Annotated in this window: 54 protein-coding genes and 1 tRNA gene (1 of these 55 only partly in view); 33 read left to right on the forward strand and 22 right to left on the reverse strand. The window is 69.7% G+C overall.

What is annotated here, in order from left to right:
• Positions 1-88 precede the first annotated feature (88 nt).
• From ABD927_RS18955 to ABD927_RS18970, 4 genes are read left to right on the forward strand one after another with little or no spacing between them, the layout of a single operon-like run.
• Entirely contained in the window at positions 89-778 is a 690-nt protein-coding gene (locus tag ABD927_RS18955) for a GntR family transcriptional regulator (RefSeq protein WP_345251411.1), read from the forward strand.
• A gap of 32 nt (positions 779-810) precedes the next feature.
• On the forward strand, positions 811-2,016 hold the full coding sequence (locus tag ABD927_RS18960; RefSeq protein ID WP_345251412.1) for an NADH:flavin oxidoreductase/NADH oxidase: 1,206 nt from the start codon (positions 811-813) through the stop codon (positions 2,014-2,016).
• Positions 1,994-2,839, forward strand: coding sequence for an ABC transporter ATP-binding protein (locus ABD927_RS18965; RefSeq protein ID WP_345251413.1), 846 nt, complete (start codon positions 1,994-1,996; stop codon positions 2,837-2,839). Before ABD927_RS18960 ends, ABD927_RS18965 begins: the two co-directional genes overlap by 23 nt.
• A complete protein-coding gene (locus tag ABD927_RS18970) occupies positions 2,829-3,746 on the forward strand; it encodes an ABC transporter permease (RefSeq protein WP_345251414.1) in 918 nt (305 codons plus the stop codon). The genes ABD927_RS18965 and ABD927_RS18970 overlap by 11 nt, the downstream gene beginning before the upstream one ends.
• Positions 3,747-3,816: 70 nt before the next feature.
• Here ABD927_RS18970 and ABD927_RS18975 read toward each other — a convergent pair whose 3' ends face one another.
• A complete protein-coding gene (locus ABD927_RS18975; RefSeq protein WP_345251415.1) occupies positions 3,817-5,148 on the reverse strand; it encodes a ParB/Srx family N-terminal domain-containing protein in 1,332 nt (443 codons plus the stop codon).
• Between the two features lie 272 nt (positions 5,149-5,420).
• Between ABD927_RS18975 and ABD927_RS18980 the strand changes: the two genes are divergently transcribed.
• Positions 5,421-5,753, forward strand: coding sequence for a type II toxin-antitoxin system PrlF family antitoxin (locus ABD927_RS18980; protein ID WP_345251416.1), 333 nt, complete (start codon positions 5,421-5,423; stop codon positions 5,751-5,753).
• On the forward strand, positions 5,750-6,235 hold the full coding sequence (locus tag ABD927_RS18985) for a type II toxin-antitoxin system YhaV family toxin (protein ID WP_345251417.1): 486 nt from the start codon (positions 5,750-5,752) through the stop codon (positions 6,233-6,235). Before ABD927_RS18980 ends, ABD927_RS18985 begins: the two co-directional genes overlap by 4 nt.
• Positions 6,236-6,280: 45 nt before the next feature.
• On the opposite strand, the gene ABD927_RS18990 is transcribed toward ABD927_RS18985, so the two are convergent.
• Entirely contained in the window at positions 6,281-6,478 is a 198-nt protein-coding gene (locus ABD927_RS18990; protein ID WP_345251418.1) for a hypothetical protein, read from the reverse strand.
• Between the two features lie 338 nt (positions 6,479-6,816).
• On the opposite strand from ABD927_RS18990, the gene ABD927_RS18995 reads away from it, so the two are divergent.
• Both ABD927_RS18995 and ABD927_RS19000 read left to right on the forward strand, forming a co-directional pair.
• Positions 6,817-6,951, forward strand: coding sequence for a BrnT family toxin (locus ABD927_RS18995; RefSeq protein WP_345251486.1), 135 nt, complete (start codon positions 6,817-6,819; stop codon positions 6,949-6,951).
• Positions 6,908-7,255: a BrnA antitoxin family protein gene (locus tag ABD927_RS19000; protein WP_345251419.1), complete on the forward strand. Its 348-nt coding sequence runs from the start codon at positions 6,908-6,910 to the stop codon at positions 7,253-7,255. Before ABD927_RS18995 ends, ABD927_RS19000 begins: the two co-directional genes overlap by 44 nt.
• Before the next feature lie 51 nt (positions 7,256-7,306).
• Here the strand turns inward: ABD927_RS19000 and ABD927_RS19005 are convergent.
• The 3 genes from ABD927_RS19005 to ABD927_RS19015 form a co-directional block, all read right to left on the reverse strand.
• A tRNA-Thr gene (locus ABD927_RS19005) sits at positions 7,307-7,382 on the reverse strand.
• 99 nt (positions 7,383-7,481) lie between these two features.
• Positions 7,482-8,423 carry a 4-hydroxy-3-methylbut-2-enyl diphosphate reductase gene (ispH, locus tag ABD927_RS19010; protein WP_345251420.1) on the reverse strand — a complete coding sequence of 314 codons (942 nt, stop codon included), beginning with the start codon at positions 8,421-8,423 and terminating at the stop codon, positions 7,482-7,484.
• Entirely contained in the window at positions 8,423-8,896 is a 474-nt protein-coding gene (locus ABD927_RS19015) for an FKBP-type peptidyl-prolyl cis-trans isomerase (RefSeq protein ID WP_345251421.1), read from the reverse strand. The genes ispH and ABD927_RS19015 overlap by 1 nt, the downstream gene beginning before the upstream one ends.
• An 87-nt stretch (positions 8,897-8,983) precedes the next feature.
• Between ABD927_RS19015 and radC the strand changes: the two genes are divergently transcribed.
• Positions 8,984-9,673, forward strand: a complete 690-nt coding sequence (radC, locus tag ABD927_RS19020) for a RadC family protein (protein WP_345251422.1) — start codon at positions 8,984-8,986, stop codon at positions 9,671-9,673.
• On the opposite strand, the gene ABD927_RS19025 is transcribed toward radC, so the two are convergent.
• Positions 9,642-10,610 carry a LysR substrate-binding domain-containing protein gene (locus tag ABD927_RS19025; protein WP_345251423.1) on the reverse strand — a complete coding sequence of 323 codons (969 nt, stop codon included), beginning with the start codon at positions 10,608-10,610 and terminating at the stop codon, positions 9,642-9,644. The two genes, radC and ABD927_RS19025, sit on opposite strands and share 32 nt — an antisense overlap.
• 123 nt (positions 10,611-10,733) lie before the next feature.
• Here ABD927_RS19025 and ABD927_RS19030 point away from each other — a divergent pair, with 123 nt between their 5' ends.
• The 9 genes from ABD927_RS19030 to ABD927_RS19070 all read left to right on the forward strand — a co-directional run bounded on the left by ABD927_RS19030 (position 10,734) and on the right by ABD927_RS19070 (position 18,512).
• A complete protein-coding gene (locus tag ABD927_RS19030; protein WP_345251424.1) occupies positions 10,734-11,588 on the forward strand; it encodes a TauD/TfdA dioxygenase family protein in 855 nt (284 codons plus the stop codon).
• A 119-nt stretch (positions 11,589-11,707) separates the two neighbouring features.
• On the forward strand, positions 11,708-12,676 hold the full coding sequence (locus ABD927_RS19035) for a Bug family tripartite tricarboxylate transporter substrate binding protein (RefSeq protein WP_345251425.1): 969 nt from the start codon (positions 11,708-11,710) through the stop codon (positions 12,674-12,676).
• A gap of 236 nt (positions 12,677-12,912) precedes the next feature.
• On the forward strand, positions 12,913-13,149 hold the full coding sequence (rpmB, locus tag ABD927_RS19040) for a 50S ribosomal protein L28 (RefSeq protein WP_345251426.1): 237 nt from the start codon (positions 12,913-12,915) through the stop codon (positions 13,147-13,149).
• A gap of 36 nt (positions 13,150-13,185) precedes the next feature.
• The gene (rpmG, locus tag ABD927_RS19045) at positions 13,186-13,353 is read left to right on the forward strand and encodes a 50S ribosomal protein L33 (RefSeq protein ID WP_124079463.1); all 168 of its coding nucleotides are present in this window, start codon (positions 13,186-13,188) and stop codon (positions 13,351-13,353) included.
• 253 nt (positions 13,354-13,606) lie between these two features.
• On the forward strand, positions 13,607-14,485 hold the full coding sequence (locus ABD927_RS19050; protein ID WP_345251428.1) for a TauD/TfdA dioxygenase family protein: 879 nt from the start codon (positions 13,607-13,609) through the stop codon (positions 14,483-14,485).
• A complete protein-coding gene (locus tag ABD927_RS19055; RefSeq protein WP_345251429.1) occupies positions 14,478-15,242 on the forward strand; it encodes an RraA family protein in 765 nt (254 codons plus the stop codon). The genes ABD927_RS19050 and ABD927_RS19055 overlap by 8 nt, the downstream gene beginning before the upstream one ends.
• The gene (locus ABD927_RS19060) at positions 15,239-16,405 is read left to right on the forward strand and encodes a M20 metallopeptidase family protein (protein ID WP_345251430.1); all 1,167 of its coding nucleotides are present in this window, start codon (positions 15,239-15,241) and stop codon (positions 16,403-16,405) included. The genes ABD927_RS19055 and ABD927_RS19060 overlap by 4 nt, the downstream gene beginning before the upstream one ends.
• A gap of 44 nt (positions 16,406-16,449) precedes the next feature.
• Positions 16,450-17,406 (forward strand): Bug family tripartite tricarboxylate transporter substrate binding protein, encoded by a 957-nt coding sequence (locus ABD927_RS19065; protein ID WP_345251431.1) that lies wholly within the window; start codon positions 16,450-16,452, stop codon positions 17,404-17,406.
• A 194-nt stretch (positions 17,407-17,600) separates the two neighbouring features.
• The gene (locus ABD927_RS19070; protein ID WP_345251432.1) at positions 17,601-18,512 is read left to right on the forward strand and encodes a LysR family transcriptional regulator; all 912 of its coding nucleotides are present in this window, start codon (positions 17,601-17,603) and stop codon (positions 18,510-18,512) included.
• On the opposite strand, the gene ABD927_RS19075 is transcribed toward ABD927_RS19070, so the two are convergent.
• The 4 genes from ABD927_RS19075 to purN all read right to left on the reverse strand — a co-directional run bounded on the left by ABD927_RS19075 (position 18,509) and on the right by purN (position 24,770).
• Positions 18,509-20,650, reverse strand: coding sequence for a methyl-accepting chemotaxis protein (locus ABD927_RS19075; protein ID WP_345251433.1), 2,142 nt, complete (start codon positions 20,648-20,650; stop codon positions 18,509-18,511). The two genes, ABD927_RS19070 and ABD927_RS19075, sit on opposite strands and share 4 nt — an antisense overlap.
• Before the next feature lie 275 nt (positions 20,651-20,925).
• Positions 20,926-22,116: a DesA family fatty acid desaturase gene (locus ABD927_RS19080; RefSeq protein WP_345251434.1), complete on the reverse strand. Its 1,191-nt coding sequence runs from the start codon at positions 22,114-22,116 to the stop codon at positions 20,926-20,928.
• A gap of 373 nt (positions 22,117-22,489) precedes the next feature.
• Positions 22,490-23,857, reverse strand: a complete 1,368-nt coding sequence (locus tag ABD927_RS19085) for an RsmB/NOP family class I SAM-dependent RNA methyltransferase (RefSeq protein ID WP_345251435.1) — start codon at positions 23,855-23,857, stop codon at positions 22,490-22,492.
• Between the two features lie 208 nt (positions 23,858-24,065).
• Positions 24,066-24,770 carry a phosphoribosylglycinamide formyltransferase gene (gene purN, locus ABD927_RS19090; RefSeq protein WP_345251436.1) on the reverse strand — a complete coding sequence of 235 codons (705 nt, stop codon included), beginning with the start codon at positions 24,768-24,770 and terminating at the stop codon, positions 24,066-24,068.
• Between the two features lie 127 nt (positions 24,771-24,897).
• Here purN and ABD927_RS19095 point away from each other — a divergent pair, with 127 nt between their 5' ends.
• From ABD927_RS19095 to dut, 6 genes are all read left to right on the forward strand, one after another.
• Complete coding sequence (locus tag ABD927_RS19095; RefSeq protein ID WP_345251487.1) at positions 24,898-25,887, forward strand: bifunctional riboflavin kinase/FAD synthetase; 990 nt, start codon at positions 24,898-24,900, stop codon at positions 25,885-25,887.
• Positions 25,888-25,986: 99 nt separating this feature from the next.
• Entirely contained in the window at positions 25,987-28,806 is a 2,820-nt protein-coding gene (gene ileS, locus ABD927_RS19100; RefSeq protein WP_345251437.1) for an isoleucine--tRNA ligase, read from the forward strand.
• Entirely contained in the window at positions 28,806-29,294 is a 489-nt protein-coding gene (gene lspA / locus ABD927_RS19105) for a signal peptidase II (RefSeq protein ID WP_345251438.1), read from the forward strand. Before ileS ends, lspA begins: the two co-directional genes overlap by 1 nt.
• A 22-nt stretch (positions 29,295-29,316) precedes the next feature.
• Positions 29,317-30,507, forward strand: coding sequence for a bifunctional phosphopantothenoylcysteine decarboxylase/phosphopantothenate--cysteine ligase CoaBC (gene coaBC / locus ABD927_RS19110; RefSeq protein ID WP_345251440.1), 1,191 nt, complete (start codon positions 29,317-29,319; stop codon positions 30,505-30,507).
• Between the two features lie 23 nt (positions 30,508-30,530).
• Positions 30,531-31,235: a phage holin family protein gene (locus ABD927_RS19115; RefSeq protein WP_345251441.1), complete on the forward strand. Its 705-nt coding sequence runs from the start codon at positions 30,531-30,533 to the stop codon at positions 31,233-31,235.
• A gap of 10 nt (positions 31,236-31,245) precedes the next feature.
• The gene (gene dut / locus ABD927_RS19120; RefSeq protein ID WP_345251442.1) at positions 31,246-31,695 is read left to right on the forward strand and encodes a dUTP diphosphatase; all 450 of its coding nucleotides are present in this window, start codon (positions 31,246-31,248) and stop codon (positions 31,693-31,695) included.
• A 64-nt stretch (positions 31,696-31,759) separates the two neighbouring features.
• Here the strand turns inward: dut and ABD927_RS19125 are convergent, their stop codons facing one another.
• Positions 31,760-32,449 (reverse strand): hypothetical protein, encoded by a 690-nt coding sequence (locus ABD927_RS19125; RefSeq protein ID WP_345251443.1) that lies wholly within the window; start codon positions 32,447-32,449, stop codon positions 31,760-31,762.
• 294 nt (positions 32,450-32,743) lie between these two features.
• Here ABD927_RS19125 and ABD927_RS19130 point away from each other — a divergent pair, with 294 nt between their 5' ends.
• Positions 32,744-33,745, forward strand: a complete 1,002-nt coding sequence (locus ABD927_RS19130) for a tripartite tricarboxylate transporter substrate binding protein (RefSeq protein WP_345251444.1) — start codon at positions 32,744-32,746, stop codon at positions 33,743-33,745.
• A 19-nt stretch (positions 33,746-33,764) separates the two neighbouring features.
• Here ABD927_RS19130 and ABD927_RS19135 read toward each other — a convergent pair whose 3' ends face one another.
• Positions 33,765-34,466 carry an IclR family transcriptional regulator gene (locus ABD927_RS19135; protein WP_345251445.1) on the reverse strand — a complete coding sequence of 234 codons (702 nt, stop codon included), beginning with the start codon at positions 34,464-34,466 and terminating at the stop codon, positions 33,765-33,767.
• 159 nt (positions 34,467-34,625) lie between these two features.
• Here ABD927_RS19135 and ABD927_RS19140 point away from each other — a divergent pair, with 159 nt between their 5' ends.
• Genes ABD927_RS19140 through ABD927_RS19175 form a run of 8 tightly spaced genes read left to right on the forward strand, consistent with a single transcriptional unit; the run spans position 34,626 to position 43,790 of the window.
• Positions 34,626-35,327, forward strand: a complete 702-nt coding sequence (locus ABD927_RS19140) for an isochorismatase family protein (RefSeq protein ID WP_345251446.1) — start codon at positions 34,626-34,628, stop codon at positions 35,325-35,327.
• Positions 35,328-35,346: 19 nt separating this feature from the next.
• On the forward strand, positions 35,347-36,543 hold the full coding sequence (locus tag ABD927_RS19145) for an FAD-dependent monooxygenase (protein WP_345251447.1): 1,197 nt from the start codon (positions 35,347-35,349) through the stop codon (positions 36,541-36,543).
• Positions 36,544-36,575: 32 nt separating this feature from the next.
• On the forward strand, positions 36,576-37,556 hold the full coding sequence (locus tag ABD927_RS19150; protein WP_345251448.1) for a Bug family tripartite tricarboxylate transporter substrate binding protein: 981 nt from the start codon (positions 36,576-36,578) through the stop codon (positions 37,554-37,556).
• 48 nt (positions 37,557-37,604) lie between these two features.
• Entirely contained in the window at positions 37,605-38,486 is an 882-nt protein-coding gene (locus tag ABD927_RS19155; RefSeq protein ID WP_345251449.1) for an FAD binding domain-containing protein, read from the forward strand.
• Positions 38,483-38,998, forward strand: a complete 516-nt coding sequence (locus tag ABD927_RS19160) for a (2Fe-2S)-binding protein (protein WP_345251450.1) — start codon at positions 38,483-38,485, stop codon at positions 38,996-38,998. The genes ABD927_RS19155 and ABD927_RS19160 overlap by 4 nt, the downstream gene beginning before the upstream one ends.
• The gene (locus ABD927_RS19165; RefSeq protein WP_345251451.1) at positions 38,995-41,883 is read left to right on the forward strand and encodes a molybdopterin cofactor-binding domain-containing protein; all 2,889 of its coding nucleotides are present in this window, start codon (positions 38,995-38,997) and stop codon (positions 41,881-41,883) included. Before ABD927_RS19160 ends, ABD927_RS19165 begins: the two co-directional genes overlap by 4 nt.
• 16 nt (positions 41,884-41,899) lie before the next feature.
• A complete protein-coding gene (locus ABD927_RS19170) occupies positions 41,900-42,718 on the forward strand; it encodes an alpha/beta fold hydrolase (RefSeq protein WP_345251452.1) in 819 nt (272 codons plus the stop codon).
• A gap of 7 nt (positions 42,719-42,725) precedes the next feature.
• A complete protein-coding gene (locus ABD927_RS19175) occupies positions 42,726-43,790 on the forward strand; it encodes a 2,5-dihydroxypyridine 5,6-dioxygenase NicX family protein (protein WP_345251453.1) in 1,065 nt (354 codons plus the stop codon).
• Between the two features lie 6 nt (positions 43,791-43,796).
• Here the strand turns inward: ABD927_RS19175 and ABD927_RS19180 are convergent, their stop codons facing one another.
• The 10 genes from ABD927_RS19180 to ehuB all read right to left on the reverse strand — a co-directional run.
• Positions 43,797-44,951, reverse strand: a complete 1,155-nt coding sequence (locus tag ABD927_RS19180) for an ABC transporter substrate-binding protein (protein WP_345251454.1) — start codon at positions 44,949-44,951, stop codon at positions 43,797-43,799.
• A 284-nt stretch (positions 44,952-45,235) separates the two neighbouring features.
• On the reverse strand, positions 45,236-46,564 hold the full coding sequence (locus ABD927_RS19185; protein WP_345251455.1) for a TolC family protein: 1,329 nt from the start codon (positions 46,562-46,564) through the stop codon (positions 45,236-45,238).
• Positions 46,557-49,679 carry an efflux RND transporter permease subunit gene (locus ABD927_RS19190; RefSeq protein ID WP_345251456.1) on the reverse strand — a complete coding sequence of 1,041 codons (3,123 nt, stop codon included), beginning with the start codon at positions 49,677-49,679 and terminating at the stop codon, positions 46,557-46,559. Before ABD927_RS19190 ends, ABD927_RS19185 begins: the two co-directional genes overlap by 8 nt.
• Positions 49,680-49,692: 13 nt before the next feature.
• Positions 49,693-50,820 carry an efflux RND transporter periplasmic adaptor subunit gene (locus tag ABD927_RS19195; RefSeq protein ID WP_345251457.1) on the reverse strand — a complete coding sequence of 376 codons (1,128 nt, stop codon included), beginning with the start codon at positions 50,818-50,820 and terminating at the stop codon, positions 49,693-49,695.
• Positions 50,821-50,975: 155 nt separating this feature from the next.
• Positions 50,976-52,388, reverse strand: a complete 1,413-nt coding sequence (locus tag ABD927_RS19200; protein ID WP_345251458.1) for a sensor histidine kinase — start codon at positions 52,386-52,388, stop codon at positions 50,976-50,978.
• Positions 52,385-53,071, reverse strand: coding sequence for a winged helix-turn-helix domain-containing protein (locus ABD927_RS19205; protein ID WP_345251488.1), 687 nt, complete (start codon positions 53,069-53,071; stop codon positions 52,385-52,387). Before ABD927_RS19205 ends, ABD927_RS19200 begins: the two co-directional genes overlap by 4 nt.
• A gap of 95 nt (positions 53,072-53,166) precedes the next feature.
• The gene (locus tag ABD927_RS19210; RefSeq protein WP_345251459.1) at positions 53,167-53,919 is read right to left on the reverse strand and encodes an amino acid ABC transporter ATP-binding protein; all 753 of its coding nucleotides are present in this window, start codon (positions 53,917-53,919) and stop codon (positions 53,167-53,169) included.
• A gap of 170 nt (positions 53,920-54,089) precedes the next feature.
• The gene (gene ehuD, locus ABD927_RS19215) at positions 54,090-54,767 is read right to left on the reverse strand and encodes an ectoine/hydroxyectoine ABC transporter permease subunit EhuD (RefSeq protein WP_345251460.1); all 678 of its coding nucleotides are present in this window, start codon (positions 54,765-54,767) and stop codon (positions 54,090-54,092) included.
• The gene (gene ehuC, locus ABD927_RS19220) at positions 54,764-55,426 is read right to left on the reverse strand and encodes an ectoine/hydroxyectoine ABC transporter permease subunit EhuC (protein WP_345251461.1); all 663 of its coding nucleotides are present in this window, start codon (positions 55,424-55,426) and stop codon (positions 54,764-54,766) included. Before ehuC ends, ehuD begins: the two co-directional genes overlap by 4 nt.
• Positions 55,419-55,821, reverse strand: partial view of an ectoine/hydroxyectoine ABC transporter substrate-binding protein EhuB gene (gene ehuB / locus ABD927_RS19225; RefSeq protein ID WP_345251462.1) — the 3' end only. The gene runs 617 nt beyond the window's last position; the window shows 403 of its 1,020 coding nt (coding positions 618-1,020); the start codon falls outside the window, past its right edge — the gene reads right to left on this strand; the stop codon is at positions 55,419-55,421. Before ehuB ends, ehuC begins: the two co-directional genes overlap by 8 nt.

Genomic DNA, 55,821 nt, shown 5'->3' on the forward strand with positions numbered 1-55,821 from the left:
GCGATGCGAGCGGACCGGCGGAGCCGGATCCGCCGCATCCTGGAGGGGCGGCGCAGGGATGAGTGCCGCGCTATGGACCAATGATGACATGAACGCTCCGACACCGTTTCCCGACGATACGCTCGCCCCCCCCGACAACCCCGCCGAAGCGGCGGGGGGCATGGTCGCACGGCTGCATGCGCGACTGCACGAGATGCTGCTGACGCACGAGATCCCGCTCGGCACGCCGCTCTCGGAACGCCAGCTGTCGCTGCGGCTGGGCGTCTCGCGCACGCCGCTGCGCGAGGCGCTGCGGCGGCTGGAAGGCGAAGGCCTGATCCAGCGCCACAACGGTGTGCTGGAAGTACGCCGCATCACGCTGGAGGAATTCCTCGAACTGCTGAAGATCCGCCGGCTGCTGGAGGTGGAGGCCGCCGGCGCGGCGGCCGGCCACATCTCCGACGCCACGCTGGACGACCTGCGCGCCCGGCTGGCCGCGCTGCTGCATGCCGACACGCCCGACAACCACGCCCGCGTGCTGCTCGACATCGAACTGCACCGCGCGGTGTGCGAGGCCTGCGGCAACCGCAGCATGGCGGAGCTGATCGAACAGCTGCGGCGCAAGTCGATGCTGTTCGCGACCCCGCCGGCGCCGCGCCACTTCCCGCAGGTGGTGGCCGAGCACCTGGCGCTGCTCGACGCGCTGGCCACCGGCGAACCGGAACCGGCCCGCGCCACCATGGCGCAGCACCTCGACAATGTGCTGGACAATATTCTTTCGCGCCTGCTCCGCCGCTAGGCACGGCGCCCCAACGACAAAGGACACCCGACATGACCGAACCGCAAACCCGAGACACCGCGCAGGCGCCGGCCGCCGCGCAGCCCCTGCTGTTCCAGCCCCTGACGCTGCGCGGCCTGACCGTGCGCAACCGCATCGTCGTCTCGCCGATGTCGCAGTATTCCGCCGTCGACGGCGCGCCCACCGACTGGCACCTGGTCCACCTGGGCAAGTTCGCGATGGGCGGCGCCGGCATCGTCTTCTGCGAAGAGACCTCGGTCTCGGAACGCTCGCGCAAGACCTACGACTGCCCCGGCATCTACACCGACGCCCAGGCCAAGGCCTGGCGCCGCGTGACCGATTTCGTCCGCGGCCAGGGCGCGGCGGCCGCGATCCAGCTCGGCCATGCCGGCCGCAAGGTCGCCACCCGCGCGCCGTGGGACGGCTTCTCGCCGCTCGGCCCGGCCGACGCCGAACAGGGCCGCCCGCCCTGGGCCGGCCTGGCGCCCAGCCCCATCGCCTTCAAGGAAGGGGCGATGACGCCCAGGGAAATGGACCGCGACGACATCCGCAACGTGATCCAGGCCCACGTCGACGCCGCCAAGCGTTCGCTCGACGCCGGCTTCGACATCTGCGAGGTGCACGGCGCGCACGGCTACATCATCCAGCAGTTCCTGTCGCCCATCACCAACCACCGCACCGACGGCTACGGCGGCGACATCGAGGGCCGCATGCGCTTCGCCCTCGAACTGGTCGAGGCGGTGCGCGCGGCCTGGCCGGCCGACCGGCCGCTGTTCTTCCGCGGCTCCTGCGTGGACGGTCGCGGCGGCATCTGGAACATGGACGACACGGTGGTGCTGGCCGGCCGCCTGAAGGAACGCGGCGTCGACATGTTCGACTGCTCGTCGGGCGGCATCGACGGCCCGCTGACGTTGCACGTGGTGCCGCGCGTGCCCGGCTACCACGTGCCCTTCGCGCGCCGCATCCGCGCCGAGGTCGGCATCCCGACCATGGCCGTGGGCCTGATCACCCAGGCCAGGCAGGCCGAAGGCTACCTGGAGGCCGGCGACTGCGACCTGATCGCGCTGGCCCGCGAAATGATGTGGAACCCCAACTGGCCCGCCCACGCCGCCAAGGAACTGGGCATGGCCAGGCCGCACGAACTGCTGCCCCGCCCCTATGCCTGGTGGCTGCAGAAGCGCGAAGAAACGCTCGAACTTTCCGCGAGGACCCAACATGACGAACGACCTGTCGCGTGACCGGCGCCCCTTCGCCGAGCTGTCCGACGTCGCCATGCACTATGGCGGCGCCGAAGGCACGCTGGCGCTGGAAGGCGTCACGATGAACGTCGACCACGGCGAACTGGTCGCCGTGGTCGGCCCCTCGGGCTGCGGCAAGTCGACGCTGATGCGCCTGATGAGCGGGCTGTGGCTGCCGACCGACGGCGGCGTCATCATCGACGGCAAGGAAGTGGACCGGCCGCTGTCCATCGTCGGCATGGCCTTCCAGAACCCGACCATGCTGCCCTGGCGCACCATCCTGGAAAACGTGATGCTGCCGCTGGAAGTGGTGGCCGAGCACAAGCACCGCCTGCGCTCGCACCGCGCCCACTACGAGGCGCGGGCGCGCGAGCTGCTGGCGCTGGTGGGCCTGGCCGGCTTCGAGCACAAGCTGCCGCATCAGCTGTCGGGCGGCATGCAGCAGCGCGCCTCGCTGTGCCGCGCGCTGATCCACGATCCCAAGCTGCTGATGCTCGACGAGCCGTTCGGCGCGCTCGACATCTTCACCCGCGAGGATTTGTGGGCCGTGCTGCAGGAGCTGTGGCTGGCAAGGCGCCCCACCGTAATGCTGGTCACCCACGATCTGCGCGAGGCGGTGTACCTGGCCGACCGCATCGTGGTGTTGTCGGCCCGCCCTGGCCGCGTCATCGCCGAACGCCGGGTGCCTTTCGTGCGGCCGCGGCGGCGCGAACACACCTTCACGCCGGAATTCAACGCGCTGGTCCAGGAACTGCGAGACCTGATCGATATCGCGCGACAACCGTCCAACGCGACCGCCGGAGAGCCCGAACATGTTGGCTGATACCCCCACCTACGCGCTTACGCGCGCCTCCCGAGGGGGCGGCGCTGGCGGACCGGCAGAGCCGGCTCCGCTGCGCCCCGGATCGAACCGCGCCGTTCGCGCGCAGCAGCGCGCGGCCGCCCTGCGCCGCCGGCGGCGCCTGGAAAAAGTGCTGCCCTGGCTCATCATCGTCGCGTTCTTCGCGCTGTGGGAGATCTTCGTGCGCGCCTTCGGCATCGCCGAATTCGTGCTGCCGGCGCCCAGCACCGTGGCCGCCAGCGCCATCCGGTGGTGGCAGCCGCTGATGCTCAACGCCGGCCAGACGCTGCTGACCACCTCCATCGGCTTCGCGCTGGCGGTGGTGCTGGGCATGCTGATGGGGGTCGCCTTCGGCTCGTCGACGCTGATCTACCGCGGCGTCTACCCGCTGCTGATCGCGTTCAACAGCGTGCCCAAGGTGGCCGTGGTGCCGGTGCTGGTGCTGTGGTTCGGCATCAACGCGATCCCGGCCATCATCACCGCGTTCGCGATCAGCTTCTTCCCGATCGTGGTCAACGTGGCCACCGGCATCGCCACGATCGAGCCCGAACAGCGCGACGTGCTGCGCGCGCTGGGGGCGCGCACGATAGAGATCGTGCGCAAGGTGGGGGTGCCGCGCGCGATGCCCTACTTCTTCGCGTCGCTGAAGATCGCCATCACGGTGGCCTTCGTCGGCAGCATCACGGCCGAGACGGTGTCGTCCGAAACCGGCATCGGCCACCTGATGATGGTCGCGTCGTCGCGTTTCGACGTGGCGCTGGTGTTCGCCGGCCTGATGGTGACCGGCGTGATGGGCATCGCGATGTACGCGGTGGCCGCGGTGATCGAAGCGCGGATGACCACCTGGGCCACCCGCGGGCAGAACGATCTGCAGAACGGCGGGTATTGAGCCGGCCGCCGCGTGCCGGAGCTCCGGCGCGCGGCATAGGCGGCACGGTCGCTGTGCGGCAGCCGCCTGCTTACCAGCCCCAGCAGGCGCCGGCGCGCGGCGCGCCGCAGGCGCGGTAGTGGGCGGCGAACCAGAGTTTGCCCGCGCCGCGTTCGTCGCCGTTGTCCTTGACATCGCTGCGGGCCAGGTCGCTCAGCTCGCCGCGGGCCTCGCCGGTGGGCGTGTCATCGTCCTGCCCGGGCAGCATCGTGATGTGGCCCAGGCTGCCGGCGGTGCGGTCGCCCGACACCACGTCATCGTCGGCCAGCGTATTCATGCGCAGGGTGGCGTCGCGCACCGCGGCCGAGTAGCTGGTGTTGCTGTTGTTGGGCGACAGGTCGGCGGCCTTGATCGTGCTCTTGGCCAGCACGGCGTCCAGGTTCGACGCGGTGGCGATCGTGTCGTAAGCCGACAGCGGATCGAGCTGGCCCGCCGTAACCTGGCCGCGCAGCCAGTCGCCCCACAGGAATTCGGCGAATTCGGGCAGGTCGCCGGCATCGTAGGCGATGTCGCGCGTGAAATAGACCAGCGAACGGTACGGATCGTCCTGCATGCCGCCCGGTTCGTCGTCGTGCGGCAGGCCCAGGCGGGCCGGCAGCTGGTCGACCGTGATCGGCTGGTTGTCGCCGTCGCGCAGCCAGGCCTTCTTGTTGTCGACCATGCGCTGCCAGAAGGCGTCGTGGTCGGGCGAATCGCTGTAGTTCGCGTCCACCTTGACGTACACCTCCAGCTCCGGGCCGCCGTCGGCGATCTCGCGCAACGCGCTGAACGAGTGGTGGCCATCGGTCAGGTAGAGGTTGCCATCCCAGCCGATCACCACGGTCTTCATCGCGTCGGCGTGAGTGCCGGGGGCATCCTCGCACTCGTAGGTAGAAGGGTCGGCCAGCGTGGCGGCGCGCAGGGCCTCGATCGTCGTGAACTTCACCACGTCGCCCTGGCCGGTGTCTTCGCAGTAGTCGCCGAATTTCTTGCCGACGGTGTCGTTCAGGTATTCCAGCTGGTTTTCCTCGTCGTCCTGCCAGGTCGGGCGGTCGAAATCGCCCTGCCAGCGGCCCAGCTTGTAGTAGATCTGGTCGTAGCCGAGCGTGGCCTGGGTCGGGATCAGCTCCTTGATCTCGACCTTCAGGACGTCGCCGGGCTGGGCGTTCAGATAGGCGGTGTTGCGGGTGGGCGTATCGTCGGGCGGCGCGGTGTCGTCCGGCGGCGTGTCGGGCGTCGTCTGCGACGGCGGCGCATCGGCGACGACGTCATCGTCGTCGCCGCCGCAGGCCGCCAGCGCCAGCGGCAGCAGGGCCGCGGCCAGCGCCTGCATCAGACGCCTGCGCAGCAGCAGGGAAATCGAGGAAGGGGAAATCGACGGCATGGTGGCGGTCTCGCTCTTCGGGTGAAAAACAAAGACCGCATTCTGTGGGGGCTGTGTGCCGGGGATATGACAGATTTCTGAAAATGGAAGATTGCCGGCAAGATGGCTTCGCACTTTCTACCGGAGACGGTGACGGAACGCCGTTGCGGAAATGTCCGTCCGGCACCAGGCCTCTTCCGGTCGGATCACGTGAGCCGAGCTGCGATGCACCGCTATCTAGACTCGGCAATGCAATTGCATTACCATACCTCATCCACCCCTGGGAGATCATCATGCCCACCACTCTGGACGTCGAGTCCACCCTCACCGAACGCTACCAGACCACCGTTCCGGAAACGGTGAGGCGCGTCCTTGGTCTGAAGAAACGCGACAAGATCCACTACAGCATTCGTCCCAACGGAGACGTAGTGCTCTCGCGTGCCGGGAATACCGATGATGAAGACCCCGCACTTGGCGCATTCCTGACTTTCCTCGCCCGCGATATCGCGTCGCATCCTGGACGCCTGGAGCCCCTGACTGACGACTTGCTCGCTGCCGTGCAAAAGGCTGCAAGCGAAGCTGGAGATATCGACCTCGATGCACCGCTGTCGGCCGATGACGAATGACGGCTGAATCGAGCAAGCGCGTCACGGTCAATGGATGGACCCTCTACCTGCATCCGCTCTTTCGTGCACAACTGGATAGTCTGCAACAGCAGGTTGAAGCACTGAAGCGCAAGGATCCGGATGGATACCGTCGACGCAATGCCACGAAGCGTCTGGCTGCCATTGCCCGATTGGCTTTCGAGGTCATACCTCAAGACCCGACTCGAGCGGAATACCGGCAAGGTGAAACCTTGGGACACCAACACAAGCATTGGTTCCGGGCAAAGTTCTTCCAGCAGTACCGACTGTTCTTTCGATACCATGCGGCCAGCAAGATCATCGTGATCGCATGGGTCAATGACGAAGACACGAAACGGGCTTATGAAAGCGACGACGATGCTTACCGCGCGTTCAGGAAGATGCTGGATAGAGGAAATCCACCGGATGACTGGGATGCGCTTGTTCTTGCAGCCAAACGAGGTGACGTGGGGAAACGAGGATGACTGCTGTCGGCCCTGAGCGGCCACGAGATCGGCCGTTCAGGTGTTTCAGTTGGCCGTGTATTCCGCGTCGGAAACCCTGCCCCGCAAGGCCTTGCCTTCCACCACGCTGGTGCTTACGGCGGCATCGGCCGCCGGCCCGGCCCTGTCCGCCACGACCGGCGCGGACTCATAGCGGCGGGAAAGTTCGAACGCCAGCAGGCGTCGCTGGCTGGCTCGGCGGGTGTATTGGAATAGCTTGCTCATCGTGGCGAACGCAAATGTGTTCAGACGAACTTAGCACGCCGATGTGACGGCGCGGTGGAGACACCGCTGGCTTCCCGTTGTGGCGACTACGAATCGCGCAGCAGCCGGCTACAACCGATACCAGCATCGCTGGAGGACCGACGCGACACCGTCGCTTGCCGCCATCGTCCAAATTGGTTATTGTAGCTACATAAACTGATGAAAATTACCTTCAATCCGGCCAAGCGCGAAAAGACCCTCATCGAACGCGGCCTGGCTTTTGAAGAGGCCGCGCAAGTGTTCGAGGGACCACGGCCGAGATCGAAGATATCCGGTCCGACTACGGCAAAAGACGAATCATCTGCTATGGCCTGCTTTGCGGCCGTATGGTCGTCATCGGATACACCCAACGAGACCGGGAGCGCCGAGTCTTCAGCATGAGGAAAGCCAATGAGCGCGAGCAAGAACGCATCGGCCCATACCTTGAAATCTGACTTGTCCCGCGTAGATACGCATGAAATCGACCGCGGTGAATATGACGAATTGCCCGACCTGACCGAGGATGCGCTCAAGCGCGCTGTGGTCAACAAGGGCGGCCGTCCTCATTCCCCTTCACCGAAAATCCTGCTGTCCGTCCGCTACAGCCGGGAAGTCGTCGAGTTCTTCCGCGCCAGCGGCAGCGGCTGGCAGTCCCGGATGGACGAGGTTCTGCGCGAATACGTGCGGCGTCATGGCGATGTCGGCGGGCCCACAAGCGAACAACTCCGCACCGTGCGCAAGAAGGCTGCAGGAGCCTGACCGGAAAAGCAAAGGCCAACCCCATGGGTTGGCCTGAATGCCGAAATCTACTGGTGCCGGATATAGGAGTCGAACCTACGACCTTCGCATTACGAATGCGCTGCTCTACCAACTGAGCTAATCCGGCGTCCCTTCCCGCCGCCCCCTGCCGCACAGGGCAAGAAAGACTGCTGGAAAGCCCGGCATTCTAGCAAAGAATCGCTCCTGAGTTCAAACAATCCTTCGCTCAAGCCTTCACGCCCTTCGACAACCCCTTCGGCAGCGGAAACGCCACGCCCTCTTCCACCCCGGCCAGCGTGCGCACCGACACCGCCCCTTGTTCCTTCAGCCGCGCAATCACGCTCTGCACCAGCACTTCCGGCGCCGACGCCCCCGCCGTGACGCCGACCCGCGACCGCCCGGCAAGCCAGCCCGGATCGATATCGTCCGGCCCGTCGATCAGGTAGGCCGCGGCGCCCTTGCGTTCGGCCACCTCGCGCAGCCGGTTCGAGTTGGAACTGTTGACGCTGCCCACCACCAGCACCAGGTCGCACGCGGGCGCCATGATCTTGACGGCATCCTGGCGGTTCTGCGTGGCATAGCAGATGTCGCTCTTCTTGGGCTCGACGATGCCGGGAAAGCGCGCCTTCAGCGCCGCCGCGACCTCGGCCGCGTCATCCACCGACAGCGTGGTCTGCGTCACGTAGGCCAGGCGGGACGGATCGGCCACCCGCAGCGCCTGCACGTCGGCCACGGTCTCGACCAGGTACATGCCGTCGTCGGACTGGCCCAGCGTGCCCTCGACTTCCGGATGCCCCTTGTGGCCGATCATCACGATCTCGTTGCCGGCGGCGCGCATCTTGGCCACTTCGACGTGCACCTTGGTGACCAGCGGGCAGGTGGCGTCGAACACCTGCAGCCCGCGCTCGGCCGCCTCGCGGCGCACCGCGCGCGCCACGCCATGGGCCGAGAACACCACGGTGGCGCCGGCCGGGGCCTCATCCAGTTCGTCGATGAAGATGGCGCCCTTGGCGCGCAGGTCTTCCACCACGTAGCGGTTGTGCACGATCTCGTGGCGCACGTAGATGGGCGCCCCGTACAGCTCGATCGCGCGCTCGACGATCTCGATGGCGCGGTCGACGCCGGCACAGAAGCCGCGCGGCTGGGCCAGGACGACCTCTGCCACCATCACAGCACCCCGAGGATGGCCACGTCGACCTTGAGCGCGCTGCCGGCCAGCGGATGGTTGAAGTCGAACACCGCGTAGCCGTCGCCCATTTCCTTGAACACGCCGGAATAGCGGCCGCCGTTGGGCGCCGCGAATTCGACCAGGTCGCCGGGCTCGAATTGCTCGTCGCCGGCGTGCTCGCGCAGCATCGCCAGGGTGACGCGCTGGATCAATTCGGGATTGCGGTCGCCATAGGCCTGGGCAGGCGGCAGTTCGATGCTGAAGGATTCGCCTTCGGCGTGCCCCAGCAGGCCGGCTTCCATGCCGGGCGCCCACTGGCCGGCGCCCATCTGCAGCGTGGCCGGGCGGCCGGTGAAGGTGTCGGCGAACACCTCGCCGGCCCCCGCGCCGGACGCGAGCGAGATCCGGTAGTGCAGGGTTACGTAGGAGTCCTCACGGACAACCGGGAGCGAATCGGCGGAAGCGGAAGTCAAGATCGTGTCACCGTAGCGGTGCCGTGCGGCAAAAAGGGAATTTTAGCCGCTTTGCCGGCTGCCACTTCGCCACTCCACCCGCCCATCATGCTAAGAACCACTTCCCCCCAGGCCGCCCTGCCGCCCGAAGAACAGCCCCGCGAACGCCTGCTGCGCCACGGCCCCGGCGTGCTGACCGATGCCGAGCTGCTGGCGGTGCTGCTGCGCACCGGCACGCCGGGCTGCAACGCCCTGGAACTGGGCCGCGCGCTGCTGACGCGCTTCGGCGGCCTGCGCGGCCTGTTCGCCGCGCCGCGCCACGAATTGCGCAAGATTCCCGGCCTGGGCGACGTCAAGACGGGCCAGTTGCAGGCCATCCTGGAACTGGCGCGCCGCGAGATCGGCGAGACCCTGCAGCGCGACGACGTGATGGACCATCCCGAGGCCGTGCGCCGCTACTGCGCCACCACGCTGGCGCACCGCGAGGTGGAATGCTGCCTGGCGCTGTACCTGGACACCCGCAACCGCCTGATCGCCGGCGAAATGCTGTCGGAAGGTACGCTGGCCCAGGCCACGCTGTACCCGCGTGAACTGGTGCGCGCGGCGCTGCGCCACCACGCGGCGGCGGTCATCCTCGCGCACAACCACCCGTCCGGCAATCCCGACCCCAGCCAGGCCGACGAGCAGCTCACCCGCCACGTCCGCAGCGCGCTGCTGCTGGTGGACGTGCGGCTGCTCGACCATCTCATCGTAGCCGGGCGGCAGATCACGTCGATGGCGGAACGCGGGCTGGTCTAGGCGATGCGCCGCTGCCGTGCGCCGCCACGGCCTTGCGCAGCGCGGCCGGCTTCCAGCGCGGCTCCACCATGCCGATGAAGTCCTGCATGTAGCCGTGCAGGAAGCTGTCGTGCCGCAGGGTGAGGAAGGTGGTCGACGGCGGGAACAGCGTCCCGGTGTCCAGCACGCTCAGGTCGGTGTCGCGGCCGGCGTCCACCGCGCGTTTCTGGATCACCGCCACGCCCACGCCGGCCGCCACGTAGGCCTTGATGATGCCGGCCTCGGTGGCGCGCAGCGCGATGCGCGGCGTGATGCCGGCGCGCTGGAACGCGGCCAGCACGACCTGGCCCGAGCTGAAATTCTCGTCGTAGGTGATGAGCGGATGGCGGGCGATGGCCGCCAGCGTGAGCGGCCGGGTGCGCAGCAGCGGGTGGCCGCGGGCGGCGATCAGGCAGCGTTCGATCGGATAGCTCGGCAGCGCGACGACCGACGGCGGCATGACCGCGGCCGGGGTCGACACGCCCAGGTCGACCGCGCCCTGATCGACCCAGTCGACGATCTGCGCCGGCGCGCCCTGGCTGATCGACAGGCTGACGTCGGGATAGCGCCGGGCGAAGCGCTGCACCACCGGCAGCAGCGCATAGCGGGCGTGGATGTGGGTGGTGGCCACGCGCAGCATGCCGCTGGCCCGGCCGCTGCCGTGGCGCACCAGGGCGTCGATGCCGCGCGCGGCGTTGACGGCGCGGCGCGCCAGCACCAGCGCCTCGCGTCCGGTGTCGGTCAGCCCGACCAGGCGGTTGCCGCGGCGCATGAATACGTCGCCGCCTACCGTGGTTTCGAGGGCGCGGATCATTTTGCTGACCGCCGGCTGCGTGGTGTGCAGGGCATCGGCCGTGCGCGCCACGCGCAGGTCGCAGTCGACCAGGGTGCAGAAGCAGAGCAGCTGTTGCAGCGTCATGGGGCGCAAAGATATGCGATGGTTGCGGAAATCATTGCCATTGGGCAATGGAATTGCCCGAACAACTCATTTTACGCAATGGTTTTCGGCCCCGTATAGTCGACGCGATCAAAGGAGGACGGTATGGCAATCACTCTCAGGCGCCTGTCGCATGCGCTAGGCGCGGAAGTCTGTGGCATCGACATCGCCGCCGGCGTCGACGACAACACCTTCGCGGCGGTGCACGAGGCCTTCCTGAAATACGGCATCCTGCTGTTCCGCGGCCAGCGCGTCACCCGCGAGCAGCACATCGCGTTCAGCCGCCGCTTCGGCGAGCTCGACCGCCACGACAACCTGCCGCGCGACCGCCACCCGGAATACCCGGAGCTGCTGATGGTCACCAACGCGCCCAAGGCCAACGGCCAGCCGGGCGACGGCAAGTACACCGGCCAGCTGTGGCATTCCGACATGTCGTTCACGCTGGTGCCGGCGCTGGGCTCGCTGCTGCGCGCGATAACCGTGCCGCCGGTGGGCGGCGACACCATGTTCGCCAACATGACGATGGCCTACGAGGCGCTGTCGCCCGGCATGAAGCGGCTGGTGGAGAACCTGGAAGGCATCCACGCCGGCGGCGTGCGCAAGATCGTGGACCTGAGCGCCGAGCGCGCCGCCGAAACCCGGCGCCTGAACCCGCCGGTGGCGCAGCCGGTGGTGCGCGTGCACCCGGAAACCGGCCGCAAGGCACTCTACATCGGCGAGAAGGTCAAGAGCTTCGTCGACATGACCGAGGCCGAAAGCCGCCCCCTCATCGACTACCTGTGCCGCCACGCCAGCCGCCCGCAGTTCGTCTACCGCCACAGCTGGAAGCCCGACGACATCCTGCTGTGGGACAACCGCTGCACGATGCACCTGGCGCTGGGCGACTACGACGAAGGCGAGCTGCGCCACCTGGAGCGCACCACGGTCCTGGGCACGCCGTCCGGCCGCTACGTAGAGTGAGCGCGCGGCGGCCGCGCCGGCCCTGCCAGCCGCCCGGCCCCGCGCCATCGCGGGGCCGGGCACAGAACGAGAAACGCCATAAGGGGCATGCCCCGACATGCCAGCCAAAGGAGACATCCATGCACATCGCGCGCAGCTTCATCCGCATCGCGTTCGTTTTCGCCGCCCTGTTCCTGGGCGCAGCCGCCGCCCGCGCCGAGTACCCCGACAAGCCGGTCCGCATCATCATCTCGTTCCCGCCCGGCGGCGCCTCCGACTCGCTGGCGCGGGCCATCGGCAAGGAACTGTCCGACGCCTGGCACCAGACCGTGATTCCCGAGAACCGCGGCGGCGCCAACGGCGTGATCGCCGCCCAGATGCTGGCCAAGGCTCCGGCCGACGGCTACACGCTGGGGCTGGTGGCCATCGGCCACGCCATCAACCCGCTGCTGTACAAGAACCTGCCCTACGATACCGACGCCGATTTCCAGCCGATCAGCCTGATCGCCACCTACCCGATGGCGGTGCTGGTGCCGCCCGGTTCACCGGCCAAGGATCTCAAGTCTCTGATCGCGCTGGCCAAGTCCAGCCCCGCGCCGATGACCTACGCCTCCGGCGGCAACGGTTCTTCGCAGCACCTGGCGGGCGCGCTGTTCGCCAAGATGGCCGGCCTGAACCTGACCCACGTGCCCTACAAGGGCGGCGCCCCGGCGCTGAAGGACGTGGCCGCCGGCAACGTCGACATGATCGTGACCCTGCCCTCGCTGCCCATGCTGCAATCGGGCATGGTGCGCGCGCTGGCGATGACCTCGCCCAAGCGGGCGCTGGCGCTGCCCGACGTGCCCACGCTGTCGGAACTGGCCCTGCCGGGCTACCAGTCGGTGGCCTGGTATGGGCTGGTCGCGCCCAAGGGCCTGCCGCCGGACGTCCTGCGCAAGCTCAGCGAGGCCACCATCCGCGCCGTGCATTCCAAGACGGTGCGCGACGTATCGGCCACCCAGGGCGGCGAGCCGGCCGGCAGCACGCCGGAAGAATTCGCGGCCTTCATCAAGGCCGAGCGGGCCCGCTACGAACCCATCATCCGCGAGGCCAACATCACGGCCGAATAGCCTCGCCTTGGCCGCCCGTCGCGCGGCGAATACGCAACAACCGGCTGCCCGCGCCCCGGGGGCCAGCCGGTTGTTGATTTGGCGGGCGGCAAATGTTAAGCTAGCGAGCTTTCTGCCAGCCGGTACGCCCATTGTCGCGAACGGACTGCTGGAAACGGGCCGCGGGGTGCTGCGTATCCCTTGGTTTTGCGCCTGTTTCGCATTTCACGAACAAGTTAACAGTAGAGGTTTCCGCCATGGCACGAGTCTGTCAGGTTACCGGTAAGGCGCCGACCGTCGGCAACAACGTATCGCACGCCAACAACAAGACCAAGCGCCGCTTCCTGCCCAACCTGCAATACCGCAAGTTCTGGGTCGAAAGCGAAAACCGCTGGGTCCGCCTGCGCGTCAGCACCAACGCCCTGCGCACCATCGACAAGAACGGCATCGAATCCGTGCTGGCCGACCTGCGCGCGCGCGGCGAAGCGGTTTAATATCCGAACATCCCGAGCGCTTCCCAGGAGCACATCATGGCCAAAGGCATTCGCGAAAAGATCAAGCTGGAATCCACCGCCGGCACCGGGCACTTCTACACCACGTCGAAGAACAAGCGCACCACGCCCGAAAAGATGCTGATCAAGAAATTCGATCCCGTCGCGCGCAAGCACGTCGACTACAAAGAAACCAAGCTGAAGTAATCGCTGCTTGCGTTTCCGCCCGGCCGCGCCGCAATTCCCGGCGCGCCGGCTGGCACGAGCCCCGCACCGGCAACGCCGCTGCGGGGTTTTCGTTTTGGGCGGCCACAAGACCCGGCCTATATTGCCCGCCCTATCAAATCTCCTTATCGACGGCCCCGCCGATTCGATTGGCCGGCGCGCCGGCCGCTTCGCATAATCGTCACACTTCAATGCTTCGCCGCGCCATCGCGCGAAGCGAACGAGAGAGGCGGCGATGCGATTTGCGGTACGGGAAGTGGTGGACGGATTCGTCGGGGAAATCGAGGATTTTCCCTTCGACGCGATCGACCGGGAGGTCGTCGATCAATTGAAGGCGGCGTGGTTCCGCTACCCGGTCTTGCGCTTCCGCAATGTGCGGATCGGCGACCGGGAACAGGTGGCCTTCAGCCGCGCGCTGGGGCCGGCGGTATTCCATCCCCGGCAGTTGCAGCAGGGAAAGAACACCGAATTCCCCGAGATCCTGGTCATCAGCAACAAGAAAAAGGCCGACGGCTCGCCCGCCGGCGACCTGGGCGACGGCGAAGTGCGCTGGCATACGGACACCTGGTTCGTCGAGCGCCCGCCTTCGGCCGCCATCCTGCGCGCGATCGAGCTGCCAGGCCAAGGCGGCAATACGTATTTCGCCAATATGTACGCCGCGTACGCGGGGCTCGATGCCAGGCTCAAGGAAGGGCTGGACGGGCTGCGGATCCATCATCAGTCGGTGATCGACGGCCGCGGCGAGGTCAGGCTCGGCAAGAAGGCGCCGCTATCGGACGACTACGCATCGTGGGAAGGCGTGGACCACCCGATCGTCCGCCGCCACGCCGGCTCCGGACGGCCCTGCCTCTACCTCGGGGGCGACCGCCCGCACCAATCCATCGTCGGCGTGCCGCAGCCGGAGGCTGCCGCGCTGCTGGCCGAACTGTGGGCCGCTGCCACCGATGCGCGCCACGTATGGGCCCAGCAATGGCGGCCTGGCGACATGCTGATGTGGGACAACCGCTGCCTGCTGCACCGGCGCGACGCCTTCGATCCCGATTCGATCCGGCTGATGCACCGCACGACGGTCGAAGGCGAACGGCCGCTGGCCGCCGAGCTTGCCCATGCCTGAGCGATTCCTGCCTGGGCTGGATACGCCCGGACCCGCGCAGACAGCCGCAGGCAAGCCTTCGTGCCAGCCCGGATTCCGCTTCGCGCCGCCGCCGCCCGCGCTGTCGCCCGACCTTCGCGCGCTGGCCGACGGCCTGGATCCCGCGGCGCTGGGCCACCTGCTGGCCGACGGCTTCACCGGCCCCGAATTCCGCCACCTGGCAGGACGGCGGGAGCCGTCGTTCGGCGTGGCGGTCACCTGCCGCTGCGAGGGCGACGATAATTCGGCGCTGCACTACGCCGTCTCGCGGCTGCGGCCGGGCGATTTCCTCGTCGTGCAGCGTCCCGGCGGCGGCCGCGAGGCCTGCTTCGGCGGCGGGCTGGCGCTGGCGGCCGACCGCGCCGGCTGCGCGGGCGTATTGATCGACGGCCCGGTCACCGACTTGCAGGAGCTGCGCGGACTGACCTTGCCCGTGTGGGCGACCGGCCTGACGGGGCTGACCTGCAAGCGCCGCTACCAGGGCGGCGAGTTTTGCGGCACTGTCGAGGTGGGCGGCATCGCCGTCGCGCCCGGCATGTTGGCCGTGGCGGACGAAAACGGCATCGCCTTCGTGACCGAAGCCGTGCTGCGCGAATGCGCCCCCAGGGCGCGCGAATTGCAGCGCGCGCAGGCGCAGCGCTACGGCCGCGTCCGTGCCGGCGAACGACTGGCTTCGCTCAACGGCACCGACGAAGCCTTCGCGCGGATCCTCCCGGCGCCGGCGGAGCCGCGGCGATGACGGCGCCGCTCGATAGCGCGCAACTGGAGCGGCTGGTCCGCATCCGCCGCGACATCCACGGCCATCCCGAACTGGCCTTCGCCGAACACCGGACAGCCGACATCGTGGCGCGCCATCTGGCGGAGCTGCGGCTCGAACCGCTGCGCGGCGTCGGCCGCACCGGCGTGGTGGCGGTGCTGGACACGGGCAGGCCCGGCCGCACGGTGGGATTGCGCGTCGACATGGACGCGCTGCCGATGGACGAAACGGCCGACGTGCCCTTCCGCTCGACGGTGCCGGGCGCCGCGCACACCTGCGGCCACGACGTGCACTGCGCCATCGGCCTGGGCGCCGCGACGCTGCTTTGCGGCGGCAGGGACGCGCTGCGCGGGCGTTTCAAGTTCCTGTTCCAGCCGGCCGAGGAAACGCTGGAGGGCGCCCTCGCCATGATCGAGGCCGGCGCGCTCGAAACGCCGCACGTCGACGTGCTGCTGGGCTGCCACAATTCGCCGCAGATGGAGGCCGGCCGCATCGGCTACCGGCACGGCGCCTCGATGGCCTCGTCGAGCGCCTTCGTGATCCGGGTGCGCGGCGCCGCCGGCCACGCCGCGCACCCGCGCTCCGGCGTCGATGCGCTGCAGGCCGTCCCGCCGCTGCTGTCTGGACTGAACGCGATCCGCGCCAAGGAAATCTCGCCCGACCAGCCACTGATCCTGTCGGTGGGCCGCATCGAGGGCGGCCGCGCGCGCAACGTGATCTGCGACGAGGTGGTCCTGGAAGGCACCTGCCGCGCGCTGGACGACGCGCTGGTCGAAGAGATCGAGGCTGCGCTGCGCCGGCTGGCGCATGGCGTATCGATCGCGACCCGGACCACGATCGAGGTCCAATGGCGCAACCTGGCGCCGGCGCTGGTCAACGATCGCGCGGCCCTGGACCGGGCGCTGCAGGCGATCGAACGGCACCTGGGCGCAGGCGTCCTGACGCCGCTGGAAACGCCTTCCATGGGCAGCGAGGATTTCGCCTGGTACGCCCGCCGCGTGCCGGTCGCCCATCTGCGCATCGGCTCCAAGGCGCCGGGCCGGTCCACGCAGCTGCACCGCAGCGACTATTTCTGCGACGAGCGGGCCATCGGCACCGGCGCGCACGCCATGGCCGCCGCGGCGGCCGCTCTCGCGGCGACATGACGGAGACGGATCGTGCAATTTCATTTTCCGAGGGATGCAGCACCATGGACCGAAGACAATTCCTGTTCAGCCTCGCGGCTTGCGCCGCAGCCGGGCCCGCCCTGGCGCAGAACCGGCCGATCCGCCTGATCGTGCCCTTCTCCCCCGGCGGCTCGACCGACGTGATCGCGCGCGAAATCGCCGTCCTGATGTCGAAAAGCCTGAACGCCACGGTGGTGGTGGAAAACCGCGGCGGCGCCGGCGGGCTGATCGGCGCCGCCGAAGTGGCGCGCGCGGCGCCCGACGGCTTCACGCTCGGGCTGGCCACGCAGTCGACCCACGCCGTCAACCCGATCGTCTACAAGAAGGCCGACTACAACCCGCTGACCGATTTCACCTTGCTGGGCGAGATCGCGCTGGCGCCGGGCATCCTGCTGGTCAGCGACAAAGTCCCGGCCAGGGATCTGGCCGGCTTCGTCGAGTACCTGCGCGGCCACCCCGACCGGCTGACCTATTCCTCGCCCGGCACCGGCACCATCGGCCACATCTGGGGCGAGCAGTTCAAGCGCTCCACCGGCACGTCGATGCTGCACGTTCCGTACAAAGGGGCGTCGCAGGCGCTGGCGGACCTGGCGGCGGGCCAGGTCGACTCGACCTTCACCTCGGTGGCCTCCGCCTTCCCATACCTGAAGGGCGGGCGGGTCCACGCGCTGGCCGTCAGCTGGCCCTCGCGCCTGGACATGCTGCCCGAGGTGCCCACCTACGCCGAGGCGGGCTGGCCGGACAACAACCAGCCCACCTGGTACGGCCTGGTAGGCCCGGCCGGCATGCCCGGCGCCGCCCGGCAGGCGATCCAGGCGGCCATGGCGGCGGCGTTGCAGGCCGACGAGCTGCGCAAGAAGTACCTCGGCCAGGGCGTGTTTCCGGCGCACAGCAGTTCGGAGGAATTCGCCGAGGTCATCCGGCGCGACATGGAACGCGTGGCGGCGATCAGCAAGGCGGCCAACATTTCCGTGGATTGATCGGCCCACCCCTGCGCGCTTCGCGCGCCCCTCGAGGGGCGACGCCAGCGGACCGGCAAAGCCGGATCCGCGGCGTCCGTGGGTCGGCTTGCTCTGGCCGTGGCACCGGGAATGCGTGCGCGAAATCATGGACAAACCATGCGTGTTTCTGCTTAATCATCGACGTTGACCCCATCCTGTTCGGAGACCGGGCATTGACGTTGAAACTCAGGCAGATCGAAGCCTTCCGCGCCGTCATGCGCGAAGGCACCATGGTGAGGGCGAGCGCCGTGCTGTCCATCACGCAGCCGGCCGTGAGCTACCTGATCGGCTCGCTGGAAAGCGCGGTGGGCTTCCCGCTGTTCGTGCGCGCCAAGGGCAAGCTGATCCCGACGCCCGAGGCGCACCAGCTGGTCAACGAGGTGGACCGGCTGTACGAAGGGCTGGACGAGATCGAAACCGTGGCGCGACTGATCGCCAACCACCAGCGCGCCGTGCTGCGCATCCTGCTGACGCCGGCGCTGTCGACCGGCGCCTGCGTCCATGCCATCGGCCGCTATGCGGCGCAGCACCCAGGCATCCGGCTGGACATCGACACCGCCCACCGGGCCACCATCGTGCGCCGCATCCTGGCCGGCCAGGCCGATCTCGCGGTGGTATCGCTGCCGGTGGAAACGGACCGCATCGCCACCACGCGCGTGTTCAGCAGCGACCTGGTGTGCGTGGCGCCGGCCGGGCTCCCGCCGGCGGCGGGCGATGCCGCCAGCCCCGCCGACCTGGCGGACTGTCCGCTGATCGGGCTCAAGCCCAGCGGCCTGATCCGGCCCATCGTCGACCGCTGGTTCGCGGCGGCCGGCGTCGCTCCGCGCTTCGACGTCGAGGTGCGCGATGCGTGGACGGCCATCGAACTGGTGCGCAGCGGCGTGGGCGCGGCCATCGTGGCCCGCATCAGCGTGCCGCCCTTCGGCGGCCAGCCGCTGCGCACGCTGGCGTTGGCGCCGGCCGAACGGATCGAGATCGGCGTGGTGTCGCCCGCCGCGCCGCACCCCGACCGCACGGTGGAATCGCTGGTGGCCTTCCTGCGCCGGCAGCTGGGCGACGCGCGCGGCGACGGATCGCCCGCCTAGCCCGCCGACACCTGGAAGGTGCTGACCAGCCGGTGCAGCCGGGCGGCCGCGAAGCTGGTCTGCTCGGCGCTGCGCTGGGCCTCGCCAATGGCCAGCTGCATGCTTTGCGCGGCCTGGCTCATCAGGTCGATCTGCTTGCCGCCCACCTGGGTGCTGTCGGCGATCTGGCCGATGGTGGCGAACATGCGCTCCATCACGGTATCGATCTCGCCGCGGTCGTTGGCGGCTTCGGTGGCCAGCTTGAAGCCTTCTTCCATCTGCGCCAGGCCGTCGACCATCATCTGCACCGATTGCTTGGCCTCCTGCTGCACCTTGCCGATCATCGCCTCGATCTCGCCGGTGGCGTTGGCCGTGCTGTCGGCCAGCTTGCGCACCTCGTCGGCCACCACCGCGAAGCCGCGGCCGGCCTCGCCGGCGCGGGCCGCTTCGATGGCCGCGTTCAGCGACAGCAGATTGCTCTGCCGCGCGATGGCCGCGATCATCGTCACCACGCGGCCGATTTCTTCGGTGCTGGCTTCGAGCTGCGAAATGCGGTCGGCGGCCGAGCCCACGGCCTGGCGGATGTCCTGCACGCGCGCCTGCAGCACGCCGAACTGGTGCTGCGACTTGCTCTTCTCGTCGCGCACCACCTGCTGCATGGAATGGGCGTTGTCGGTGGCGGCCTGCACCTCGGCGCGCTGGCGGCCGAGCGCATCCAGCATCGACTGGGTGGTCTTGAGCATTTCGCTGGAGGCGGCGCTGCTGTGCTGGCTCTTGTACTGCAGCGACTGGTTGGTGGAGTGGATCTCGCCCGAGGTGCGGACCACGCGGCCGATGGTGCGGTCGAGCGCATCGATGAAGCTGTTGACCCACTGCGCCACGGTAGTGGTTTCGTCGATGCGGCCGTCGACCGCCGGCAGGCGCTGCGTGAGGTTGCCGCCGCCTTCGGCGATGCCGCGGATCACCGCGCTGGTGCGGCGGATGCGGCTCGACACCGGCTTGACGCCCCAGCGGCGGAAGGCCCAGGTGCTGACCGCCACCCAGGCCAGCGCGAGCCCGGCCGACTTCGGCGGCGACAGCGCCAGCAGGTATTGCGCGCCCACCGCCACGGCGCCGACCGAGATGGCCAGCACGATGTACAGGCGCAGCAGCCCGAAGCCGATGCTGCGATAGCGGTAGACCTCTTCCAGATCGCCCTCGCACATCATGCCCCATCTGTCGATCGAGCCGGGCATCTGGAAAGTGACGCCCTTGCCGATCACCGGCACGTGGCGGTAGTCGGAATAGCCGGGGTAGGTGACGAACAGGTTCTGCCCCTTGCGCATGGTTTCGCGCACGCCGGGGTGGAGCTGGCCGGTGGCCGGATCGGTGAACAGCAGTTCGAGTTCGGTATGTTCGCGGATGCGCACGGTGCCATAGGCGGTGCGCACGCCGTGCTTGAGGTTGTCGCCGTGCGTGAAGGTGTCGTCCTCGAAGCGCGAGCGCGATAGCGCGGTACCGGGCCGGATCGACGGATCGAAGCGCGATTCGACCATGAACACGTAGTTGTCGCCCGACTCGCGATACACGTGGCCGGCCTCGCGCTGGATCAGGTCGCCCAGCACGTCGTTCGGCACGCGGCCGCACAGCGCGCCGACCGTGAGGCCGTCGCGCACGATGGGCTGGTAGAACATCAGCGTGACCTCGTCGTGGAAGCGCGAGGTGGACGGCGGCAACTGCGCGGTGACGGGGTCGGCATAGGGGCCGTGCAGGAAGGGCTGGGCCAGCCCGCGGCGGCCGGCCTCGGGCACCGCACAGGACGCGCCGATCCGCGACGGCACGGTGGAAGCAATGACGCGCAGGTCGGCGCCGATCACGAACAGCTCGGAAAATTCGGGGGCCATCCCTTTTTTCTCGTCGAGCCAGCCGGGCTCGATGGCCGGAAAACCCGGCGCCAATTGCGCGGCGCACGCCTCCAGGTGCTGCCACAACTGCTCGGCCCAGGTCTTGAGGATGGCCACGCGCGTTTGCGCGATGCCTTCGAAGGTGGCCTCGATGGCCTCGTAGCGGTCCTTGTTGAGCCAGGTCGACCAGCGCATGCTGAGCTTGCCTGTTTTGCCCCACCAAGGCAGCCAACTGCGTTCCTTCTTGTCCAGCGACATTTCCTGACTTTTCAGCATGCGACCACTCTTCGGTGATGTTGATCAAGCGGTTGGAAGGCTTGCGGGGAGCCCTCCCATCGCCTTTATATCGACGCTTTTCGCATGACCTTGAGCGCTGGTTTGCGGCACTGCACCACAGCGGCGCGGCGTGCCTGCCGGTCAGGCCCGGCGTAATTGCTGCAATGCATCCGCCGCCGTGGCCAATTGCGCGCCGTGCCCGGGCATGGCAGTCTCGTCGGCATGGACGAAAAAAAGAGAGCCCGCAGGCTCTCTTTGATCCGGCCCTGGCCGCTTCAGGCCGCGTAGCTGCGCAGCCGCGCCGAGAATTCCTCGAGCCGCGCGATGCCGCTCTGCTGGGCCCTGTTGCACCAGTCCTGCAGGTCGCGCATCAGCTGCTCGCTGGAGGCGCTGGAACGGTCCCAGATCTTGGCCAGTTCGCGCCGCATCTCGACCAGCAGGGCCAGCGAGCGATGGTCGGCCAGCACGGTGTCGACCTCGGAGCGATGGGCATCGGGCACCTCGTCGTGGTGCAGCAGCGCGCGCACGCGCGCCAGCACCGCGGCCTGGGTGGAGTCGCTGGCGGCCTTCAGGCGCTGGATCTCGTCGTGGCATACATGCTTGAGCACGTCGGCATAGCGCGCCATGATTTCGTAGCGGTGAGTGATGACGGCCTGCAGCGTTTCCAGGTCTACCGCCGGCTTGCTGTGATGCAGCCGCACCTTCGGCGCCACTTTCTTGACCTTGGCCAGGCCCAGGACTTCGAACAGGCGGATGTACCACCAGCCCAGGTCGAACTCGTACCACTTGGTGGAAAAGCGCGCCGACGACGCATAGGCGTGGTGGTTGTTGTGCAGTTCTTCGCCGCCGATCACGATGCCCCAGGGGAACACGTTGCGGCTGGTGTCGGGGCTGGCGTAGTTGCGGTAGCCCCAGTAGTGGCCGATGCCGTTGACCACGCCGGCGGCCCAGAACGGGATCCAGATCATCTGCACGGCCCACACCGTCAACCCGATGGCGCCGAACAGCAGGACGTCGATGATCATCATCAGGCCGGCGCCCTGCCACGTGAAGCGCGAGTAGACGTTGCGCTCGACCCAGTCGTTGGGCGTGCCGTGGCCGAATTTTTCCAGCGTTTCGGGGTTGCTGGCCTCGGCGCGGTACAGTTCGGCGCCCTGGAAGAACACCTTGCCGATGCCGAACACCATGGGCGAATGCGGATCGCCTTCGCGCTCGCAGCGCGCATGGTGCTTGCGGTGGATGGAGACCCATTCCTTGGTGACCATGCCGGTGGTCAGCCACAGCCAGAAGCGGAAGAAATGGGCGACCGCGGGATGCAGGTCGAGGCCGCGGTGGGCCTGGGAACGATGCAGGTAGATCGTAACGGCGAGGATGGTGACGTGGGTGGCCACCAGGGTGAATGCGATGATCTGCCACCAGGAGGCGTCGGCCAGGCCATTGGACAGAAACGAAAGCAGGAAATCCATACTACCTCACGGGCCGCGCGGCGGATCCGCCGTCGGCTCAAGGGGGAAGCCCCCGGGACAGGCCACGCCCCGCGGCGCCGCCTGCATACCGAGCCATGTACCCGAAACGCGCCGGGCTCGTAGCGGCGCGTTCCGCGCTCCGCTCTTTCCGCGAGGAAAGCCCGGGGCGCCGGGAAGTTTAGACCAAGCCGCGCTCCGCGACCCCGTTTTTCTACCCGAGGCGTTGGAGAAGCAATGCAGGCTCGGGGTTCCCCAGGGGAAACCCGCTCCTGCGGCATGGCGGACAATTGGAATTGTCTTCTGCGTGCAAAGAAATTGTACGGAGGAATATCCCTGATGCATACAGGGGTACATTGAGGCAGATCAAGGCAGATCAAGCCTGGAGATCGCCATCCGTCGAATCCAGCGGCTCGGACAGCAGATCGGCGCCTGGCCCGGGCTCGTCCTGCGCCTGTTCGGCGTCCGGCTCCGGCAGCGCCACCGCCGCCTGGGCGGCCTGGGCCGGCGCGGGCGACAGCCGCCGCTGCAGGGCCGCGGCGAAAAAACCGTCGCTGCCGTGGACGTCGGGCCGCAGCTTCAGGTAGGGGCCGGCCAGCCCCGGCGGCGCGGCGCGTTCGGCCAGGATGTCGCCGGCCGGCAACAGCTCGAAATCGGGATGGGTGGCCAGGAAGTGCTCGACCTGGTCTTCGTTCTCGACCCGCAGCACGCTGCAGGTGGCATACACCAGCCGGCCGCCGGGGGCTACGCAGCGGGCGGCGGCGGCCAGGATGTTGCGTTGCGTCAGGCAGAGGTCGGACACGCTTTCGGGGCTTTGCCGCCATTTCAGGTCGGGGTTGCGGCGCAGCGTGCCGACCCCGCTGCACGGGGCATCGACCAGCACGCGATGCGCCTTGCGCGCCAGCCGCTTGACGCGCGGGTCGTTCTCGTTGGCGATCACTACCGGTACCACGTTCGACAAACCGCTGCGCGCCAGGCGCGGCTTGAGCCGGGCCAGCCGCGCCTGGGAAACGTCGAAGGCGTACAGGCGGCCGGTGGAGCGCATCAGCGCGCCCAGCAGCAGCGTCTTGCCGCCGGCGCCGGCGCAGAAGTCGATCACCATCTCGCCGCGCCGCGGCGCCACCAGCAGCGCCAGCAGCTGGCTGCCTTCGTCCTGCACCTCGATGCTGCCATCGGTGAAGCGCTGCCAGCGGTTCAATGCCGGCCGGCCCTGCAGGCGGATGCCGAACGGCGAATACGGCGTGGGCTCGGCGCGCGGCGCGCCGTCGGCGGCGCGCAGTTCGGCCAGCACGGCGTCGCGCTCGGCCTTCATCGGGTTGACGCGGATGTCGAGCGGGGCCGCGCGGTTGAGCGCCTCGAACAGCGCGTCGCTGTCGGGCTCGATGGCCAGCGCCTCGGCCAGCCAGTCGGGCACGCTGAGCCGCACTTCGCGCGGCAGCGATTCGGGCGCGATGGCGCCGACGCGTTCCAGCCAGTCGGCTTCGTCGTCGGCCAGCGCGGGGCGCAGCGCATCGGCGCCGAGCGTGGCGGCCAGGCCCAGGATGGCCAGCCGGCGGGTGGCGGCGCCGCGCCCGCCCTCTGCCACGTGGCGGTAGCGGCGCAGGTGGCGCAGCACGTCGTACACCGCCTCGGCCACGTCGCCGCGGTCGCGCCCGCCCAGCCGGGGATGTTCGCGGAACCAGCGCGACAGCACCTGGTCGGCCGGGCCGGCCCATTGCAGGATCTCGCCCAGCGCCGAACGCACCTGGTCGATGCGGGCCGCGGCGGGGTGGCCGGCCGATGCGGGCCGCCGGGGGCCGTCGCCCGATGCAGGGCCGCGATGCGCGGACGGCCGGTTCGGCGAAGGCCGCGGGGCGCCATCGCGCGGCGCGGCGCCGCGCGGTTCCGCCTGGCGCCTGGCCGGCGAAGACGGCCGATCGCCGCCCCGCGAGGGCCGGTTGGCCGGCGCGGCGTCATGCGGCGGCTCCACCGGCGGCCACGGCCGGGCCGGCCGGCGGCTCGACGCCGATCGTGCGCTGCGGGCAGCCTTCCACCTGCACCCGGTCGCCGTCGAGCCGCACCCGGCCTTCGGCCAGCCAGCGCACGACCAGCGGATAGACACGGTGCTCGACCGTAAGCACGCGTTCGGCCAGCGCGGCTTCGGTGTCGCCGGCCAGCACCGGCACCACGCCCTGGGCGATGATGGGGCCGTGGTCGAGCCGGGGCGTGACGAAATGCACGGTGCAGCCGTGCACCTGCACGCCGGCCTCCAGCGCCTGCTTATGGGTTTCCAGCCCCGGGAACAGCGGCAGCAGCGAGGGATGGATGTTGACCAGCCGGCCGGCGTAATGGCCGACGAAGCCGTCGGTCAGGATGCGCATGAAGCCGGCCAGCAAGACGTAATCGGGTTCGAAGGCGTCGATTTCGCGCGCCAGCGCGGCGTCGAACGCGGCGCGGTCGGCGTGGTCGCGGTGCGACACCACGCGGGTCGGGATGCCGTGGCCGGCGGCCCACTGCAGGCCGGCGGCCTGGGGGCGGTTGGCGATCACGGCGCGGATTTCGGCCGGCCAGCCGCGCGTACGGCAGGCTTCGGCGATGGATTGCAGATTGCTGCCCCGCCCCGAAATCAGGACGACCAGGCGGCACGGCCGGGCAGACGGGAAAGGCGATATCGTCATCGCCGGATTGTAGCATCGCGCCTCTGCGAAAGGCCGAAAAACTCCTATAATTCAATGTTTTAGCCCATCCTTCGACGGCAGCCGCTTGAAGCCCGACCCCACTTCCGTTCCCGCTGCGCGCGCCGCGCTGCGCGTGTTCCGCGGCTTGCCGCCGCCGGCGCTGCGCGGCCCCTGCGCGCTGGCGATCGGCAATTTCGACGGCGTGCACCGCGGCCACCAGGCCATGCTGGCGCGGGTGCGCCGGGCCGCCGACACCCACGGCCTGATCCCTACCGTGATGACGTTCGAGCCGCATCCGCGCGAATTCTTCGCCCGGCTGCACAACCGGCCCGAACTGGCGCCCACCCGCATCGCCGCGCTGCGCGACGAACTGTGCGCGCTGGCGCAGGCCGGCATGCGGCACGTGGTGGTGGAACGCTTCGACAGCCGGCTGGCCGGCATGCCGGCGCAGGAATTCATCGACCGCCTGCTGGTGCAAGGCCTGCACGCCCGCTGGCTGCTGGTGGGCGACGATTTCCGCTTCGGCGCGCGCCGCACCGGCGACATCGACCTGTTGCGCGCCAACGCCGCGCGCGGCGGCTTCGTGGTGGAGTCGCTCGATTCCGTCACCGACCACGGCCAGCGCATTTCCAGCTCGGCCATCCGCGCCGCGCTGGCCGCCGGCGACCTCGACCGCGCCGCCGAGCTGCTGGGCCGCCGCTACAGCGTGTCGGGCCACGTCATCCACGGCCAGAAGCTGGGCCGCACGCTGGGCTTCCCCACGCTGAACCTGCGCATTCCGCACCGCAACCCGGCGCTGTCTGGCATTTTCGTGGTGCAGGTGCAGGGCCTGGCTGCCCGGCCGCTGGCCGGCGTGGCCAGCCTGGGCGTGCGCCCGACGGTAGACGACAGCGGCCGCGTGCTGCTGGAAGTACACCTGCTGGATTTCAGCGGCGACGCTTACGGTAAACTCGTACAGGTGGAATTCCTGAAAAAACTCCGCGACGAAGAAAAATTCGTCGATCTGCCCACCCTCACCGCGGCGATCGACGAAGACGCGCGCCAGGCCCGCGCCTACTTCGCCGCCAGCCATCTGGGCCAGATCGACCTCGCAACGTCGGCCACCGACCGAATTTGAAGCGGTGGGCGGCGCCTGCGCCGCGCCCACCATCGCGCAAGCCATCCACGCCTGCCTGACCGCCCCGCAGCCGGGGCCGACGTCGATTTATCTGCCTCCATGGACTACAAGAAAACCCTGAACCTCCCCGACACGCCGTTCCCGATGCGCGGCGACCTGGCCAAACGCGAACCCGGCTGGGTCAAGTCCTGGGAGGAAAAGCACCTGTACCAGGTCATCCGCCAGGCCAGCGCCGGCCGCCCGCGCTTCGTGCTGCACGACGGCCCGCCCTACGCCAACGGCGACATCCACATCGGCCACGCCGTCAACAAGATCCTGAAAGACATCATCGTCAAGGCGCGCACGCTGGCCGGCTTCGACGCCCCCTACGTGCCGGGCTGGGACTGCCACGGCATGCCGATCGAGATCCAGATCGAAAAGCAGTACGGCAAGGGCCTGCCGGTGTCCGAAGTGCAGGCCAAGGCGCGCGCCTACGCGGCCGCCCAGGTCGAGCGCCAGAAGGCCGACTTCAAGCGGCTGGGCGTGCTGGGCGACTGGGACGACCCCTACCTGACGATGAACTTCCGCAACGAGGCCGACGAGCTGCGGGCGCTGGGCAAGATCCTGGAAAAAGGCTTCGTGTTCCGCGGCCTGAAGCCGGTCAACTGGTGCTTCGACTGCGGCTCGGCGCTGGCCGAGGCCGAGGTCGAATACGCCGACCGCACCGATCCGGCCATCGACGTCGCCTTCGCCTTCGCCGACAAGCCCGCGCTGGCGCGCGCCTTCGGGCTGCCGGCCATCGACGAAGACGGCGCGATCGTGATCTGGACCACCACCCCGTGGACCATCCCGTCGAACCAGGCGCTGAACCTGCACCCCGAGTTCGACTACGCGCTGGTGCGCGTGGCCGCGCCGCAGCCCTGGGGCACCCTGCTGATCGTGGCGCGCGACCGCGTCGAGGCCTGCCTGCAATCGTGGGGCCTGCAAGGCGAGGTGGTGGCCAGCTGCAAGGGCGCGGCGCTGGCCGGCATCGCCTTCCGCCATCCGCTGGCCAGGGCCGACGCCGGCTACGACCGCCTGTCGCCGGTCTACCCGGCCGACTACGTCACGCTCGACACCGGCACCGGCGTGGTCCACGCGGCGCCGGCCTACGGCGTGGAAGACTTCGCGATCTGCAAGGCCAACGGCCTGTCCGACGACGCCATCCTGTCGCCCGTGCTGGGCGACGGCCGCTACGCCGCCTCGCTGCCGCTGTTCGGCGGCCTGTCGATCTGGGACGCCAACCCGAAGATCGTCGACGCGCTGGCCGCCGCCGGCTCGCTGCTGAAGGCGGAAAAGCACCGCCACAGCTATATGCATTGCTGGCGCCACAAGACGCCGATCATCTATCGCGCCACCAGCCAGTGGTTCGCCGGCATGGACGTGCAGCCCCGCGAGGGCGGCGGCACGCTGCGCGAACGCGCGCTGGCCGGCGTCGAGGCCACCCGCTTCTTCCCCGCCTGGGGCAAGGCGCGGCTGCACGCGATGATCGCCAACCGGCCCGACTGGACGCTGTCGCGCCAGCGCCAGTGGGGCGTGCCGATGGCCTTCTTCGTGCACAAGGAAACCGGCGCGCTGCATCCACGCACCGTGGAGCTGATCGAGCAGGTGGCGCAGCGCATCGAGGCCGGCGGCATCGAGGCCTGGCAGGCGCTGGACCCGCGCGAGCTGCTGGGCATTGAGGCCGACCACTACGAGAAGAACCGCGACACGCTGGACGTCTGGTTCGACTCCGGCACCACCCACCAGACGGTGCTGCGCGGTTCGCACGCCTCGCAGTCGGCCTGGCCGGCCGACCTGTACCTGGAAGGCTCCGACCAGCACCGCGGCTGGTTCCACTCCTCGCTGCTGACCAGTTGCATGCTCAACGGCACGCCGCCGTACAAGGGCCTGCTCACGCACGGCTTCGTGGTCGACGGCCAGGGCCGCAAGATGAGCAAGTCGCTCGGCAACACCATCGTGCCGCAGAAGGTGTCCGACACGCTGGGCGCCGAGATCCTGCGGCTGTGGGTGGCCAGCACCGATTATTCGGGCGAGCTGTCGATCTCCGACGAGATCCTCAAGCGGGTGGTGGAAAGCTATCGCCGCATCCGCAACACGCTGCGCTTCCTGCTGGCCAACGTCAGCGATTTCGACGCCGCCACGCAGGCGGTGGCGCCCGAGGCGCTGTTCGAGATCGACCGCTACGCGCTGGCGATGACGGCGCAGATGCAGGAGGAAGTGCAGGCGCTGTACGACCGCTACGAATTCCATCCGGCGGCGGCCCGGCTGCAGACCTTCTGTTCCGAAGACCTGGGCGCCTTCTACCTCGACATCCTGAAAGACCGGCTGTACACCACTGCGCCCGCCAGCAAGGCGCGCCGCTCGGCGCAGACCGCGCTGTGGCACGTCACCCAGACCCTGCTGCGGCTGATGGCGCCGATCCTGTCGTTCACCGCCGAGGAAGCCTGGGCGCTGGTCAGGCCGGGCGCGGCCACCATCTTCACCGAGCTCTTCCACCAGGTGCCGGTGCAGGCCGACGCGGCGGAACTGATCGCCAAGTGGGACCGCCTGCGCCAGCTGCGCGCCGAGGTCACGCGCCGCCTGGAAGAAGTGCGCGCCGCCGGCGGCATCGGCTCTTCCCTGCAGGCCGAGATCGACATCCACGCCCCCGAGCCGGACCTTTCCCTGCTGCGCAGCCTGGGCGACGACCTGCGCTTCGTCTTCATCGTGTCGCGCTGCGGCGTGCTGCCGGCCGCCGACGGCGCGCTGCGGGTCGACGTCGCGCCTTCGGCGCACGCCAAGTGCGAGCGCTGCTGGCACTGGCGCGCCGACGTCGGCATCGACCCGGCCCAGCCGCAGATCTGCGGCCGCTGCGTGGCCAACCTGTCGGGCGTGGGCGAACCGCGCGAGGCCGCCTGATGGCCGCGCGCGGAGGCAGCCGGCTGTCGGTATGGCTGATGATCGCCGGCGTGGTGGTGGTGCTGGACCAGCTCACCAAGATCGTGATCGACCGTACCTTCGCCTACGGCCACCGGATGGAGCTGCTGCCGGTGCTCGACCTGACGCGGGTCTACAACCGCGGCGCCGCCTTCAGCTTCCTGGCCGGCGCCGCCGGCTGGCAGCGCTGGTTCTTCACCGCGCTGGCGCTGGTGGTGGCGGTGGTCATCGTATGGATGCTGGCGCGCCACGGCCACCAGCGGCTGTTCGCCTGGGCGCTCGCGCTAATCCTGGGCGGCGCGGTGGGCAATGTGATCGACCGCCTGCTGCACGGCCACGTGGTCGACTTCATCCTCGCGCACTACCGCGGCTGGTTCTTCCCGGCCTTCAACGTGGCCGACTCGGCGATCACGGTCGGAGCGGTTATGCTGGTGCTGGACGAACTGCTGCGCGTCAGGCGATCGCGCTAGCCTCTCTGGGGAAGACCGCCGCATGCTGGAGCTCAACGGAAGACGGATCGTCGTCGGCGTGACCGGCGGCATCGCCGCCTACAAGGCCTGCGAACTGGTGCGCCGCCTGATGGACCACGGCGCCACGGTCGACGTGGTGATGACCGAGGCCGCCACGCGTTTCGTCACGCCGGTCACCTTCCAGGCGCTGGCGGGCCGGCCGGTGTTCACCGACCAGTGGGACGCGCGGGTGCCCAACAACATGGCGCACATCAATCTGAGCCGCGGCGCCGATGCCATCCTGGTGGTGCCGGCCAGCACCGATTTCATGGCGCGCCTGGCCCACGGCCTGGCCGACGACCTGCTGGCCACCCTGTGCGTGGCGCGCGCCTGTCCGCTGCTGCTGGCGCCGGCCATGAACCGCGAGATGTGGAACAACCCGGCCACGCAGCGCAACGCGGCGCAATTGCGCGCCGACGGCGTCGAACTGCTGGGCCCGGCCGCGGGCGACCAGGCCTGCGGCGAAGTCGGCTCCGGCCGCATGCTGGAACCGGCCGAGATCCTGCAGGACCTGATCGCCTTCCTGCAGCCCAAGCCGCTGCGCGGCCGGCGCGTGCTCATTACCGCCGGCCCCACCAGCGAACCGATCGATCCGGTGCGGGTGCTGACCAATCTGTCGTCGGGCAAGATGGGCTACGCGGTGGCGCGGGCGGCGGCCGAGGCCGGCGCCGACGTCACGCTGGTGTCCGGCCCCACCGCGCTGCCGGCGCCGCGCGGCGTGCGGCGCGTGGACGTGGCCACCGCGCAGCAGATGTACGACGCGGTGATGGCCGACGCGCCGCGCGCCGACGTATTCGTCGCGGTGGCGGCGGTGGCCGACTGGCGCATCAAGACGGTCAGCGCGGAAAAGATCAAGAAGACGGCGTCGGGCATGCCGCCGGCGCTCGACTTCGTCGAGAATCCCGACATCCTGGCCGCCGTGGCGCGCCTGCCCGGCGGCCCGTACTGCGTGGGCTTCGCCGCCGAAACCGAACAGCTGGAACGCCACGCCATGGCCAAGCGCGAACGCAAGGGCATCCCGCTGCTGGTGGCCAACCGCGCGCAGGACGCGCTCGGCGCCGACGACACCACGCTGATCCTGTTCGACGCCGACGGCATGCATCCGCTGGCCCGCCAGCCCAAGCTGGCGGCGGCCCGCGAACTGGTGGCGCAGATCGCGCGCCGATTGCCCTGACGCTTATCCCCACGGAGGCTGCCATGTTCTTCGAGAGCGAACCCCGCAACGGCGACTACGCCAGCTACGTCGAACGCCTCGTCAACGGCGGCGGCAACCAGCCCGGCAAGACGGCGCAGCCGGGCGCGCGCGGCGCGATCTTCGCGCCCTTGCCCACCGGCGAGCGGGGCGCGGAGCCCGCGTCGTTCGATACGGGGCCCGGCACGGGCGCACAGCCTTCGCCCTTCGGCCAACCCGCCGCCGGCGCGCAGACGGCCGCAAGCCCGCGGCCCGGCAGCGTCCGGCCGTCGCCCTTCGACACGCCCACCACCGGCACCGCCCAGCCCGCGACGCGCCGCTCCGAAGGGCAATGGGCGGACAGCGAAGTCGCCGGCAACAGCTGGCCATGGCCCGACTCGTCGCCGGCGCCGGCATCGACGCCGGCGCCCGCCCGGCCGGCCGACGCGGCGCCGGCCACGCTGGCCAGCCAGGGATCGGCCGCCACCCGCGGTTTCGGCCAGATGGCGCTGGCCGTCATCGTGGTCTTCCTGGCGCTGGCCGGCCTGGTCTCCGACTTCGTCCGCGCCTGGCCGCCGGCTCCGTCGGCGCTGGCGCGCTTCGCCTTCCTGGCCATCATCGCCGTGCTGCTGTTCCGGCGCGGCCTGGCCCGCGTGCGCGGCGCGCAGTCGCTGCCGTCCCTTCCCCTGCCTCCTTTCGTTCCCACCCGCCGCGGCGCCCCGCGCCGCTGAACCCCGATCCATGAAATCCGTCGACCTGAAGATCCTCGATGCCCGCATGCGGGACTACCTGCCCGCCTACGCGACGGCCGGCTCCGCCGGGCTGGACCTGCGCGCCTGCCTGGACGAGGCCATGACCATCGCGCCGGGCCAGACCGTGCTGGTGCCGACCGGGCTGGCGATCCACCTGGCCGATCCGGGCTATGCGGCCGTGATCCTGCCGCGCTCGGGGCTGGGCCACAAGCACGGCATCGTGCTGGGCAACCTGGTCGGCCTGATCGATTCCGACTACCAGGGCCAGCTGATGGTGTCGACCTGGAACCGCGGCGCCGAGCCGTTCGTGCTGCAGCCGCTGGAACGCCTGGCGCAAATGGTGATCGTGCCGGTGGCCCGGGTGGCGTTCAACGTGGTCGACGACTTCGAAGGCTCGGCTCGCGGCGCCGGCGGTTTCGGCAGCACGGGCCGGCAATAGGCAACGCGACGGCTCGGCGGCGAGACGTCCGGAGGACGCCTGCGCCGCACGGCCGATGCGCACATCAGAATCGATAAGACACGCCGACGTAGACCTGCGGCCACACCTTGAAATCGTCTGCGTCGTCGGCGATCTGCCGGCGCTGCGCCTCGATCTCGGCATCGGCCGTGGTGCCTTCGGCCCGCGCCGCCGCATCGAGCCTGGCATATAGCGCGTCGCTGACGCTGATGCGCGTCTTGGGCTTGCCGAAGGTCACGCCGGCGTCGAACACGAAACCCCAGCCCTTGCGGCCGGTATCGTTCAAGCCCCAGCCCACGCCCAGGTAGGGCGCGACGTCGGGGAATTTGACCGAGGCCCGCAAGTCGTCTCCCGGCCCGTACGGAACGGTGGTGTCGTTGACCGTGATGGTGCCATCGTCATCGGGCGTGCCGTCGCCTTCGACCGCGAGCTTGCGCACGTGCAGGCCGGCCGTCACGCGGAAACCGTTGGCGAACGGGAACCAATCGACGTAGGCGCCCGCCTGGTTGGCCTTGAGCGTGGCCGCGTAGGTCAGGTCGCCCGAGGTTCGATTGCGATGGGGACTGCCGATCGTACTGAGATCGGCGTGCCATCCGAACCGCTCGTTCACCGACTGCGCATACCCCACGCCCAGGCCCAGGAAACCGCCCTTTAGATAGACCTCCTGCGCCGACGCCGTCGCCGCCGCGCCGCTGGCCGCGGCCAGCACCCCCACCGTCATCCATTTCGCCGCCATCGATCGCTCTCCCTTGGTGGCCCGCGACGCGCGGGCACTGGGAAAAATTATGTGAGGCGGAGCAAACACTCCCCGTGGCGCAGCGTGACGCATGCACCACTTGGTTACGTCACGCCATGTATCGCCATGCGCGCGCGTACTGAAGCAGGTCTTTTTGCTGCTCATCCATGGCGCTGGCTATTGCCAAGCAAGGCGCTTAGGTCCTAAGATGATTCCGCACACAAGAATCACATTCTGTCTAAAAGAATATTCTTGAATAGCTATCCTCCCCGCTCCACTCCCGACGAGGCCGCCATGAAACCGGATGTTCCCAAGACCACGACCGCCCGCCATTCGCGCGCGGCCGGCACGCTGGCCGGCCTCGCGCTGCTTGCCGCCTGCGCCGGCGCCTTCGCCCAGGCCTACCCGGTCAGGCCGGTGCAGATCATCGTGCCCTTTCCGCCGGGCGGCAGCCTCGATGCGCTGGTACGCACCGTCGCGCAGCAGATGGGCGAGCGGTGGAATGTCCCGGTGGTGGTGGACAACCGCGCCGGCGCCAGCGGCATGATCGGCCTGAACGCCGCGGCCAAGGCCGCCCCCGACGGCTATACGCTGGCCGCCGTGGCCAACAGCTTCGTGGCCAATACCCTGCTCAGGCAGGACATGCCCTACGACGCGTTCAAGGATTTCGCCGCCGTCAGCCTGCTTGGATCGGTGCCCTTCGTGGTTACCGCCAGCACCGGCCTGCCGGTGAATTCGGTGCGGGAGCTGGCCGACTATTCGAAGCGGCAGCCGGGCCGCCTCACCTATTCCTCCGGCGGCACGGGAACGATGTCGCACCTGGGCGGCGAAATGTTCAAGCGCGCCACCGGCATCGAAGCCACCCACGTTCCGTACCGCGGGCAGGCGCCGGCCCTGACCGACGTGGTCGCGGGCCAGGTTTCGTTCACCATGGGCAACCTGCCCGAAGTCCTGCCCTATGCGCAGGCGGGCAAGGTCAAGACGCTGGCCATCCTGACCGCGTCGCGCTCAGCGCTCAGGCCCGACATTCCCACGCTGAAGGAGGCCGGCTATGCGCAGCTGGAAACCGGCTCCTGGTACGGCCTGGTGGCGCCGGCCGGCACGCCGCCCGCGGTGGTCGGCAAGATACAGGAAACGGTCGCCGCCATCCTGCGCCAGCCCGCCGTGCACGACAAGCTGGTGCAACAGGGCTTCGAGGTGGTGGGCAATACACCCGCGGAGTTCGGCGCCTTCATGCGGGACGAGGCCGCCGCCTACCGGAAAGTCATCGACGCAGCGGGCATCAAGACCGAATGAGCGGCGCCGGGGCGGGCGCTCAGGCCAGCGCCTCGAACACCGCCTCGTCGCCGCCGAACCGGCGCGTCAGCTCGATGGCCGCGGCGCGCACCGACTGCGAGAAGCGCCCGATCGCCTCGCGCTTGAAGCGGGAGGCCGGGCCCGAGATGGCGACCGCGCCGCGCAGTGCCCGGCCGGCGCCGAACACCGGCGCGGCCACCGCCGCGATGTCGGGTTCGCGCTCGCCGATGGTCACGATGACCGCGGCGCGCGGCAGCTTCGGCACCGAGGGGTCGAACTCCAGCAGCACGCGGCCGGCCGCGCCGGTCTGCAGCGGCAGGATGTCGCCGGCGTGCATGTGGTCGCGGATCGAACGCTGCGAGTCGATGCGGAACAGGCAAAGGCGCACGTCGCCCTCGCGGCGGAAGAACGACGCGCCTTCGCCCGTCTGGTCGGCAAGGTCGCTCAGCACGGGCACCACGATGTCTTCCAGGCGCAGCGAGGCCTGGTAGACGCTGCCCCAGTGCAGCACCGCGTGGCCGAGCTGGTAGCGGCCGTCCGGCAATTGCTGGACGCAGCGGAACCGGAGCAGGGAGGCGAGCAGGCGCAGGATGGTGCTTTTGTACAGCCCGGTGCGATTGGCGATTTCATGCAGCGTCAGCGCGTCGTCGTTGTGCTGGAAAACGTTGAGGATGGCGAGCGCCCGTTCGACCGACGCGACCCCTTCATTTTTTTCCGTCATGTAAGTCTTCGCTGGAGAAGGGCAGGCATTTTATCAGCCCGGCATGCGTGCCGGACCGTATTGACACCACAATATTCTACACAGCAGAATTACGTTCTGAAATCAGAATCAACGGACCAGAGGCAGACGACCCGGCTCGCGCCGGGTGGAAACACGAAGATGAATACGACTCCAGAAACAAGCGCGCCGTGGGCCGGCGTGATTCCCGAACATGAACTGGCGCTGTACGCCGCCGCCGGCCTGGGCACCGCCAGCGTCAGGCCCGGCCGCGCCGCGCTGCTGGTCATCGACGTGCAATACCGGTCGATGGGCCACGCGCCGGCGCCGATCGCCGAATCGATCGGGCAATACCCCACCAGCTGCGGCGAGTTCGGCTGGCGAGCGGTGCCGTACATCGCCCGCCTGCTGGCCGCCTTCCGCGCCCGCGGCCTGCCCGTCATCTATCCCCACGTCGCCCCCAAGGGCCGCCACGACGGTCAGCGCTTCGCCGACAAGATGCCGGCCATCATGTCGATCCCGCCCGAAGGCTATGCCTTCGTCGAGGAAACCGCGCCGCGGCCCGACGACATCCTGCTGCCCAAGCACCACGCCAGCGCCTTTTTCGGCACCGCGCTGATCAGCCACCTGCTGCAGCAGAAGGTCGACACTCTTTACGTCACCGGCTGCACCACCAGCGGCTGCGTGCGGGCCTCGGTGGTGGACGCGTCCTCGTACGGCTACCAGATCGTCGTCCCGCACGAGGCCGTCTACGACCGCTCGCAGGTGTCCCACGCGGTCAATCTGTTCGACATGAACAGCAAGTATGCGGACGTCATGTCGACCGCGCGCGCGCTCGACCTGCTGTCCGGCTCGCCCACCTGACCCGGCCCGGAACCTCACGATGAGCAAGAACTTGCACGTATTGATCGCCGGCGCCGGCATCGGCGGCCTGGTCGCGGCGCTGGCGCTGCTGCGCCGCGGGATCGACGTTTCGGTGTTCGAGCAGGCGAGCGAACTGAAAGAGATCGGCGCCGGCGTCCAACTCGGCCCCAACGGGGTGCGCGTGCTGTACGAACTGGGATTGCGGGCCGAGGTCGACCGGCTGGCCGTGAACGCCGACGCCAAGGAAATCCGCATCTGGGATACGGGCCGCACCTGGCCGCTGTTCGACCTGGGCGCCGAATCGGTCGAGCGCTACGGCGCGCCCTACCTGATGATGCACCGGGCCGACCTGCACGCCGTGCTGCTGGCCGCGGTGCAGGCCCTCAAGCCCGGCGCGGCGCGCATCAACGCGCGCTGCCGCGGCTTGGCGCAGGATGCCGGCGGCGTCACGCTGCAGCTCGAAAACGGCGAAACCGTTCGCGGCGACGTGCTGATCGGCGCCGACGGCCTGCACTCGGCCATCCGCAAGGCGCTGTTCGGCCCCGACGCCCCGCAATTCACCGGTGGCGTGTGCTGGCGCGGCATCATCGATGTGGCCAGGCTGCCCGCGCATCTGCGGCGGCCGGTCGGCGTCAACTGGGTAGGCCCGGGGGGGCACGTCATCACTTATCCGGTTCGCAGCGGCACGCTGCTCAATTTCGTCGGCCACGTCGAGCGCGACGACTGGCGCGGCGAGTCGTGGACCGAAGTCGGCACGCGCGAAGAACTGCTGGCCGACTACGCCGGCTGGCACGAAGACATCCAGGCCATGCTGCGCAACATCGACACCCCGTACAAATGGGCGCTGTTCCTGCGCACGCCGCTGCAGCAATGGTCGCGGGGCCGGGTCTCGCTGCTGGGCGACGCCTGCCACGCCACCCTGCCCTACCTGGCCCAGGGCGCCAACATGGCGATCGAGGACGGCCTGGTGCTGGCGCGCGCGCTGCGCGACCACGCCGACGTGGAGCAGGCGCTGCGGCGCTACGAGCAGGCGCGCGTCGAGCGCACCACGCTCATCGTCAACCGCTCGGCCGACAACCTGGGGCGCTTCCACAACGACGAACTGAGCCGGCCGCAGGCCGCGGAGCAATACGTGGCGCGCGAATGGGCGCCGGACAAGGTCAGGCAACGCTACGACTGGCTGTTCCGGTACGACGCGACGCAAGTACCTGTTTGACGATCGAAGCATTTACGAACGAGGGGGATTTCATGTTCAAGGCAATGGTTTCGCGCGTGGCATTGGGTAGCCTGCTGGCAGCGGCGGCGACGGGGGTCCAGGCCGGCAACGGTCCGCACGGCTATCCCAAGGATCCGGTCAGGTTCATCGTGGCGTTCGCGCCGGGCGGCGGCACCGACATCGTCGCCCGCCTGGTCGCCGCCAAGCTTTCCGAGCGTATCGGCCAGCAGGTGGTGGTGGAAAACCGGGCCGGCGCCAGCGGCATCCTGGCCGCGCAATTCGTGGCGCGCTCCGAGCCCGACGGCCAGACGCTGCTGATCGGCGGCAGCGGCCCGATGGTGTTCAACCCGATCACCTACAACAAGCTGCCCTACGATCCGGTCAAAGATTTCGAACCCATCACCATCCTCGGCTCCTACCCCATCGTGCTGCTGGCCAATCCCAAGCTGCCGGTGTCCACGCTGCCCGAGCTGATCGCCTACGCCAGGAAGAACCCGGGCACGCTGAACTACGGTTCGGCCGGCGCCTCGTTCCAGGTGCCCACCGAATACTTCGCCTCGCAGGCCAAGATCACGCTCTCGCAGATCCCGTACAAAGGCACCGCGCTGGCCGGGCAGGCCCTGATGGCCGGCGACATCCAGCTGCTCAGCGCCGACATCGCGCCCGCCGTGCCGCTGGTGAATTCCGGCCAGGCCAAGGCGCTGGCCGTGACCTCGGCCAAGCGCAACCCGATCCTGCCCCAGGTCCCGAGCATCGCCGAGTCCGGCATCAAGGGCTTCGACTTTTCGCTGTTCTCGGCGGCGGCCGCGCCCAAGGGCACCAGCCGCGAGATCGTGACGTACCTGCAGGAGCAGATCCACGCCGTGCTGCATTCCGACGAAATCAGCGGACGCCTGGCCAAGATGGGCGTCGAACCCGAGGGCGGATCGCCCGAGGAAACGGCGGCGCGCTTCAAGCGCGAGATCGACCTGTTCCGGCCGATCGCCGATGCCGCCGGGATCAAGGTAGATTGAGCCCAGGCGCGGGACCGTCCCGCGCCGCCACCGCCTGCGCCCCTCCCGATGAAACCCAGCCGTTTCTCCTATGCTTCGCCCGCCACGCTCGACGCTGCGCTCGCGCTGCTTGCCGGACACGGCGAGATGGCCCGGCCGCTGGCCGGCGGCCAGAGCCTGATCCCGGCGATGAACTTCCGCCTGGCCGCGCCCGAGGTGCTGGTCGACCTGGGCAACATCCCCGCCCTGCGCGGCATCGCGCTGCGGCCCGACGGCGGCCTCGAGGCCGGCGCGATGGCGCGCCATGCCGATTTCGAGCACAGCGCCGCCGTGGCACGCAGCCATCCGCTCATCCCCGCCGTCATGGCCCATGTGGCGCATGCGCAGGTCCGCTACCGCGGCACGCTGGGCGGCAGCCTGGCGCATGCCGATCCGGCCGCGGAATGGGCCGCGGTCTGCGTCGCGCTGGACGCGGTCGTGACCGTGGCCGGCGCGAACGGGCCGCGCGACGTGCCGGCGGCCGATTTCACCCAGGGCGTCTATACCACCGCGCTGCAGCCGGGCGAGATCCTGGCCCGGGTCGCCTTTCCTCCGTGGCCGGCGGGGCGCCGCTGGGGCTTCTGCGAAATCGCCCGCCGCACGGGAGACTTCGCGCTGGCCGGCGCCATCGCCTTGCTCGACGGCACCGCCGACGGCATCTGCCATGCGGCCCGCATCGTCGTGTTCGGCGTGGCCGACACGCCGGTAGTATTGCGCGCGCTCGGCGAGCGCCTGCTGGGCCGCCGGGTCGATGCCGAGGCCTGCGACGAGATCGGCTTTTTCGCGCGCTCGGCCATCGAGCCGCGCTCCGACCTGCACGCCTCGGCGGACTACCGGGTGGACCTGATCGAGGCCGTGGTCGCCCGCGCGCTGCGGCGGGCGATCCAGCCGGATCCGCAGGAGTGGACATGATGCAAGAACAGATCGAACTGACGGCGCAGGACCAGGTGGAACTGGCCTTCGACGTCAACGGCGAACCGGTGCGCGCGCGCGTCGAGGCACGGCTGACGCTGGCCGATTTCCTGCGCGAGCGGCTGGCGCTGACCGGCACCCACGTCGGCTGCGAGCACGGCGTCTGCGGCGCCTGCACGGTGCAGCTGGACGGCGATCCGGTGCGGGCCTGCCTGATGTTCGCGGCGCAGGCCAACGGCCGGCGGGTCACGACCATCGAGGGCCTGGCGCCGGCCGGCGGCATGACGCCGCTGCAGCGGCGGTTCTGCGAGCACCACGCGATGCAATGCGGCTTCTGCACGCCCGGCATGATCCTGACCGCCGACGCCTTCCTGCGGCGCGTGCCGCGGCCCACCGCGCAACAGGCGCGCGAAGCGCTGTCGGGCAACATCTGCCGCTGCACCGGCTACGTCCCGATCGTCGAAGCGGTGCTCGCCGCCGCGCAGGACGGGCCGGCCGGGGAAGCCCCATGAACGCGCCGCTCATCGGCGCCGCCCTGACCTGCCGCGAATCGGCCCGGTTCGCCACCGGGCGCGGCACCTACGTGGACGACGTGCGGCGGCCCGGCATGGTCCACGCGGTGGTGGTCCGCGCCCAGGTGGCCCATGCCCTGATCAAAGGCATCCACGACGACGAGGCGCGCGCCATGCCGGGCGTGCTGGCGGTCTACCGCGGCAGCGACTTCGAGCCCTTCCTCAAGCCGATCCCGCAGCGCGTCTGCCCGCTGCCCGGCATGGAGAACTACGCCCAACTGCCCATCGCCACCGATCGCGTGCGCTACGTGGGCGAGCCGGTGGCCGTGGTCGTGGCCGAAGACCGCTATCTGGCCGAAGACGCGGCCGAACTGGTCTACGTCGACTGCGAAACGCTGCCGGCGGTGGTCGACGCGCAGCAGGCCATCGAAGGCGCGACGCTGCTGCATCCGGCGCAAGGCAGCAATGCCGCGACCCACTACCGGACGGGTTACGGCGATTGCGAGGCCGCGTTCCGCGATGCCCACCTGGTGATCGGCGACCGCTTCTACGTGCACCGCCACAGCGCCACGCCGCTGGAAACGCGCGGGCTGGTGGCCGAATGGGACGAAGCCGCCGGGCGGCTGCGGATATGGGGCGTGGCCAAGGTGCCGTTCGCCAACCGCGCCATCCTGGCCGGCATGCTGGGGCTGGACGCCGCCCTGATCGAGATGATCGAGGTCGACGTCGGCGGCAGCTTCGGCGTGCGGGGCGACTTCTATCCCGAGGACTTCCTGGTGCCCTTCGTCGCCCGGCAACTGGGGCGGCCGGTCAAGTGGATCGAAGACCGGCGCGAAAGCCTGCAGGCCCTGAACCATTCGCGCGACATGCATTGCGAGCTCGAACTCGCGGTCGACGCGCAGGGACGCATGCTCGGCATGCGGGGCCGGCTGGTGGCCGACATCGGCGCCTACGTGCGCACCAATTCCGGCGTCATGCCCGGCAAGGGCGCGCAGTTCCTGGCCGGCCCCTACCGCATCGCCGCCACCGATTTCGACGTGCTGGCCGTGGTCACCAACAAGACGCCGTCCGGCACCTATCGCGGGCCGGGCCGCTACGAAACCACCTTCTTCCGCGAGCGGCTGGTCGACATCGCCGCCGCCCGGCTGGGCCTGGACCCGGCCGAGTTCCGGCGCCGCAACCTGATCCCGCCCGAGGCCATGCCCTACGACGCGGGCGCGCTGGTGCCCGGCATGGGGCCCACGGTGTACGACTCGGGCAACTATCCCGAAGTGTTCCGCCACGCGTTGGAAAAGTTCGGCTACGCCGAACTGGCGGCCAACGACGGCCGGCTGATCGACGGCCGCTACCATGGCGTCGGCATGGGCTGCTTCGTCGAATCGACCGGCGGCGGGCCGGCCGAGCATGCCCGGCTCGAACTGCGCCGCGGCGGCGGCTTCGACCTGTACGTCGGCGCGTCGAGCGCGGGCCAGGGGCACGAAACCTCGATGGCCCAGGTGCTGGCCGACGCGCTGCAGGTGCCCTACGACACGATCCGCGTGCACCACGGCTCGACCACGCTGCTCGACCGCGGCTTCGGCTCGTACCACAGCCGGTCGGCGGTGATGTCGGGCAGCGCGGTGGTGCGGGCGGCCGAGGCCATGCGCGACAAACTCCTGCAGCACGCCGCGGAGCTGTCCGGCCTGCCGGCCGAGTCGCTGCGCTATGCCCATGGCACGATCGCCGGCCCGTCCGGACAGGCCATCGCCGGCATCGCCGACATCGCGGCCGGCATCCCGCCCCACGCCGGCCACGCGCGCGGACCGTTCTCGGCCGACGGCGCCTTCGCCAACGACCGGCTCACCTTCACCTTCGGCGTGCAGCTGGCCCACGTCGCCGTCGATCCTCAAACGGCGCGCGTCGACGTGCTGAAGTATTTCTGCGTGGAAGACCTCGGGCGGATGATCAACCCGGCCATCGTGCACGGCCAGACGATCGGCGCCGCCGTGCAGGGCATGGGCGGCACCTTCCTGGACGAGTTCGTCTACGACGAGCACGGCCAGATGCTGACCGGCAGCTTCGCCGACTACCTGCTGCCGACCAGCACCGATTTCCCCAACGTCGACGGCGAAACGCTGGAGCTGTCGCCCTCGCCCAGCAATCCGCTGGGCGTCAAGGGCGCCGGCGAAGGCGGCATCATCGCCACCGGCGCCGCGCTGTCGAATGCCGTCTCGCGCGCGCTGGCGGCGCAGGGCATCTCGATCACGCGGCTGCCCATGTCCATGAACAATCTGGGCGCGCTCCTGCGCGCCGCGCGCGAAACGACAAGGAAGGAGACCATGAACGTCAACGGCGAATACACGCTCGAGGCGGGACGCGACGAAGTCTGGGAGGCGTTGATGGACCCCGCGGTGCTGCAGGCCTGCATTCCCGGCTGCGAACGGATCGCGCGCAGCGGCGACGGCGAATACCAGCTGACCGTACGCGCCGCGGTGGGCCCGGTGTCGGCGCGCATGAACGCGGCGATGCGGCTCGGCGACATCGTGCCCGGCAGCTCGTACACCCTGACGGTGGAGGGCAAAGCCGGCGCGGCGGGATTCGCCGCGGGTAGCGTGGCGGTCGCGCTGTCGGACGCGGCGCCCGGCCGGACCAGGCTGGCCTATGCCGCGCAAGGCCAGCTGGGAGGCCGGCTGGCGCAGGTCGGTTCGCGCCTCGTGGAAGGCGTCGCGGCCAAGATCGCGGCCGAGTTCTTCCAGCGCTTCCAGGCGCAGATCGGCCGGCCGGCGCCAGAGGCCGTGCCGGCGCCTGCCGCCGCGCCGGCGCCTCGCAAGAACGTCCCCATCGCCTGGATCGCCGGCGCCACCGTCGTGGCGGCGGCCGTCATCCTGGCGATCGTCGCGCTCTGACCGGGAGCCCGCCACCATGCTCGTGTTCCCCACCTGGGCCTGCGGCGCCCACCTGCGCGCCAACGGCATCCGCCAGCATTACTACCGCCTGGGCGAAGACGGGCCGCCGCTCGTCCTGGTGCCCGGCATCGTGAGCCCCGCCGCGCTCTGGCTGCACGTCGGCACCCGCCTGGCCAGGCATTTCCGCGTCCACTTGCTGGACGTGCGCGGCCGCGGGCTGTCCGAAAGCGGCGCCCACCTCGACTACGGCCTGGACGCCTGCGCCGACGACGTCGAGGCCTTCGCCCACGCGCTGGGCCTGTCCGGCTACACGCTGGTCGGCCATTCGATGGGCGCCCGCATCGGGTTGCGGCTGGCCCGGCGCGGCGCCGGCGCGGTGAACCACCTGGTGCTGCTGGACCCGCCCGCCAGCGCGCCCGGCCGCCGGCCGTACCCAGTCGACATGGCGCGCTCGGTGAAAATGGTGCAGGCCGCCCTGCGGGGCGAAGGCGAGGCCTATCTGCGCAGCCCCGGCGTCGCGCCATGGCCCGAGCCGCTGCTGCGCCTGCGGGCGGAATGGCTGGCCACCTGCGACCTGCGCGCGATCGAAGTTGCCTACCGCGACTTCCACGCCCAGGACCCTTACGACGACCTGCGCCGCGCCACGGTCCGCACCTCGCTGCTGGCGGCCGGCGCGAGCGGCGTCATCCAGGACGGCGATCTGGCGGACTTGCGCGCAGCCAACCCCGCTTTGCGCATCGAGGTGCTGAAGGGCGCGGCCCACCAGTTCCAGGCCGAAAACATCGACGCCTTCATGAGCGCGCTGGGCAGCGTGCTGGGCGTCGCACTGCAGTGAGGAAACCGTGACCAAACCGGCGATCGACATCGAGATGGTCGAGCTGTTCATCCAGGAACTCACCCTGTGCCGGGTGCGGCCGGGCGAGACGGTGGCGGTGCTGAGCGCCGGCGCCGAATGGGCCGACTATGCCCAGGCCTTCATGGCCGCCGCCACGCGGCTGGGCGCCGGCACCTTCAACCTGAACGTGCGGCGCGAACAACCCAACCAGGCCGCCGTGCAGGGCCGGCATCCGCTGGTGGGCAATCGCGTGGCGCTGGAAACCCTCGCCAGGTGCGACATGGTGATCGACCTGGTGGGCCTGCTGTTCTCGCGCGAGCAGGCCGAGCTGCAGGCGGCCGGCGTGCGTATCCTGCGCGTGATGGAACCGTTCCACGTGCTCAGGCAGATGTTCCCGACCGAAGACCTGGCCCGCCGCGTCGAACGCGGCCGCGAACTGCTGATGCAGGCGCGCACCATGCGCATCACTTCGCCGGCCGGCACCGACGTCACCTACCGGCTGGGCAGCTACCCCGTGATGTCCGAATACGGCTATACCGCCGAGCCGGGCCGCTGGGACAACTTTCCGTCGGGCTTCGTGTTCACGCAGGGCGACGATGACGGCGTGGACGGCACCGTGGTGCTGCGGCCGGGCGACATCCTGGCCGCCTTCAAGCGCTACGTGCAGTCGCAGGTGGTGCTGCGGATCGAGCGCGGCTGCATCGTCGAGATCGCCGGCGACGGCATGGACGCCGACCTGATCCGCACCTACATCGCCAGCTTCCACGATCCGCGCGCCTATGCGGTCTCCCACATCGGCTGGGGCATGAACGACCGCGCCCGCTGGCATCACATCGAGTCGACGCGCCACCTCGACAGCGAGCACGTGATGAACGCCCTGTCGTTCTATGGCAACGTGCTGTTCTCCACCGGACCCAACGTCGAGCTGGGCGGCAGCAACGATACCGCCTGCCACATGGACATCCCGCTGCGCGGCTGCAGCCTCGCGCTGGACGGCGAGCCCATCCTGGAGCGCGGCGACATCGTGCATCCCGAACTGAAGGTTCCCGACGCGGTGAATCCCCCGCGCTAAGCCAGCTCATTCATACCTGAAGCGGCCTGCGCGCACGATCCCCATCACGCGCGCGCGTTCGTCGAAACCCTGGTGGTCCGCTGCGCTGATGTTCAGCACGCCGTTCGGCACGATCAGGCCGCGGGTCGATTCCAACGCATCGCGCAGCGCCGCGCGAAAGGCGGGCGTGCCGGGCCGGGCGCCGGTGGCCAGCGCGCGGCGGGCGGCGCCGTCGAGCAGCATCCATGCGCCCCAGGCGTCGCCGGCGAACTGGGTGATAGAACCCGTGCCGAAACGGGCCTCGTAGCGCTCCGCGAATGCCAGCGCGACCTTCTTGACCGGGTGCGTATCGGGCAGGTCGCGCGCGACCACGCCGGGGCCGGTGGGAAATAGCGTGCCTTCGACCGTCTTGCCGCCCAGCCGCAGGAATTCGGGCGTGGCGATGCCATGGGTCTGGTACAGCTTGCCGCGATAGCCGCGCTCGGCCAGGGCTTTCTGCGGCAGCAGCGCAGGCGTGGCGGCGCCGGCCACCAGCACGGCATCGGGCCGCGCCGCCATCAGCTTGAGCGCCTGGCCGGCCACCGAGGTATCGGTGCGGTTGTAGCGTTCGTTGGCCACCACCTTGATGCCGGCCTTGGCGGCCAGTGGCGAAAATTCCTTCCACCAGCTTTCGCCGTAGGAATCGGCGAAGCCGATGAAGCCGACCGTGCGCACGCCGGCCGCGGCCATGTGCGAGACGATGGCGCCGGCCATCAGCGAATCGTTCTGCGGCATCTTGAAGGCCCAGCGGCGGCGGCCGTCGCCGGGTGGCTCCACGATGGTGGCGTTGGCCGCCAGCGCCACCATCGGCGTGGCACCCTCGGCGATCGCGTCGAGCACCGCCAGCGCGGCCGGTGCCGTGTTGGGGCCGACCAGCACGTCGATCTTCTGCTCCGCAATCAGCTTGCGCGCGTTGGCCACGGCCTGCGTCGGATCGGACCCGTCGTCCAGCACCACGTAGCGCGCCTTCTGCCCGCCCAGCGTGGGCGGCCACATCAACACCACGTTCTTCGACGGAATGCCGATCGCCGCGGCCGGGCCCGTAGTGGCGAGATCGACGCCGACCGTAATATCGGCGCGGGCCGCCGCAGCGGCAGCCAGCAGCGCAGCCGCCAGCACGCCGCGCAGGAAAGAAACGCGCATGGGAATCCTCGAAACGGACGCCGCACCACCCCCGGCGAAACCTACCCATTTTACCCGTCCCCCACCCAGGACGCCGCGGATCCGGCTCCGCCGGTCCGCCAGCGTCGCCCCTTGAGGGGAGCGGCCAAAGGCCGCCAGGGGTGGGCTTTTCTTCCGGTCCGCCAGCGTCGCCCCTTGAGGGGCGCGCGAAGCGCGTAGGGGTGGGCCCTGCTCCAGGTGGGCCTTGCTCCAGGTGGGCCTTGCTCCAGGCGGGCCTTGCTCCAGGTGGGCCTTGCTCCAGGCCCCTACTCCACGCCAAGCTCGCCTGAGGCGATGCGCACGTCCACTTCCGCTTGCAGCGCGGCCTGCAGCAAGTCGAGGTAGGTGTTCTTCTTCTCGGCCACCGCCTGGATCGCGTCGATCAGCTCCAGGATCCCGCCGCGCCCCAGCGTGTAGGCGTCCTGCGCCATCTGCCGCAGCTGCGGCACCATCGCCAGGCCCTCGCGCTGGTAGCGTTCGGTCAGTTGCTCGCGCCGCTCCATCTGTTCGGTGGCGCGGCGCAGCTCGCTCTGCGCGGCCACGATGATGGCCTGGCTGCGCAGCCGCATGCCCTCGGCCTCGGCCTCGGCACGCGCGATCGGCCCCTGGTTGCGGTCGAACACCGGAATCGCCACCGACAGCCCGAACTCCGTGCTGCGGCCCAGGTCATTGTTGAGGCGGCCGACCGACACGCTGGGCACCGGGTAGGCGTCGCGCCGCGCCACCTGCACCAGCTTGTCGGCGTAGTCCTGCTCGGCCAGCGCCGCCCGTACCTGCGGCAGGCGCTGCTGGGCCTGCGGCCACAGCGCATCGAAGCTCAGCGCCTTCCACTGCGGCACGATGGAGCCCACCGCGCGCGGCCGCCAGTCCGGATCGCCGACGTCGGCCGCCACCTGCGCGGCGGCCTGCAACGTCTCGGCCTGGGCCTGTTCGAGCTGGGCGTCGAGCGTGGCGCGCTCGATCTCGATCCGGGTCTGGTCGTAGCGGCTGCGCGCGCCGGCCTGCACCTGTCCGGCCACGATCTTCGCCGCGGCTTCCAGGTCCTGCTTGGCCTCGACCCAGCGCTTCTCGCGCTCCTGCGAGATCAGCAGCGTCGTGAAGTCGCGCGCCGCGTCCTGCAGCGCCGCGGCGTAGGCCAGCCGCAGGTTCGCCCGGGCGGCGTCGATGCCGCTGCGGGCGGTGTCGATGCGGGCACCGCGCTGGCCGAAGATCGGCAGGTCCTGCGACAGCAACGCCTCGCGCTCGCCGCGCTTGTGGGTGTACGAAGCGGTGGGATTGGGCAGCGTCTGCGCCGTCATCAGGTCGGCCTCGGCCACCTGGACCTGGATCCGCTCGGCCTGCAGCGCCGGGCTGCGGGTCTTGACCAGCTCCAGCAGCTGCGGCAGCGTAACCTCGGTGCCGAGCACGGAGGACGAACCGGCGCCCAGCGGCGCCATCGACGAAGCCGTCGGCGCAGCGGCGGACGCAGCCCCGCCGACGGCCGGCGCCATGGACAGCGGCACGACGGTTGCAGGCGACGCCTGCGTGGCGGCCTGGGCCAGCGCCATCGCCGGCAGCCACGCGCATGCCACCACGGCGGGCAAGAACTTACGCATGGGATTCTTCCTGATTGGCGAGCGCATCGCGCTCTTCGGCGGTAAGGATCTGCTTGGGCCCGAGCAGCGCGTACAAGACGGGCAGCACGAACAGCGCCACCAGCGGCAGCACTGCCATGCCGCCCACCACCACCGAGGCGAACGGCCGCTGCGTTTCGCTGCCGACCCCGGTCGACATGGCCATCGGCAGCAGGCCGATCAGGCCCAGCAGCGCCACCATCAGGATGGAGCGCATCCGCTCGGCGGCGCCTTCGATCAGCGCCGGCAGCATGGCCGCGCCGTCGCGCCGCAGGTGCTCGACCGCGCTGACCACCAGCAGGCCGGCCAGCGCCACCTGCCCCAGCAGCGCGATGAAGCCGATGGCCGCGCTGATCGACAGATCGATCCCGGTCAGGTAGAGCGCAGCGATGCCGCCCACCATCGCGAACGGCGCGGTCAGCAGGATGATGGCCGCGCTGCGTGCGCTGCCCAGCGCGCTGAACAGCAGCACGAACACCACCAGCAGGGACAGCGGCACGACGATCTTGAGGCGGGCCGCGGCGCGCTGCTGGTTCTCCCACTGGCCGCCCCACTGCGCAAGGTAGCCCTCGGGCAGCTGGACGTCTTTCTTGAAGACGGCCAGCGCGTCCTTGACCACCGAGCCGATGTCGCGCCCCTCCACGTTGAACTTGAGCGCCATGTAGCGCGAGTTGCCCTCGCGGAAGATCGAGGCGTTGCCGACCTTGAAGCTGATGTTGGCCAGCGCGTGCAGCGGCACGTAGCTGCCGTCGGGCGCGGCCACCGCGATCTCGCGGATGCGCGCTTCGTCCTGGCGGTCGCCGAACGGCAACCGTACCCGCACCGGCACGCTGCGCTCGCCTTCCCAGGCGGTGGTCACCACCTTGCCGGCCAGCGCGGTCTCGACCGCGGTGTCGGCCGTTTCCATCGAGATGCCGTAGCGCGCCAGCGCGTCGCGGTCGAACTCGATATGCAGCTGCGGCGCCGGGGCGTCGCGGTACAGATCGAGGTCGACCACGCCGTCGACGTGGCTGACGGCTTCCTTGGTCTTGACCAGGATGCCCCGCATGGTTTCGATCTCGGGGCCGAACACCTTCAGCACCACCTGGCCGCGCGCGCCCGAGGTCGATTCCTCCACGCTGTCGCGGATCGGCTGCGCGAAGTTGAACTGCACGCCCGGCATGTCGGACAGCGACTGGCGCATCTCGGACACCAGGGTTTCCTTGTCGAGCCCCTTGCGCCACTGGCTGCGGTCCTTCAGGCGCACCAGCACCTTCGCCACGTTGATGGTCTCGTTGTCGGTGCCGTCTTCCGGCCGCCCCTGTTCGCTGATGACCGAGATGGTCTCGGGCACGGCCTTCAAGCGCTGGCGGATGGTGTGCAGCAGCTCCTGGCCTTTCTCCAGCGAAACCGAGGGCGGCATCTGCACCAGCACGTAGGCGTCGCCTTCGTCCAGCTCGGGCAGGAACTCGGTGCCCAGGCGCGAGCCGGCCGCCAACGCCACCGCCAGCACGACCAGCGCGACCCCCAGCACCTGCCAGCGCCGGCGCGCCGCGCCCAGGACGCCGCCGATCCAGCGCGAATAGGCGTGGTGCATGCGCAGGAACACCTTGGGCTCGGGCGTGGCCACGTCGCGCGGGCGCAGCACCAGCGCGCACAACGCCGGCACCAGCGTCAGCGCGAACACCAGCGCGCCGATCAGCGCGAAGGTGTAGGTCAGCGCCAGCGGCCGGAAGATCCGGCCTTCGATGCTTTGCAGCGAGAACACCGGAATCAGCGCGGCGATCACGATGGCCATCGCGAACAGGGTCGGCTTGGCCACCGACACGGCGGCGTCGATGATCAGTTCGAACATGTCGCGCCGCGAGGCCGGGCGCCGGAGCCGCGCCTTGTGGATGATGGCCTCGGTAAGCACCACGGCGCCGTCGACGATGATGCCGAAGTCGATCGCGCCCATCGAGATCAGGTTGGCCGGCATGTTCAGGAAATGCAGCCCGATGAAGGCCACCAGCAGCGCCAGCGGGATCACCACCGCCACGATCAGCGAGCCGCGCAGGCTGCGCAGGAACAGCCACAGCACGCCCACGATAAGCGTGGCGCCGAACAGCAGGTTGTGGTGCACGGTTTCCAGCGTATGGCCGACCAGCGTGGAGCGGTCGTAGCCCGGCTCGATGCGCATGCCGGCCGGCAGCATGTGGGCATTGATCTCGTCCACCTTCTGGTGCACCTGGTCGAGCACCTTCGAAGGGTTCTCGTCGCGCTTGAGCAGCACGATGCCTTCGACGATGTCGTCTTCGTCGTTCATGCCGACCGAGCCCTGGCGCGGCGTGTACGACTGCACCACCTGAGCCACGTCCTTGACCCGCACCGGCGTGTTGTGCTCGGTCTTGAGCACCACGGTCTCGATGTCGCGCGGCGCGCGCAGCAGGCCGATGCCGCGGATGATCAGCGACTGCTCGCCGCGCCGCAGCAGGCCGCCGCCCACGTTCTGGTTGGACTTCGACACCGCGTCGACCACTTGGTCCAGCGTGAGGCCGTGCGCCATCAGCTTGGCCGGGTCGACCTCGACGTGGAACTCCTTGACGAAGCCGCCCATGCTGACCACGTCGGCCACGCCCTGGATCTGCTTGAGCACGCGCGCCACCGTCCATTCCTGCTCGGAACGCAGCTGGGCCAGCGTATGGCGGTCGCTGTTGAGGCGGTAGTAGTAGATCTTGCCGAGCGGCGTGTTGTCGGGCGCCATCTCGGGCGTGACGCCGTCGGGCAGGTCGGCCGAGGCCAGCCGCTGGGTGACTTGCACCCGCGCGTCGAAGCTCTTGGTGTCGTCGTCGAACACCAGCGTCAGCATCGACAGGCCGAAATAGCTTTCGGAGCGCAGCGAAGTCATGTGCGGCGTGCCGTTGAGCGCGCGCTCCAGCGGCAGCGTCACCTGCCGCTCGACTTCTTCCGGCGCCAGGCCGGGCGCCAGCGAGATGATGCCGACCTGAACGTTGGTGACGTCGGGATAGGCTTCGATCGCCGTGTTGAGATAGGCGTAGGCGCCGTACACCGCCACGATCAGCGTGGCCGCCAGCGCCACCAGGCGGCGGTGCACCACCAGTGCGAGAAGAGAACGCATGAGGAAAGCCCGCCTACAGCAATTGATTGGCCGCGCCGTCGAGCAGCAGGGCTCCCTTCACCACGACCTTGTCGCCGGGGGCCAGTCCGCCGAGTACCGGGATGTACCCGTTGGACGGCGGGCCGAGCTGGACGGTGCGGGCCTCGAACACCGTGTCCTCGACCTGCACGAACACGATGGAGTGGTCGCCGTCCTTGATCAGCACGGCGTTGATGGGAATCGACAGGCCGTCGGCGTCGCGCGTTTCGATGCCGGCGCGGGCCAGCATGCCGGCGCGCAGCCCGGCGTTGCCCTGGTCCAGCGCGATGAAGACCTGCGCCCGGCGGGTCTGGGCGTCGAGCGCGGAGCTCACGCGCGCCACCTTGCCGGCCAGCGGCTCGGCCAGCGAGGGCACGGTGACCTTGACCGCCGCGCCGGGATGGATCGCGGCGACGTCGCTTTCGAACACGTCGGCCGTCACCCACAGCGCCGAAGGATCGCCGATCGTGAACAGGGCCCCGGACTCGGTGCCCACCGCCGCGCCCGGCAGCGCCGTGCGCGCCACCACCACGCCGTCGCGCGGCGCGCGCAGCACCAGGCCGTCGTTGCCGCCCGCGCCCAGGTAGCCGGCCGCGCGCGAGGCCGCGTTCAGGTTCTGCCGGGCCTGCTGCAGGCGCGCCTGGGCCGCCACCAGCTCGGCTTCCACGCCCACGCCCTTGTCGACCATGGTCTGCTGGCGACGGGCCTCGGTCTCGGCCACGCGCAGCTCGACTTCGGCGTTCGACAGCTCGGCGCGGATGCGCGAGGCGTCGGGGCTGGCGATGGTGGCCAACGGCGCGCCGGCCTTGACGGTGTCGCCCACCTGCGCCTGCACCGCGACGATGCGGCCGGCCACCGGCGCCGCCACTTCCGACACGCGGTCCTCGCGGAACGCGACGCGCGCCGGCGCCCACACCTGGCGGGCCTCGGCGGCGGCCGAGATCGCGCGGATCTCCATGAACTTGAGCGAGGCCGGCTGCACGCGCACCCGCCCGGCGGGCAGGGGTTGCGGCGACACCGCCTCGGCGGCGGCCGCCGGCGGTTCCTTGCCCTGACAGCCTGCCAGCGCCAGGGCGCAAAGCGCCACGCCGACGGAAACGAAACCAGTGAAACGCACCTGCATGAAGCCCTCTTCGCAACACACGTGGGAGTCCGGCGGGAGTCTGGGCGGATGGGGTCCGCGCTCCGCTGCCTTGCGGCTATGACCGGTTGCGAGATGCTAGCCAGCGGCAGGCGCGCCGACCATGGACAGAACATTACCGTTTGGTCATGTTGCCGTCATGCCGGGCCGAAGCGCGGCAGCGTGAGCCGGGCGATCAGGCCGGGCCCGGCGTCGTCCAGTTCGAAAGTGGCGTGATGCAGGTGGGCGATGGCCGTGACGCTGGCCAGCCCCAGCCCGTAGCCCGGCACGCGGCGGTTGAGGCGGAAGAAACGGGTGCCCACCTTGGAACGCTCGGCCGGCGCGATGCCGGGCCCGTTGTCCTGCACCACCACCGACACCGCCTCCGGCGTCTGCACGGTGCGCACGCTCACGCGGGCCGGGCTGCCGGCGTATTTGATGGCATTGTCGATCAGGTTGGCCACGGCGCTGGCCAGCAGGTCCTTGTCGCCGGGCGCGATGGCTTCCTCGGCCAGCTCGGTGGAAACCCGCACCTGTCGCTCCTCTGCCACAGGTTCGTACAGTTCCACCACGTCGGACACGATGTCGTTCAGCGACACCGGCTGGAAGGCCTGCCGGCGCGCGCCGGATTCGGCCTCGGCGATCTGCAGCAGCTTGTCGAACACCAGGGTCAGTTCTTCGATCTCGCGGATCGCGAAGGCGGCCGCCTGCGACACCTGGGCCAGGTCGGCCCCGGGCCGGTTGACCACGTCGAGCTTGGCACGAATGCGCGACAGCGGCGTGCGCAGGTTGTGGGCGATGGTGTTGGAGACGTGGCGCACGCCGTCCATCAGGATCTCGATGCGGTCCAGCATCAGGTTGATATCGTGGCTGAGCCGCGCGAATTCGTCGTCGCGGCCCGATACCGGGATGCGCTGGCTGAGGTCGCCGGCCTCGATGCGCGCGGCCGTGCGCCGGATGTCGCCCACGCGCCGTTCGAGCTGGTCGCGGAACACGATGGCGCCGATCACCGCCAGCAGCAGCGCCACGCCGCCGGCGGCGGCCAGCGCGTGGCTGATCAGCTGTTCCAGCGATTGCTGGTCCTGCATGTCGCGCCCCACCACCAGGATCGAGCCGTCGGACAGGCGCTCGACGTGGATCCGGCTGAACGAGGGCCGGCCGTCGCGCAACAGCATCTGGTCGGTGATGTCGGGCGAGGGCTGCAGCAGCGCCGGCGAAGGCGTGATGTTGCCGGCGATGCGGCGGCCGCCCGGCGTGGCCAGCAGATAGCCTTCGGTGTCGCGGTTGAGCCCGTCGGTGAGGGTTTCGGTGATCTCGTCCACCAGGCGCTGCCGCCCCTGGGCCTCGAAATGCCCGACCAGCCGGTGGCTGGCCGACACCAGCTGGCGGTCTATGCGGCCCTGCAGCACGCCGATGGTCTGCACGTACAGCACCGACAGCAGCACCATCATGAACAGCAGCACCGAGGCGCCATAGCCCAGCGCCAGCCGGAACGCCACCGACTGCCACAGCCGCCGCAGGAAGGTGGCCGGCGCCGACCAGAAGGCGGGGGACGCGTCGCCAGGAGTCAATGCGGCGCCGCCGAGATCATGTAGCCGACGCCGCGCACGGTGTGGATCAGCGGCGGCGAGAAACCGTTGTCGATCTTGTTGCGCAGCCGGCTGATCTGCACGTCGATCACATTGGTTTGCGGATCGAAGCGGTAGTCCCACACGGCTTCCAGCAGCATGGTGCGGGTGACCACCTGTTCCTGGTTCAGCAGCAGGTAGACCAGCAGCCGGAATTCGCGCGGCTGCAGCGGAATGGCCTTGCCGTCGCGCTCCACCGTGCGCCGGGCCAGGTCCACCTTGAGGTCGGCCAGGTGCAGTTCGCGGATGTCCTCGCGCGAGCGCGAGCGCCGCACCAGCGCATCCAGCCGCGCCGCCAGTTCCGAAAACGCGAACGGCTTGGCGAGGTAGTCGTCGCAGCCGCCGCGCAGCCCGCGCACGCGCTCGTCCAGGCCCGACAGCGCGCTCAGGATGATGACCGGCGTCATCTTGCCCAGCCCGCGCAGGGTGGAAAGAATCGACAGCCCGTCGACGTCGTTCGGCAGCATGCGATCGAGCACGATCACGTCCCACGACTCGTTGACCGCCCGCGCGAGCCCGTCGGCGCCGTCGCGGCAGGCCGTGACGACGTGCCCGGCCTCCTTGAGGCCATTGCAGATGTAGCGCGAAGTGTCGACTTCGTCTTCGATGACCAGGCAGCGCATGATGACGACCGGGAGGAAAAGACTGTCGCTAGTCTACATCGGGCCGGAAGGCCGGCGCGGCCTGGACATCGGTGAAACCTGAACCCGAGCGCGCACGGCTAGCCGTCGATCACGGCCTGCAGGAACTGCCGGGCCCTTTCGGTGCGCGGCGCGCGGAACAGTTCGGCCGAAGGCGCGTCTTCGATGATGCTGCCCTGGTCGAGGAACAGCGTGCGGTCGGCGCTGCGTTCGGCGAATTTCATCTGGTGGGTGACGATCAGCATGGTCATCGCGCGGCTGGCCGACAGTTCCTGCAGGATCTCCAGCACGCCGCCGACCAGCTCCGGGTCGAGCGCCGAGGTGACTTCGTCGAACAGCATCACGTCGGGCCGCATGGCCAGCGCGCGGGCGATGGCCACGCGCTGCCGCTGGCCGCCGGACAGCCCCGCCGGATGGGCATCGGCCTTGTCGGCCAGGCCCACCTGCGCCAGGTACTCGCGGGCGCGCGCCTCGGCCTCGGCGCGCGGCAGGCCCAGCACGTGGCGCGGCGCCTCGGCCACGTTGCGCAGCGCCGTCATGTGCGGGAACAGGTTGAAGTGCTGGAACACCATGCCGATGCGGCCGCGCACGCGGTGCAGGTGGGCGGCGCCGGCCGGGCGGCCGGTGCGCGGGTCGGTCCACATCGGCACGCCGCCGATCTCGATCGAGCCGGCATCGGGCCGCTCCAGCGTCATCAGCAGCCGCAGCAGCGTCGACTTGCCCGAGCCCGAGGGGCCGATCAGCGCCACCGTCTGGCCGGCCGGGATGTCGAGATCGATGCCGCGCAACACTTCGAGCGGGCCGCGGCGCTTGCGCAAGCCGCGCAGCACCACGCGGGCGCCGGACGGTTGGCCCTCCTGCCGCCGTGCGGCATCCTCCCCAGGGGAGGACGCGCGCCCTCCGGGCGGCCGCGCGGGCGCGCCGGACGGTTGGCCCTCCTGCCGCCGTGCGGCATCCTCCCCAGGGGAGGACGCGCGCCCTCCGGGCGGCCGCGCGGGCGCGCTCATCGCCTTCCTCCCGCCGCGCCCAGCCGGCGCTCGGCGGCGCGCACCAGGGCGGCGGCGGCCAGGCTGAGGACCAGGAACAGCAGGCCCGCCAGGGTCAGCGGCTCGGTATAGCGGAACGTGGCCGATCCGATCATCTTGCTCTCCTGCAGCACTTCGACCACCGTGATGGCCGACAACAGCGGCGTGTCCTTGAACATCGCCACCAGGTAATTGCCGAGCGCCGGCACCACGGGCGGGATGGCCTGCGGCAGGATCACGCCCACGGCCGTGCGCCAGCGGCCCATGTTGAGCGCGACCGCCGCGTCCCACTGGCCGCGCGGCACGGCTTCGATGCCGGCCCGGTACACCTCGGCGCAATAGGCGGCGTAATGCAGGCCCAGCCCCAGCACGCCGGTGGCCAGCGGCGACAGCTGCAGCCCCGTGACCGGCAACACGTAGAACAGGAAATAGAGCTGCATCAACAGCGGCGTGCTGCGCAGGAACTCCACCGCCGCCGTTGCCGGCAGGCGCAGCAGGCGCCACGGAGCCCGCCGCGCCATGGCCAGCGCCAGCCCCAGCGCGGCGGCCAGCAGCATGCCCAGCACGGTGGCCTCCACCGTCACGACGAGCGCCCGGCACAGCTGGGGCAGGATGCGCCACGCGAACGCCCAATCGAAGATCGCCGGCTGCGTCATCGGACGGCCGCCCGGCCCTGCCGGCGCGCCAGCGCCCGCTCCAGCCCGCGCATCAACGCGGCCAGCAGCTGCGCGGCGGCGAAATACAGCAGCAGCGCCAGCCCGAACACCTCCACCGTGCGGAAGGTTTCGCTGCGCAGCAGCTGCGCGCTGAAGGTCAGGTCGGTCAGCGTTATCAACGACACCAGCGCGGAATTCTTCAGCAGCTCGATCAGCAGGTTGCCGGCCGGCGGCAGCATGGCCGGCACCGCCTGCGGCAGCACCACGCGCCACAGGACCTGCCATCCGCTCATGTTCAGCGCCACGGCGGCCTCGCGCTGCGCGGCCGGGACGCCGGCCACCGCGCCGCGCACCACCTCGGCCCCGTAGGCGCCGGCGTTGAGCGCCAGCACCACGGTGCCGGCGGCCATCGCCGATATCCGCAGCCCGAACAGCGGCAGCACGAAATACACCCAGAACAATTGCACCAGCGCCGACGTGCCGCGGAACAGCTCGACATAGCAGGCCGCCGGCCAGGCCACCGCGCGCCAGGGCGCCATCCGCGCCAGGCCGGCCAGCACCGCGATCGGCACCGCCAGCGCGGCCGCGCCGGCGACCACGCGCAGCGAGATGGCCAGGCCGTGCAGCAGCGGGACCAGCAGATGGCCGAATTCAGCCATCCCTGCCCCGCGCCGCGTCTTCCGGGGCGGCCGTGTGCATCGTGGCGACAGGCGCCGCGGCGCGAGCAGCCGGCGCATCGGCGGCGCCGGAAACCTGCGGCTCGCCGCGCCCGTCTTCGCCGGCCTGGTCGCCGCACAAGCGGGCGGCCGTCATGTCGCCGGGCAGCTCGTTGCGCGTGAACCCGAACGGCGCCACCAGCCGTTCGTGCTCGTCGCTGCCGATGAAGCGCGCCAGTTCGCCGTCGAACGCGCGCCGCAGGTCCTGGTCCTGCTTGCGGAAGGCGAACGCGCCGTAGCCGCGCACCGTCTCGCCGTCCAGCACCGGCTGGCGAAAGCCGCGCACCTTGCGGATGTTCCAGTCGGGCACCTTGGTCAGCACGTGATTGACGGTGAGC

Origin of the sequence: Pigmentiphaga soli, from assembly GCF_039541095.1 — a bacterium.
Classification (GTDB): Bacteria; Pseudomonadota; Gammaproteobacteria; order Burkholderiales; family Burkholderiaceae_B; genus Pigmentiphaga; species Pigmentiphaga soli.

Coding starts and splice junctions, on each gene's coding strand:
- ABD927_RS18955 (WP_345251411.1), top strand. CDS start 89: ATGAACGCTCCGACACCGTTTCCCGACGATACGCTCGCCCCCCCCGAC.
- ABD927_RS18960 (WP_345251412.1), top strand. CDS start 811: ATGACCGAACCGCAAACCCGAGACACCGCGCAGGCGCCGGCCGCCGCG.
- ABD927_RS18965 (WP_345251413.1), top strand. CDS start 1,994: ATGACGAACGACCTGTCGCGTGACCGGCGCCCCTTCGCCGAGCTGTCC.
- ABD927_RS18970 (WP_345251414.1), top strand. CDS start 2,829: ATGTTGGCTGATACCCCCACCTACGCGCTTACGCGCGCCTCCCGAGGG.
- ABD927_RS18975 (WP_345251415.1), bottom strand. CDS start 5,148: ATGCCGTCGATTTCCCCTTCCTCGATTTCCCTGCTGCTGCGCAGGCGT.
- ABD927_RS18980 (WP_345251416.1), top strand. CDS start 5,421: ATGCCCACCACTCTGGACGTCGAGTCCACCCTCACCGAACGCTACCAG.
- ABD927_RS18985 (WP_345251417.1), top strand. CDS start 5,750: ATGACGGCTGAATCGAGCAAGCGCGTCACGGTCAATGGATGGACCCTC.
- ABD927_RS18990 (WP_345251418.1), bottom strand. CDS start 6,478: ATGAGCAAGCTATTCCAATACACCCGCCGAGCCAGCCAGCGACGCCTG.
- ABD927_RS19000 (WP_345251419.1), top strand. CDS start 6,908: ATGAGCGCGAGCAAGAACGCATCGGCCCATACCTTGAAATCTGACTTG.
- ispH (WP_345251420.1), bottom strand. CDS start 8,423: ATGGTGGCAGAGGTCGTCCTGGCCCAGCCGCGCGGCTTCTGTGCCGGC.
- radC (WP_345251422.1), top strand. CDS start 8,984: ATGCTAAGAACCACTTCCCCCCAGGCCGCCCTGCCGCCCGAAGAACAG.
- ABD927_RS19025 (WP_345251423.1), bottom strand. CDS start 10,610: ATGACGCTGCAACAGCTGCTCTGCTTCTGCACCCTGGTCGACTGCGAC.
- ABD927_RS19030 (WP_345251424.1), top strand. CDS start 10,734: ATGGCAATCACTCTCAGGCGCCTGTCGCATGCGCTAGGCGCGGAAGTC.
- ABD927_RS19035 (WP_345251425.1), top strand. CDS start 11,708: ATGCACATCGCGCGCAGCTTCATCCGCATCGCGTTCGTTTTCGCCGCC.
- rpmB (WP_345251426.1), top strand. CDS start 12,913: ATGGCACGAGTCTGTCAGGTTACCGGTAAGGCGCCGACCGTCGGCAAC.
- rpmG (WP_124079463.1), top strand. CDS start 13,186: ATGGCCAAAGGCATTCGCGAAAAGATCAAGCTGGAATCCACCGCCGGC.
- ABD927_RS19050 (WP_345251428.1), top strand. CDS start 13,607: ATGCGATTTGCGGTACGGGAAGTGGTGGACGGATTCGTCGGGGAAATC.
- ABD927_RS19055 (WP_345251429.1), top strand. CDS start 14,478: ATGCCTGAGCGATTCCTGCCTGGGCTGGATACGCCCGGACCCGCGCAG.
- ABD927_RS19060 (WP_345251430.1), top strand. CDS start 15,239: ATGACGGCGCCGCTCGATAGCGCGCAACTGGAGCGGCTGGTCCGCATC.
- ABD927_RS19065 (WP_345251431.1), top strand. CDS start 16,450: ATGGACCGAAGACAATTCCTGTTCAGCCTCGCGGCTTGCGCCGCAGCC.
- ABD927_RS19075 (WP_345251433.1), bottom strand. CDS start 20,650: ATGCTGAAAAGTCAGGAAATGTCGCTGGACAAGAAGGAACGCAGTTGG.
- ABD927_RS19080 (WP_345251434.1), bottom strand. CDS start 22,116: ATGGATTTCCTGCTTTCGTTTCTGTCCAATGGCCTGGCCGACGCCTCC.
- purN (WP_345251436.1), bottom strand. CDS start 24,770: ATGACGATATCGCCTTTCCCGTCTGCCCGGCCGTGCCGCCTGGTCGTC.
- ileS (WP_345251437.1), top strand. CDS start 25,987: ATGGACTACAAGAAAACCCTGAACCTCCCCGACACGCCGTTCCCGATG.
- lspA (WP_345251438.1), top strand. CDS start 28,806: ATGGCCGCGCGCGGAGGCAGCCGGCTGTCGGTATGGCTGATGATCGCC.
- coaBC (WP_345251440.1), top strand. CDS start 29,317: ATGCTGGAGCTCAACGGAAGACGGATCGTCGTCGGCGTGACCGGCGGC.
- ABD927_RS19115 (WP_345251441.1), top strand. CDS start 30,531: ATGTTCTTCGAGAGCGAACCCCGCAACGGCGACTACGCCAGCTACGTC.
- dut (WP_345251442.1), top strand. CDS start 31,246: ATGAAATCCGTCGACCTGAAGATCCTCGATGCCCGCATGCGGGACTAC.
- ABD927_RS19125 (WP_345251443.1), bottom strand. CDS start 32,449: ATGGCGGCGAAATGGATGACGGTGGGGGTGCTGGCCGCGGCCAGCGGC.
- ABD927_RS19130 (WP_345251444.1), top strand. CDS start 32,744: ATGAAACCGGATGTTCCCAAGACCACGACCGCCCGCCATTCGCGCGCG.
- ABD927_RS19135 (WP_345251445.1), bottom strand. CDS start 34,466: ATGACGGAAAAAAATGAAGGGGTCGCGTCGGTCGAACGGGCGCTCGCC.
- ABD927_RS19140 (WP_345251446.1), top strand. CDS start 34,626: ATGAATACGACTCCAGAAACAAGCGCGCCGTGGGCCGGCGTGATTCCC.
- ABD927_RS19145 (WP_345251447.1), top strand. CDS start 35,347: ATGAGCAAGAACTTGCACGTATTGATCGCCGGCGCCGGCATCGGCGGC.
- ABD927_RS19150 (WP_345251448.1), top strand. CDS start 36,576: ATGTTCAAGGCAATGGTTTCGCGCGTGGCATTGGGTAGCCTGCTGGCA.
- ABD927_RS19155 (WP_345251449.1), top strand. CDS start 37,605: ATGAAACCCAGCCGTTTCTCCTATGCTTCGCCCGCCACGCTCGACGCT.
- ABD927_RS19160 (WP_345251450.1), top strand. CDS start 38,483: ATGATGCAAGAACAGATCGAACTGACGGCGCAGGACCAGGTGGAACTG.
- ABD927_RS19165 (WP_345251451.1), top strand. CDS start 38,995: ATGAACGCGCCGCTCATCGGCGCCGCCCTGACCTGCCGCGAATCGGCC.
- ABD927_RS19170 (WP_345251452.1), top strand. CDS start 41,900: ATGCTCGTGTTCCCCACCTGGGCCTGCGGCGCCCACCTGCGCGCCAAC.
- ABD927_RS19180 (WP_345251454.1), bottom strand. CDS start 44,951: ATGCGCGTTTCTTTCCTGCGCGGCGTGCTGGCGGCTGCGCTGCTGGCT.
- ABD927_RS19185 (WP_345251455.1), bottom strand. CDS start 46,564: ATGCGTAAGTTCTTGCCCGCCGTGGTGGCATGCGCGTGGCTGCCGGCG.
- ABD927_RS19190 (WP_345251456.1), bottom strand. CDS start 49,679: ATGCGTTCTCTTCTCGCACTGGTGGTGCACCGCCGCCTGGTGGCGCTG.
- ABD927_RS19195 (WP_345251457.1), bottom strand. CDS start 50,820: ATGCAGGTGCGTTTCACTGGTTTCGTTTCCGTCGGCGTGGCGCTTTGC.
- ehuD (WP_345251460.1), bottom strand. CDS start 54,767: ATGACGCAGCCGGCGATCTTCGATTGGGCGTTCGCGTGGCGCATCCTG.
- ehuC (WP_345251461.1), bottom strand. CDS start 55,426: ATGGCTGAATTCGGCCATCTGCTGGTCCCGCTGCTGCACGGCCTGGCC.